This window comes from Propionivibrio pelophilus DSM 12018, assembly GCF_059569095.1.
Map to the genome: position 1 here is coordinate 1 of NZ_JCANUT010000035.1, position 40452 is coordinate 40452.

40 protein-coding genes are annotated in these 40452 nt (G+C 61.1%); 20 read left to right on the plus strand and 20 right to left on the minus strand.

What is annotated here, in order from left to right; all coding sequences use genetic code 11:
• Positions 1–387: 387 nt before the first annotated feature.
• The 6 genes from BO74_RS13830 to BO74_RS13855 form a co-directional block, all read right to left on the minus strand.
• Entirely contained in the window at positions 388–1374 is a 987-nt protein-coding gene (locus BO74_RS13830; RefSeq protein WP_496442962.1) for an NAD(P)H-dependent glycerol-3-phosphate dehydrogenase, read from the minus strand.
• Between the two features lie 2 nt (positions 1375–1376).
• Complete coding sequence (locus BO74_RS13835) at positions 1377–1817, minus strand: SH3 domain-containing protein (RefSeq protein ID WP_496442963.1); 441 nt, start codon at positions 1815–1817, stop codon at positions 1377–1379.
• A gap of 56 nt (positions 1818–1873) precedes the next feature.
• Positions 1874–2323, minus strand: coding sequence for a protein-export chaperone SecB (secB, locus tag BO74_RS13840; protein WP_496442964.1), 450 nt, complete (start codon positions 2321–2323; stop codon positions 1874–1876).
• 48 nt (positions 2324–2371) lie between these two features.
• Positions 2372–2623 carry a glutaredoxin 3 gene (gene grxC, locus BO74_RS13845; protein ID WP_496443000.1) on the minus strand — a complete coding sequence of 84 codons (252 nt, stop codon included), beginning with the start codon at positions 2621–2623 and terminating at the stop codon, positions 2372–2374.
• Between the two features lie 20 nt (positions 2624–2643).
• Positions 2644–3063 carry a rhodanese-like domain-containing protein gene (locus tag BO74_RS13850; RefSeq protein WP_496442965.1) on the minus strand — a complete coding sequence of 140 codons (420 nt, stop codon included), beginning with the start codon at positions 3061–3063 and terminating at the stop codon, positions 2644–2646.
• Positions 3064–3136: 73 nt separating this feature from the next.
• Entirely contained in the window at positions 3137–3445 is a 309-nt protein-coding gene (locus BO74_RS13855) for an ArsR/SmtB family transcription factor (protein WP_496442966.1), read from the minus strand.
• Between the two features lie 83 nt (positions 3446–3528).
• Between BO74_RS13855 and BO74_RS13860 the strand changes: the two genes are divergently transcribed.
• Genes BO74_RS13860 through BO74_RS13875 form a run of 4 tightly spaced genes read left to right on the plus strand, consistent with a single transcriptional unit; the run spans position 3529 to position 7554 of the window.
• The gene (locus tag BO74_RS13860; RefSeq protein WP_496442967.1) at positions 3529–4878 is read left to right on the plus strand and encodes a murein hydrolase activator EnvC family protein; all 1350 of its coding nucleotides are present in this window, start codon (positions 3529–3531) and stop codon (positions 4876–4878) included.
• A gap of 28 nt (positions 4879–4906) precedes the next feature.
• Complete coding sequence (locus BO74_RS13865; RefSeq protein WP_496442968.1) at positions 4907–6316, plus strand: S41 family peptidase; 1410 nt, start codon at positions 4907–4909, stop codon at positions 6314–6316.
• 21 nt (positions 6317–6337) lie between these two features.
• A complete protein-coding gene (locus BO74_RS13870; protein ID WP_496442969.1) occupies positions 6338–6763 on the plus strand; it encodes a hypothetical protein in 426 nt (141 codons plus the stop codon).
• A gap of 41 nt (positions 6764–6804) precedes the next feature.
• Positions 6805–7554 carry a HesA/MoeB/ThiF family protein gene (locus BO74_RS13875; protein ID WP_496442970.1) on the plus strand — a complete coding sequence of 250 codons (750 nt, stop codon included), beginning with the start codon at positions 6805–6807 and terminating at the stop codon, positions 7552–7554.
• Here BO74_RS13875 and ribD read toward each other — a convergent pair.
• The 4 genes from ribD to BO74_RS13895 are packed head-to-tail and all read right to left on the minus strand — an operon-like array spanning position 7547 to position 11039.
• Entirely contained in the window at positions 7547–8605 is a 1059-nt protein-coding gene (ribD, locus tag BO74_RS13880) for a bifunctional diaminohydroxyphosphoribosylaminopyrimidine deaminase/5-amino-6-(5-phosphoribosylamino)uracil reductase RibD (RefSeq protein ID WP_496442971.1), read from the minus strand. The two genes, BO74_RS13875 and ribD, sit on opposite strands and share 8 nt — an antisense overlap.
• Before the next feature lie 41 nt (positions 8606–8646).
• Entirely contained in the window at positions 8647–9114 is a 468-nt protein-coding gene (gene nrdR / locus BO74_RS13885; protein WP_496442972.1) for a transcriptional regulator NrdR, read from the minus strand.
• 6 nt (positions 9115–9120) lie between these two features.
• Positions 9121–10371: a serine hydroxymethyltransferase gene (gene glyA, locus BO74_RS13890; RefSeq protein ID WP_496442973.1), complete on the minus strand. Its 1251-nt coding sequence runs from the start codon at positions 10369–10371 to the stop codon at positions 9121–9123.
• 47 nt (positions 10372–10418) lie between these two features.
• Entirely contained in the window at positions 10419–11039 is a 621-nt protein-coding gene (locus BO74_RS13895; protein WP_496442974.1) for a histidine phosphatase family protein, read from the minus strand.
• Between the two features lie 249 nt (positions 11040–11288).
• On the opposite strand from BO74_RS13895, the gene BO74_RS13900 reads away from it, so the two are divergent.
• Positions 11289–11876: a TRAP transporter small permease subunit gene (locus BO74_RS13900; protein WP_496442975.1), complete on the plus strand. Its 588-nt coding sequence runs from the start codon at positions 11289–11291 to the stop codon at positions 11874–11876.
• Positions 11876–13288, plus strand: a complete 1413-nt coding sequence (locus BO74_RS13905; protein WP_496443001.1) for a TRAP transporter large permease — start codon at positions 11876–11878, stop codon at positions 13286–13288. The genes BO74_RS13900 and BO74_RS13905 overlap by 1 nt, the downstream gene beginning before the upstream one ends.
• A gap of 70 nt (positions 13289–13358) precedes the next feature.
• On the opposite strand, the gene BO74_RS13910 is transcribed toward BO74_RS13905, so the two are convergent.
• Positions 13359–14441, minus strand: a complete 1083-nt coding sequence (locus BO74_RS13910; protein WP_496442976.1) for a TRAP transporter substrate-binding protein — start codon at positions 14439–14441, stop codon at positions 13359–13361.
• A gap of 205 nt (positions 14442–14646) precedes the next feature.
• Between BO74_RS13910 and BO74_RS13915 the strand changes: the two genes are divergently transcribed.
• Genes BO74_RS13915 through BO74_RS13925 form a run of 3 tightly spaced genes read left to right on the plus strand, consistent with a single transcriptional unit; the run spans position 14647 to position 18317 of the window.
• Positions 14647–15630, plus strand: a complete 984-nt coding sequence (locus tag BO74_RS13915; RefSeq protein ID WP_496442977.1) for a TRAP transporter substrate-binding protein — start codon at positions 14647–14649, stop codon at positions 15628–15630.
• A 43-nt stretch (positions 15631–15673) separates the two neighbouring features.
• Positions 15674–17287, plus strand: a complete 1614-nt coding sequence (locus BO74_RS13920) for a methyl-accepting chemotaxis protein (RefSeq protein ID WP_496442978.1) — start codon at positions 15674–15676, stop codon at positions 17285–17287.
• A gap of 40 nt (positions 17288–17327) precedes the next feature.
• Positions 17328–18317, plus strand: coding sequence for a TRAP transporter substrate-binding protein (locus BO74_RS13925; RefSeq protein ID WP_496442979.1), 990 nt, complete (start codon positions 17328–17330; stop codon positions 18315–18317).
• 24 nt (positions 18318–18341) lie between these two features.
• Here BO74_RS13925 and BO74_RS13930 read toward each other — a convergent pair whose 3' ends face one another.
• The 4 genes from BO74_RS13930 to BO74_RS13945 are packed head-to-tail and all read right to left on the minus strand — an operon-like array spanning position 18342 to position 22187.
• Positions 18342–19427 carry a sulfate/molybdate ABC transporter ATP-binding protein gene (locus BO74_RS13930; protein ID WP_496442980.1) on the minus strand — a complete coding sequence of 362 codons (1086 nt, stop codon included), beginning with the start codon at positions 19425–19427 and terminating at the stop codon, positions 18342–18344.
• A 13-nt stretch (positions 19428–19440) separates the two neighbouring features.
• Complete coding sequence (gene cysW / locus BO74_RS13935; protein WP_496442981.1) at positions 19441–20316, minus strand: sulfate ABC transporter permease subunit CysW; 876 nt, start codon at positions 20314–20316, stop codon at positions 19441–19443.
• On the minus strand, positions 20313–21146 hold the full coding sequence (cysT, locus tag BO74_RS13940; protein WP_496442982.1) for a sulfate ABC transporter permease subunit CysT: 834 nt from the start codon (positions 21144–21146) through the stop codon (positions 20313–20315). Before cysT ends, cysW begins: the two co-directional genes overlap by 4 nt.
• A 24-nt stretch (positions 21147–21170) precedes the next feature.
• Positions 21171–22187 (minus strand): sulfate ABC transporter substrate-binding protein, encoded by a 1017-nt coding sequence (locus tag BO74_RS13945; protein WP_496442983.1) that lies wholly within the window; start codon positions 22185–22187, stop codon positions 21171–21173.
• A 196-nt stretch (positions 22188–22383) separates the two neighbouring features.
• Here BO74_RS13945 and BO74_RS13950 point away from each other — a divergent pair, with 196 nt between their 5' ends.
• The 4 genes from BO74_RS13950 to BO74_RS13965 all read left to right on the plus strand — a co-directional run bounded on the left by BO74_RS13950 (position 22384) and on the right by BO74_RS13965 (position 27561).
• Complete coding sequence (locus BO74_RS13950; protein WP_496442984.1) at positions 22384–23592, plus strand: class I SAM-dependent methyltransferase; 1209 nt, start codon at positions 22384–22386, stop codon at positions 23590–23592.
• A 75-nt stretch (positions 23593–23667) separates the two neighbouring features.
• Positions 23668–24624, plus strand: coding sequence for a tRNA modification radical SAM protein MnmL/YtqA (gene mnmL / locus BO74_RS13955; RefSeq protein WP_496442985.1), 957 nt, complete (start codon positions 23668–23670; stop codon positions 24622–24624).
• Positions 24625–24705: 81 nt separating this feature from the next.
• A complete protein-coding gene (locus BO74_RS13960) occupies positions 24706–25587 on the plus strand; it encodes an FHA domain-containing protein (RefSeq protein WP_496442986.1) in 882 nt (293 codons plus the stop codon).
• Positions 25588–25650: 63 nt separating this feature from the next.
• Positions 25651–27561 carry a sigma 54-interacting transcriptional regulator gene (locus BO74_RS13965; RefSeq protein ID WP_496442987.1) on the plus strand — a complete coding sequence of 637 codons (1911 nt, stop codon included), beginning with the start codon at positions 25651–25653 and terminating at the stop codon, positions 27559–27561.
• A gap of 79 nt (positions 27562–27640) precedes the next feature.
• Here the strand turns inward: BO74_RS13965 and BO74_RS13970 are convergent, their stop codons facing one another.
• Positions 27641–28066, minus strand: coding sequence for a hypothetical protein (locus BO74_RS13970; RefSeq protein WP_496442988.1), 426 nt, complete (start codon positions 28064–28066; stop codon positions 27641–27643).
• Between the two features lie 662 nt (positions 28067–28728).
• Here BO74_RS13970 and garR point away from each other — a divergent pair.
• The 7 genes from garR (at position 28729) to BO74_RS14005 (ending at position 35683) form a co-directional block, all read left to right on the plus strand.
• A complete protein-coding gene (gene garR, locus BO74_RS13975; protein ID WP_496442989.1) occupies positions 28729–29625 on the plus strand; it encodes a 2-hydroxy-3-oxopropionate reductase in 897 nt (298 codons plus the stop codon).
• Positions 29626–29721: 96 nt separating this feature from the next.
• Positions 29722–30741 carry a TRAP transporter substrate-binding protein gene (locus BO74_RS13980; RefSeq protein WP_496442990.1) on the plus strand — a complete coding sequence of 340 codons (1020 nt, stop codon included), beginning with the start codon at positions 29722–29724 and terminating at the stop codon, positions 30739–30741.
• A gap of 217 nt (positions 30742–30958) precedes the next feature.
• Complete coding sequence (locus BO74_RS13985; RefSeq protein WP_496442991.1) at positions 30959–31495, plus strand: TRAP transporter small permease; 537 nt, start codon at positions 30959–30961, stop codon at positions 31493–31495.
• The gene (locus BO74_RS13990) at positions 31492–32760 is read left to right on the plus strand and encodes a TRAP transporter large permease (RefSeq protein ID WP_496442992.1); all 1269 of its coding nucleotides are present in this window, start codon (positions 31492–31494) and stop codon (positions 32758–32760) included. Before BO74_RS13985 ends, BO74_RS13990 begins: the two co-directional genes overlap by 4 nt.
• A 24-nt stretch (positions 32761–32784) precedes the next feature.
• Entirely contained in the window at positions 32785–33807 is a 1023-nt protein-coding gene (locus BO74_RS13995; protein WP_496442993.1) for a zinc-dependent alcohol dehydrogenase, read from the plus strand.
• 98 nt (positions 33808–33905) lie between these two features.
• Positions 33906–34739, plus strand: coding sequence for a transketolase (locus tag BO74_RS14000; protein WP_496442994.1), 834 nt, complete (start codon positions 33906–33908; stop codon positions 34737–34739).
• Positions 34736–35683 carry a transketolase family protein gene (locus BO74_RS14005; RefSeq protein ID WP_496442995.1) on the plus strand — a complete coding sequence of 316 codons (948 nt, stop codon included), beginning with the start codon at positions 34736–34738 and terminating at the stop codon, positions 35681–35683. The genes BO74_RS14000 and BO74_RS14005 overlap by 4 nt, the downstream gene beginning before the upstream one ends.
• A 94-nt stretch (positions 35684–35777) precedes the next feature.
• On the opposite strand, the gene BO74_RS14010 is transcribed toward BO74_RS14005, so the two are convergent.
• From BO74_RS14010 to BO74_RS14025, 4 genes are all read right to left on the minus strand, one after another.
• Positions 35778–37292: a UxaA family hydrolase gene (locus tag BO74_RS14010; protein ID WP_496442996.1), complete on the minus strand. Its 1515-nt coding sequence runs from the start codon at positions 37290–37292 to the stop codon at positions 35778–35780.
• 116 nt (positions 37293–37408) lie between these two features.
• Positions 37409–38917 (minus strand): tagaturonate reductase, encoded by a 1509-nt coding sequence (locus BO74_RS14015; protein WP_496442997.1) that lies wholly within the window; start codon positions 38915–38917, stop codon positions 37409–37411.
• Between the two features lie 268 nt (positions 38918–39185).
• Entirely contained in the window at positions 39186–40199 is a 1014-nt protein-coding gene (locus BO74_RS14020; RefSeq protein WP_496442998.1) for a zinc-binding alcohol dehydrogenase family protein, read from the minus strand.
• Between the two features lie 34 nt (positions 40200–40233).
• Positions 40234–40452: TRAP transporter large permease subunit (locus BO74_RS14025; protein ID WP_496442999.1), on the minus strand; the 219-nt coding region annotated here is incomplete at its 5' end.

A 40452-nucleotide genomic window follows, 5' to 3' on the forward strand; every position in this document is an offset into this window, starting at 1 on the left:
CCACAGACTTCTTTACATCGTGCGAGCCTTCAATCTTTTCGCTATCTACTCAACGCAGATCGCAACCCGATCAAAAACCCACACCTATCAATCGTCCAGTTTTTAAAGATCAATTAAGCAAGAAACTTGCTGCCTTTCTTGCCTCGCCCTCATCAGCGAGGGGCGAATTATACAGCGTTTTAAAACCGTGTCAACCTTTTTTTGAGATGCCTAAAAAACAAAACACACCACAAAAAACGCCCAACACATTGATTCTTAACCACTTTCCGTCGCTCAGAAGCAACGAAAGATGCGCATTATACAGACCAAATTCGAGACGTCAACACTTAAAGCAAAAAAAGTTTAAAAAGGCCGCGAAAAATCCCGCCCACCCCGGGAATAGTACCGTCAACCCCGCTCAGTCTTCGGATCGCGGCTCAGCAACCGCTCGACAACATCGACGGCCGACTCTCCTGAATGAAGAATCGAGTCCACCGCTGTGGTAATCGGCATATCAACCCCTTTCGAGGCGGCGAGCCGAACGACTTCCTTCGCCGTACTGACACCTTCGGCCACGTGACCAAGGCCTGCAAGGATATTCTGCAATGATCGCCCTCTTGCCAACTCCAGCCCAACGCGCCGATTACGCGACAGGTCTCCGGTACAAGTCAGGATCAAGTCGCCCATCCCCGCGAGCCCCATAAAGGTAGCCGGTTGGGCGCCCAGGGCAACGCCCAGGCGCGCCATCTCCGCTAGCCCTCGCGTCATCAGCGCGGCACGAGCGTTATAACCAAAGCCGAGTCCGTCGCTGATTCCAGCAGCGATGGCCATCACATTCTTCACCGCGCCACCAATTTCCGCCCCGACGAGATCATCATTGGCGTATAGACGAAGCCGCGGCCCATGCAGCTCAGCGGCAACGCTTTGCGCGAAGGCGCCATCCCGTGAAGCCAAGGCTGCTGCCGTCGGCAATCCTTTCGCAACTTCTTCCGCAAAACTGGGTCCGGTCAGGACCCCACAGGGGATGACACCAAACTCCTCCTCCACAACCTGATGCGGCAATTTCCCACTACCGGGCTCGAACCCCTTGCACACCCAGATCAGACGCGGAGAAACCGTGACTTCGCGGATCTTCCCCAAGGTGTCACGCAAACCCACTAACGGAGCTGCCACAATCAGCAGTTCGGAATCAGCTGCCGCCCTCCCGAGATCACCTTCTATCCGCAACGACTCGGGCAGGACAATACCCGACAAGAAACGGCTATTCTCGCGCCGCTCAATCAACTCCTGTACGACATTCGGTTCGCGCGCCCAGAGCGTCACGGCATGTCGGCCATTCAGCGCGATAGCAAGCGCAGTCCCCCAGGCACCCGCACCAACGACGGTTACTCTCACCCTCAGAACCCCCAGACCTGCCCTGCGCGCACGAATCCTTCCTGGCCTGCGCGATGGCGCACTTTGATCCAACCGCCGGGAAGTGTGTCGAGGTACTCCAATCCAACGCCCTGCTCCGCCGAGAAGAGGCGATCCGAACCATCCTCGGCCTTCTTCAGGACCTCTGCCTGTCCGATTTTCACGACTACCGAACGATTCGGGGAAAGGTAACGCTTTTCGATCCATGCGAGCCCCCCTTCGGAGTCTCGCACCTTTGCCCACCCTTCGAGGCTCACCACGATTTCCACTGGCGTCCCGCGACGAATTACGAAAAGCTTAACGCCTCGCTGCGACGGCGCATCGTACAGGACCGCAGCAGTCTCAACGCTGCGAAACTCGACAGAAAGGGCCGACAGAGGAACCCAAGCCGCACATGACAACATCGCCAACAACAATCGCCCCATGCTCACTCCCACGCTCCTCCCTTCCGACACCCCAAACAAATCCCTTACACCATGTTTCAAGCAGTCGCAGCCGGCTCCGCCTCCTGCTGCTGGCGTGCCGCGTACATGGCTTCAAAATTAACGGGCTGAAGCACTACAGGAGCAAAGCCGGCACGGGTTACCGAATCCGAGACCACTTCGCGGACATACGGGAACAGGATATTCGGACAGGCAATAGCCAACAGTGGCTCCAGATTCTCTTCCGGAATGTTTCGAATGCGGAACAAGCCCGCCTGCCCTACCTCGACCAGATAAACGGTCTTTTCTCCAATTTTTGCAGTGACGGTGGCAGTAAGTGTCACCTCAAAAATATCGTCACCAACCTTTAACCCGCCAGTCTGTAGCTGCAATCCGATTTCCGGAGCCTCACGCTCAAGATAAACGGCAGGTGCATTCGGAACTTCCAAAGACAAGTCTTTGACATAGAGTTTTTCGATAGCAAACGACGGGGCTTCTTGTTCAGTCATGGTAGTTTTCTGGATGGAAGTGGAATGGACAGCGAACCGGATACAACTCTATTCCGGACCACCGGAGAGCATCGGAACGAGTTTTCCCGCCTGGTCGAGCGCGATCAGATCGTCACACCCCCCCACGTGAAAATCGCCGATAAAAATTTGCGGCACGGTGCGGCGCGATGTCCTCTCCAGCATTTCGGCACGCCGCTCCGGGTCAAGATCGACCCTTATCTTTTCTATTGCTACAACACCGCGCGCGCGCAAAAGATTTTCCGCGCGAACACAATAGGGGCAAACCGCCGTCGAGTACATGAGTACAAGAGGCTTGGCGCTCACTTCTTCGCTCCCTTTTTCAGCGGCAGCCCAGCCGACCGCCAGCCGGCAATGCCGCCTTCGAGGTTGTTGACCCGTGTAAAGCCCAGCTTCTCAAGCTGCTTGCACGCTCCGGAAGAACGCGCCCCCGTCTGGCAAACCAGTATCAGCGGCACTTCCTTCTTGCTGTCGAGTTCACCAACGCGCTCCTCGAGTTGTTCCAGAGGAATATTGCGCGAATCCGGCAAATGGCCCGCAACGTACTCATCGGTAGCGCGAACGTCCACCACCACGGCATTTTCACGATTGATTAGCAAGGTTGCCTGCGTCGGATTCACTCCATTACGCCCCCCCGGGCGACGCAGAGAGGTAAACACCAGTGCCGCACCACTGCCGACGGCCAGCAGCACGAGAAGCAGATTTTGCTGAATAAATTCCAAACGAAGCTCCAAATGTTAATTAGCGGCGAAATGAAGAACAACAAACGTAGAGGGCGCTGCCTCTTGAAAACAACTACGTCCCGCAGAAGACGTCTTGCATCATGCCAATCAACTGCAGGATGCGCGCATCACCGACACGATAGTACACACGGTTGGCATCCTTTCGTGTCACCAGCACCCCCTTGTCACGGAGGATTGCCAGATGCTGGGAGATATTGCTTTGCGACGTTCCTACGGCATCAACAATCTCTTGCACACAAGCCTCCTCGTCACCCAGAACGCACAGAATCTTCAGGCGCAAAGGATGCGAAATCGACTTGAGGGCACGTGCCGCAAGCTCTATATGCTCCTGCTTGTCGATCAGGTTAACTTGTTTAGCCACGTTGACTGACACTCGATAAATAGAAAAATCATTATAGAATAATTCGAGATCACGAGGGCGGAACACGCCGCCCGGAAGAACGCATGAACGACCCCTTTCACTCCGACGCCCTCTCCCACTTCGACTCACGTACGGCTTCACGCCAGATAACGCCACGGCGATTAATCACGTTCGTCGCAACTGCGCTATTCACGTTTGGCCTACCTTCCTTCGCCCAAGGCGGCAACGAGAATGCACTCAGATCGCCCTCCAAGGCCGATGTTACGGAAAAGAGGAGTGATCTTCGAGAGTTGCGTTCCCAGATCGAATCTTTGCGCAAGGAAATGTCGAAAGAGGAAGGCCGACGGGCCAGTGCGACAGACCAACTCCGTGGAATCGAGCGTGACATATCCTCCACACAACGCGAACTCGTTACCCTCTCCCTTCAGCGCAACAGAGTTCAAGAGACGTTGAAAGAACTCGCGAAAGAATCGCTTGAACTGGAAAACCAACTCAAGTCGACCAAATCCCAACTGGAACAGCTAGCCTATCGCCGCTACGTACAGGGACACCCCGATACCCTCCACCTTCTCCTCAGCGGCGAAAACCCAAGCCAGGTGGCGCGCGACCTCTATTATCTAGGGCTCGTCGGAAAGGAAAACGGACAACTGCTTCAGCAAACGGAGAAGCTCCTCGAAAGGAAAAAAAGCATTACTGAGCGTACGCGCGACCGTTCGGCCGAACTTGCCACAGTCGCTAACGATCAGAAGGAGCATCACGAAAAGCTGGTTGCTCAACGCCTGCACCGCAAGAGCGTGCTCGAAAAAATCTCCGCAAAAATTAGCGAACAACGCAAGGAAATCGGAAACCTGAGAAGGGACGAGAAACAGCTATCCCAGTTGGTCGCGAAACTTTCGAAGATTATTGCTGCGCGAAAAGCTTCGTCAGCCCCCCCCCGTAGTGAAGTCGCCCGACAGGGAAAGGATGCTCTGCCGAGCAAGCAGCGCACCACTAACGAAATCGCCAACGACAGAACCCCCGAAGCGATGCCGCAAGGAAACTTCTCGAAGCTGCGAGGCAGTCTTCGCCTGCCGGTAAAAGGAGTCGTCGCCAACCGTTTCGGCGGCCCAAGACAGGAAGGCGGAACATGGAAAGGATTGTTCATCCGGGCTGAAGCCGGCGGTTACATCAAGGCCATCGCCGGCGGGCAGGTCGTGTTCGCCGAGTGGATGCGGGGTTTCGGAAACCTGCTGATCGTCGATCACGGAAGCCAGTATCTATCAATTTACGGTTACAGTGATTCACTACTGAAACAGGTTGGAGACAGCGTGCATGGCGGCGACGCCATTGCCACTGTCGGGAACAGCGGTGGCAACCCGGAATCGGGTTTATACTTCGAGTTGCGTCATCAGGGGAATCCGATCGACCCTTTGCAATGGGCCAACCTGAGATGACGACGGCGTTTTTACGGAGCATTTGCACATGGGCAAGTTGAAACAAGCAAGTCTGGTCTTTGCCGGTCTGGCGGGAGGCATCCTGATCAGTCTTCAGTTTTCAGCGATGGCCGACAAGGACGTCCGCACCAACCTCCCCATCGAGGAACTGCGCACATTCGCCGAGGTTTTCAACGCCATCAAGCAGGGGTACGTTGAACCGATCGAAGACAAGAAGCTGATCACCCACGCGATCAGCGGCATGCTTTCCAACCTCGACCCGCATTCGTCCTATCTCGACGCCGATGCTTTCAAGGACTTGCAGGTCGGCACGCAAGGGGAGTTTGGTGGCTTGGGTATCGAGGTCGGCATGGAGGATGGCCTGGTAAAGGTCATTTCGCCGATCGAGGACACCCCCGCCTACCGGGCCGGGATCAAGGCGGGCGACCTGATCTTCAAGCTCGACGACAAAATGGTCAAGGGAATGACGCTATCGGATGCCGTCAAGCGCATGCGCGGCAAGCCCAAGACCCAGATCAAGCTGTCGATCCTGCGCAAGGGCGAACCCAAGCCGATCGAGATCACCCTGACCCGCGAGGTCATCAAGGTTCAAAGCGTCAAGTCCAAGCTGGTGGAGGAAGGCTACGGCTACCTGCGCATTACCCAGTTCCAGGAGACTACGGCGCCATCGGTGGTCAAGCACCTGCGCGACTTGTATCAGTCCGGCACGCTGAAGGGACTGGTTCTCGACTTGCGCAATGACCCGGGCGGACTGCTTAACGCGGCGATTGGCGTATCCGCGGCATTCCTGCCGCCCAAAGCCTTGGTCACATCGACCGACGGGCGCGTCCCGGACGCCAAACATCAATACGTCGTACAACCGGAAGACTACCTGCGCGGTTCACGCGAAGACTTCATCAAGAACCTGCCGCTCGAAGCGCTCAAGGTGCCGATGGTAGTCCTGATCAACGGAGGATCAGCCTCGGCTTCCGAGATCGTCGCCGGAGCCCTGCAGGACCACAAGCGCGCTGTCATCATGGGGACAACGAGTTTTGGCAAGGGATCGGTTCAAACCGTCATTCCTCTACCGGGCAGCACGGCCATCAAGCTGACGACTGCTCGTTATTTCACTCCGTCCGGCAGATCGATCCAGGCGAAGGGAATCGTTCCCGACATCGTCGTCGAGGAAACGCCCAACGGGACCTCAGCCGCACGGTTGCGTGAGGCCGACCTGGAAAACCACCTCGAAAACTTCCGGGAGGAAGAAAAAGCGAAGGAGGCCACGCCGCAGCAAAAGCCGCAAGGCAAGACGCTGCAGTCGCCGAAGCCCAGCCCGGACAAGGAAGGCGATGAGGACACCTTCGAGCCCTTGGGACGTGAGTTAGCGTCGAAAAAGGACTACCAGCTCAACCAGGCGGTCAACCTGCTGAAGGGGCTGCAAATCATGCAGGGAAAATAGCCTTTTCCGCGGGGGAATGACATGAAACGTCCACCCGAAGCACCCCAAAAGCCGGCGCCGATCCGCAAGGAACGCACCATACGCTTCGCGGAATTCCCGCCCGGCCAGACGCCGGAAGCGATGAGTTTCCTCGGCGGACTCGCCCATCTGGAAATCAAGCCGGGACTCGACGGCACCTCGGTCGACGCCATTTATGACCTGCATGACCACTCGCTCGAAGAGCTGGAATCAGCCCTGACGGACAAGGGCTTCCACCTGGAGTGCTCCTTGTTCAACAAGCTGGTTCGCGCACTGATCTACTATATCGAAGAGACAGAAATCCATAATCTCGATGCGCCGACGCGCCTTCTCAAGCGCTCGCAAAACGAAGCGTACACTCAAGCGTGGGAGCGGCATCCGCACGGCGACCACGACGACACTCCGCCGGAATGGCGCGAGTACAAATAGAAAACATTTCGTATAGTCACCCTCTTCCGTGCATCAACACGATGAACGACCAACAGCTGCTCCGCTACAGCCGGCACATTTTGCTGGATCAACTAGGCGTCGAAGGCCAGGCCCGCATCCTTGACGCAAAAGCACTGATCATCGGAGCAGGAGGCCTGGGGTCACCCGCGGCCATGTATCTGGCTTCCGCGGGCGTGGGGAAGATCACCCTGGCCGATGGCGACACTGTAGATCTGACCAATCTGCAGCGGCAGCTACTTCACTCGGATGAAAGCATCGGGCACGCCAAGTCGCTTTCCGGGCGCGCAACGCTCGCCCGAATCAATCCGGGCATCATCGTCACGCCGATCGCCGAACGGCTATCCGGCAAAAAGCTGGAAGAACTCGTTGCCGATGCGGACGTAGTGCTCGACTGCTGCGACAATTTCGAGACACGCCACGCCATCAATCGCGCCTGCGTCGAGGCAGGCACACCATTGGTATCGGGAGCGGCAGTACGTTTCAGCGGCCAGATTTCCGTCTTCGATCCGCGCGATGCCGCATCGCCCTGCTACCACTGCCTGTTTCCCGAAGGGGAGAATGTCGAAGAATTACGTTGCGCAGTAACAGGAGTCTTCGCCCCGCTCACTGGAATCATTGGCGCAATGCAGGCCGCCGAAGCTTTGAAGGTAATTTGTGGCGCCGGCGAAACCCTGCACGGGCGACTGTTGCTGCTCAATGCATTGACGATGGAATGGCGCAGCGTGCGCTTCCACAAGGATCCGCACTGCGCAGTCTGTGCCGTCAGATAAGACGGGCCACGACACGCAGATCGGTGCCAACCATTCGCATGTCGCGAACGGCGAGCCGCTGCTTGCTGCCGAGAGAAGCCAATTCCGGCATATCGAACATGCCCCGCGCCTTGTCGCCAATCAAACACGGCGCAAGATAGAGTAGCAATTCGTCGACCAGCCCTTCCCCTAGCAGCGCGCCGTTCAACCGGCCACCGCCTTCGACGTGCACCTCGTTCACCCCGCGCCGCGCGAGTTCTGCCATCAAAGCAGCCAGATTCACCTTGCCGTTGCCATCCGGGAAGGGCGTCACTTCGGCGCCCCGGGCACGCAAAAGGGTCGCTTTTTCCTCATTTTCAGCAGCCGTCGCCACCAGCAGATCACCGCCAACCAGCACACGGGCTTCGGGGAATAACTCCAACCGGGAATCAACAACCACCTTGCGCGGCTGGCGCTCCGTCGCCACCCCGCGCACGTTGAGTTGCGGATCGTCGTCGCGCACGGTGCCGATACCGCTCAGGATAGCGCAGGCTCGAGCCCGCCAGCGGTGGCCGTCCTGCCGCGCCGCCGGTCCGGTAATCCACTGGCTGACCCCGTTGAGCAGCGCCGACTTTCCGTCGAGACTGGCCGCCAGTTTCAGCCGCACCCACGGACGCCCCCGGGACATGCGCGACACGAAGCCCACGTTGAGTTCACCCGCTTCCGCCGCGAGAAGCCCGCACGGTGCGATGATCCCTGCGTCAACGAGCATGGCCATGCCGCGTCCCGCGACCTGCGGATTGGGGTCCTCCATCGCGGCCACAACGCGCGCGACGCCGGCCTCGATCAAGGCTGCGGCACAGGGCGGCGTGCGCCCGTGGTGACTGCACGGCTCAAGCGTCACATAAACAGTAGCGCCGCGCGCCGCCGAACCGGCGACACGCAACGCCTCGACTTCGGCATGCGCCTCGCCAGCCTTGCGGTGCCAACCTTCACCGACAACAGTTCCGTCATTGACGATCACACAGCCCACGCGCGGATTCGGCGTGGTCGAATAAAGCCCCTTTTCCGCAAGGCGCAACGCCCTTGCCATGAAAGCGTGATCAGCCGGGCTGAACATGGAGGAAAAATCAGTCAGACGCGCCGCTGGCCCGGACGCGACACTTCCTTGACGAGATCGGAAAATTCGTCAACGTCTTCAAAACTGCGGTAGACCGACGCAAAACGCACATAGGCCACCTTGTCGATCTTCTTGAGTTCATGCATGACCATTTCGCCGATTTTTTCTGAGGGGACTTCGCGCTCCCCCAAGGTCAGCAATTGCTCCTCGATGCGCATGATGACCGCGTCGACGGCCTCGACCTTCACCGGCCGCTTGCGTAACGCCAGCCACAGGCTGGCAGCCAGCTTCTCGCGGTCGAAATCGACACGCGATCCGTTCTTTTTGACCACCTGCGGCAGGCGGATCTCGGCCCGCTCGTAGGTGGAAAAGCGCTTGTCACACGAAAGACAGCGCCGACGGCGACGCACAATGTCGCCGTCTTCGTTGATGCGCGTATCTGCGACCGTCGTATCGGACGCCCCGCAGAATGGGCAGCGCATGTGCTATCAGGCTCCGTAGACCGGATACTTCTTGCACAACACCGCCACATCCGCACGCACCCGCGCCAGCACCGCTTCATCATTCGGTGCCTCAAGCACATCGGCGATCAGATGCGCGACCGTTTCCGCTTCGATCTCGGTAAAACCGCGTGTCGTCATCGCCGGCGTGCCGATGCGGATGCCCGACGTGACCATCGGTTTCTGCGGATCGTTGGGAATCGAGTTCTTGTTCACGGTGATGTGCGCCTTGCCCAAGGCCGCTTCAGCCTCTTTGCCGGTGATGTTTTTCGAACGCAGGTCGACCAGGAACACATGCGACTCCGTGCGTCCGGAAACGATGCGCAGTCCGCGCTCTTCCGACAACACGCGGGACAGTACGCGGGCGTTGGCGACCACCTGCTCCTGATACTCGCGGAACTCGGGAGTCAGCGCCTCCTTGAAAGCGACGGCCTTGGCGGCGATCACATGCATCAGCGGACCGCCTTGCAGGCCCGGGAAGATCGCCGAGTTGATGGCTTTTTCGTGCTCGGCCTTCATCAGGATCACGCCGCCGCGAGGGCCGCGCAGGGTCTTGTGGGTCGTCGAGGTCACCACATCGGCGAAAGGCACCGGATTCGGGTAGCAGTCGGCAGCAATCAGGCCGGCATAGTGCGCCATATCGACCCAGAAGATCGCACCGACTTCCTTGGCGACCGTGGCGAAGCGCTCGAAATCGATGCGCAGCGAATAGGCGGAAGCCCCGGCGATGATGATTTTCGGCTTGTGCTCGCGGGCCAGCGCTTCCATCTTGTCGTAATCGATCTCTTCCTTTTCGTTGAGACCGTAAGCGACAACGTTGAACCACTTGCCGGACATGTTCAGCGGCATCCCGTGGGTCAGATGGCCGCCCTCGGCCAGGCTCATGCCCATGATCGTGTCGCCCGGCTTGGCGAAGGCCATCAGCACGGCCTGGTTGGCTTGTGAACCGGAATTCGGCTGGACGTTGGCGGCATCGGCGCCAAACAGCTCCTTGAGGCGATCGATGGCGATCTGCTCGGCGATATCGACGTATTCGCAACCGCCGTAGTAGCGCTTGCCGGGATAGCCTTCGGCATACTTGTTGGTCAACTGCGATCCCTGCGCTTCCATCACCGCCTTGCTGACGTAATTCTCGGAGGCAATCAGCTCGATGTGCTCCTCCTGGCGGCGATTTTCGCTTTCGATCGCCTTCCAGAGATCAGGATCAACTTTTGCCAGGGTATCTTTTGCCGAAAACATCGTTCTTCCTCACAAGCCATTGAAAGGAAGCGGATTGTATCACGCGGTCAATCCCGCGATTGACAATCCAGATGCGCCGTATCGGCCCAGCTTTCGATCGCCCATTCCCCGTTCTCGATGGCGATTCGGCTGATTCCTGTATTGGGAATCGGATAGTCGCGCGGCGCGCTCAGCGGCAAGTGACGGGCACGCCGATAAATCACATCCAGCACGCCACCGTGAGTCACCACGACGATCGTCTGACCGGGATGACTCTGCGCCAGCAGATCGACACAAACGAGCACACGCTCCTGATGCTGCCGCCGGCTTTCCCCACCCAGCGGGACATGCTCGGGGTCACCAGACTCCAGCGCTTCAGCTTCTGTCGCGAAGGCTTGCGCGATTTCACCGATCGTCATTCCTTCACATCGGCCGAAATTGCGCTCGCGCAGCGCCGGCTCGTGCCGCACGCTCAGGCCAAGGGCGCAAGCCAAAGGAGCTGCGGTTTGCCTGGCGCGCCAGAGATCGCTCGAATAGATCGCCGCCGTCCCTTCCGGGCGAAAACGCAGGCCAAGCGCCTCCGCTTGGGCCAGACCGTTGGCGTTGAGCGGCCGATCGATATGCCCCTGCATGCGCAACTCGACATTCCACTCCGTCTCGCCGTGACGGATGAAGTAGATCCTTGCCATTCTTCCTGTTCTCTTCAGATAAAAAAACCTTCCACAACAAGGCGGTATGCCTTTGTCACACGACCTGCCGAATAGCTTCACCGGCCGAGCTATGCGATAATTTCGCCCCTGTTTGCCGACCGGGCAGGGTCAGGAATCCCACAAGGACGCTGCATCGCCCGGTCGAGTCTCCGGGTGCGATCCATCCGCTGTCCTGCCGATGCAAACAATCGCCACCCGGAATTCTGACACCAAACAAGGACTTTTCCCGTGAACGCCCTCCTCAAACTGTCGCGCCGGATCGATGCGCTGACGGAACGTATCGGCAAGCTGGCCATCTGGCTGGTGCTGATCGTGGTGCTGATCAGCGCCGGCAATGCCCTCATGCGTTATTCGATCAATTTCAGTTCAAATGCGCTGCTGGAAATCCAGTGGTACCTGTTCGGCCTGATCTTCCTCCTCTGCGGCGGGTACACTCTGTTGCGCAACGAGCATGTCCGCATTGACCTGATTTCCGGGCGCTTCTCGAAAAAGGCACAAACCTGGATCGACATCTTCGGCATCCTCTTCTTCCTGATGCCGATGGCCATCGTCATCATGACGCTTTCATGGCCGGTATTTGTATCCGCGCTCGAGTCCGGCGAGATGTCCAACAGCGCCGGCGGACTGATCATCTGGCCTGCACGCCTGATGGTGCCAGTGGGGTTCTTCCTGCTCATCCTGCAAGCATTGTCCGAGCTGATCAAACGCTTCGGTTTTCTTCAGGGACTGTGTCCCGACCCGACCGACAAGAAGAAGGCACCCAGTCACGAAGAGGAACTGATGAACGCCATCAAGGCAAGGAAGGGTGAAGCGTGATGGCCGAGTTCCTGATCGCCAACATGGCACCGATCATTTTTGTGTCGATGGTCGCATTCCTCCTCCTCGGATTTCCCGTCGCCTTTGCGCTTGCGGCCAACGGCATCGTATTCGGGCTGCTCGGCATCGAACTGGGATTGCTGGGACCGCAGCTGTTCCAGGCGCTGCCCGACCGCATTTTCAGCGTCATGGCCAACGAGACGCTGCTCGCGGTACCGTTCTTCACCTTCATGGGGCTGATTCTCGAGCGCTCCGGCATGGCCGAGGACCTGCTCGACACGATCGGTCAACTGTTCGGACCGATACGCGGCGGTCTAGGCTACGCGGTCATTTTCGTCGGCGCCCTGCTGGCGGCCACGACCGGAGTTGTCGCCGCGTCGGTGATCTCGATGGGCCTCATCTCGCTACCGATCATGCTGCGCTACGGCTACGACAAGCGGATCGCCACCGGCGTCATCGCCGCTTCGGGAACGTTGGCCCAGATCATCCCGCCCTCGCTAGTGCTGATCGTCATGGCCGACCAGCTCGGAAAATCGGTCGGCGACATGTACGCCGGCGCCTTTGTCCCGGCCATCGTCCTCTCGCTGCTGTATGTTGGCTACGTCGTCGGCGTCGCGATCGTGAAGCCCGCTTGGGTTCCTGCTCTGCCGCCCGAGGCGCGCACGCTGCGCGGCACGAAGCTCCTGCTGCGCGTCATCACCACCCTCCTGCCGCCGCTGCTGCTGATCTTTCTGGTACTCGGCACCATCTTCCTCGGCATTGCGACGCCGACCGAAGGCGGCGCGATGGGCGCGTCGGGTGCGTTGCTCATGGCCATCGTGCGCAAGCGGATGAACCTGACCCTGCTCAAACAGGCGATGGAAAGTACCGCCAAGCTGACAACCTTCGTCGTATTCATCCTCGTCGGAGCGCGGGTTTTCTCGCTGACGTTCTACGGTGTCGACGGCCACCTCTGGGTAGAACACCTGTTGGGCAACCTTCCCGGCGGGCAGATCGGTTTCCTGATCGTCGTCAACATCCTGGTGTTCGTGCTGGCCTTCTTCCTCGACTACTTCGAACTGGCGTTCATCATCGTGCCGCTGCTCGGCCCGGTTGCCGAAAAGATGGGAATCGACCTGATCTGGTTCGGGGTGCTGCTCGGGGTCAACATGCAAACATCCTTCCTGCACCCTCCGTTCGGGTTCGCCCTGTTCTTCCTGCGCTCGGTAGCCCCGGCGTCGGTGAAGACCAGCGACATCTACTGGGGCGCGATTCCGTTCGTTTTCGTTCAACTGCTGATGGTCGCCCTGATCATCGCGTTCCCGCAAATGGTCACCTTCAGTATCGACAAGGGACCGGTGGTCGACGTGAACACGATCAAGATCGAAGTACCTGTCATGGACTACCAGTACGACGCCGTGCCGAGTCAATAACAGAGCGGCGAGGTCACCTGCACAACAAAACGGGAGCCGAGGCTCCCGTTTTTTGTTACGCCTATCCGCCTCAGGTTTTCCGGCTGAACATGAAGTTGGCGTACGAGCCTTCGCAGACCCGGTACCAGGAATTCTGCTCATCCAGGAACTTCTTGTAGTCGTCGTAGATTTTCTTGAACAGCGGGTTGCTGGCAGACGTTTCCGCGTAGTACTCCATGGCGGCCTTGTAGCTGGCTTCCATCACATCCTTCGGGAACGGGCGCAACTGCGTGCCCGAACCGATCAGCTGCTTCAACGCCACGGGGTTCTTGGTGTCGTAGCGAGCGCACATCTCGGTATCGGTTTCGGCGCAGGCGGCCTCGATGATCGCCTGGTATTCCTTCGGCAATTCGGCCCACTTCTGCGCGTTGATGTAGGTCGAGATCTGCGGACCACCTTCCCACCAGGCCGGATAGTAATAGTACTTGGCCACCTTGTTGAAACCGAGTTTCTGGTCATCGTACGGGCCGACCCACTCGACGGCATCGATCGTTCCTTTTTCCAGCGCGGGGTAGATATCCGGACCGGCGATCTGCTGCGGCACGACGCCGACCTTGGCCAGCACGGCGCCGGCGAGACCGGCAACGCGCATCTTCAGACCATTGAGGTCTTTGACCGACTTGATTTCCTTGCGATACCAGCCGCCCATCTGCACCCCGGTATTACCCGACGGGAAGGAGACGATGTTCGACTTGGCGAACAACTCGGCCATCAGTTTGGCGCCATTGCCTTGCCGATACCAGGCCTTGATCTGGCGGGCGTTCATTCCGAACGGGATGGCCGTATCGATGCAGTACGTGGGATCCTTGCCGAAGTAGTAATACGAGCAGGTGAAGCCCATCTCGACCGTATTGTCCTTGACCGCATCATGCACCCCGGCCGGCGGCACGATTTCGCCGGCAGCGAACAACTGGATCTGGAACTTGCCACCAGACATTTCGTTGACCCGCTTGACGAGGAATTCGGCCGATCCGTGCAGCGTATCCAGGCTCTTCGGGAAGCTCGAAGCAATCCGCCACTTGATCGTCGGTGCGTTCTGCGCGATCGCCGGGGCGGCAACAGCCCCCGCGGCGAGACCGACCCCCGCTTTTTTCAAAAAGGAACGTCTTTCCATGAGTTGTTCTCTCCGTGAGTTATGAACCGATCTTCAGACAACCGATGGATTATAGCCAAAGCTGCTTTGGCCAATCGGGCTTTTTCTCGCTTCCGGGAGGCCGCGCTGCGCAGCATTTCCTTGCTACGCACTTGAACTTCAGCTCATGGATATCGGATACTCGCGGTCGGATAAAACAACGACATCAGCACAGAGGGACCATGAAATGAACCATCGCATCATGCGCATCGCCGCCACCTATGCCATCTGCCTAGCCAGCCTGCTGAATATTTCGCAGGCACAAACCAAGCTGGCCCTTGCACACGGAGCGGCGCCGGGCAACCCGCGATCGGAAGCTGCACTGAAGTTCGCAGAGCTCGTCAAGGCAAAGAGCGGGGGAAAACTTTCCGTGGAAATCGGTGGTCCGACTCAGCACGGTGACGAAGTGGCCATGCTCTCGTCGCTATCCACCGGCAAGCTCGACATGAGCATCAACTCGCAGGGGCCTGCCGGATTGCTTGTTCCCGAACTCGCTGCACTGGGACTTCCCTACGCGTTTTCGAGCTCGGCCAAGGCGCTTGAGGCTCTCGACGGAGCGATCGGCGAGGAATTGGCAAAAAAATTCGAAGCCAAGGGCATGGTGCTGGTCGCCTGGATGGACAACGGCATTCGCCAGATGAGCAACAACAAACGTCCGATCAGGAAACCGGAGGACGTTCGCGGCCTGCGACTGCGAACCACGGCCGACAAGTCGACCATGGACCTGGTGCGCGCGCTCGAGGGGACGCCGGTACCGATCAATTTCGGGGACCTGTACGTGGCACTGCAACAAGGCTTCGTCGACGGGCAGGAGAATCCGCTGGCCAACATTTACTCGGCCAAGCTGCACGAGGTGCAAAAATACATTTCAATCACCAACCACAAGTTCGAGGCCACCCCGTTCTTCGTCAGTCTGGCGACCTGGAAACGGCTGTCGTCTGATGAGCGCTCGCTGATCAAGGACGCTGCACAAGAAGCCGCCAAGCTGCAACGCAAGCTGATGGCCGAATCCGACAGCCGTCTACTTGCCGAGTACAAGAAGATGGGCTCGGTTCAGATCAATGAGGCCGACGTCCCGGCCTTCAAGGCCGCGACGCAAAAAGTCTGGGACAACTGGGAGCTGAAGCCTTTCGGCGCCTTCGTCAAGAAACTGCGCGCCGCTTCGAATTGATTCGCGGCAACGTGCCGGAACACCTCACCAGGAGAGTCGCCCCATGACCATCGCCCAACGCCTGATCGCCCTGATCGCCACTGCGCTCGCCAGCCTGCTCATCCTGGCAGGCGTCAGCTACCTGCAGACCGAGAAGGTCTTCAAGGCGGCCAACTACGCCAACGAAAACACCGTACCGAGCCTGGAAGCCATCAACAAGACGATCAGTGCCTTCCTGCAGATCCGCATCCAGGTCCTTTACCACCTCGTCGCACTGGATCCTGCACAGAAGACCGCCACGGAAAAGGCGCTCGAAGGGGAGGTCGCGGAAGTAGACAAGAGCATCAAGAACTATGAAGCCCTGATCACCGACGATGAAGACCGACGCTTTGTCGAAGCGCAGAAGACGGCCTTCGGCGAGTACAGGGACGCAATCGCCGCAATCATTTCCGAATCGCGCAACTACGAGACGGAAAGGGCGCTCAAGGAAATGGAGAAGGCCAAGGTCATCGGCGACAAGCTAACCAAACTTTTCGCCGACCATATCCACTACAACGACGAACTTGGCGAAAAGGCGGCGGCCAAAGCGCTGGCCGCCAAGCACACCTCGAACATCATTGCCGGCGCAGTCCTCCTCGCGGCATTGGTAATCCTTGCAACAGCCGGATTCATCACGCTACGCAGCCTGACGTCGCGCATCGCGGTCGCCAACAACCTCGCCGCGCGCATTGCCGCCGGCGACCTGACGGCGTCGACCCAGCTGACCAAATCATCCCGCGACGAAATCGGTCGCCTCCTGCAGTCGCTGGAAACGATGCGCGCCGAACTGGCCAGGATCATCGGCGAGGTCACCAGCAACGCCGACAGCGTGTCGTCCTCCGCCAACATGCTGTCGACCTCGGCCGGTCAGGTGGCAACCAGCACCGAGGCGCAAACCGCCTCGACCGCCTCGGCCGCTGCCGCCGTCGAAGAGATGACGGTGAGCATCGACCACATTGGCAGCAGCGCGACTGAAGCCAGCCAGCGCGCCACGGAAGCGGGTGAGAGTGCCATCGAAAGCGGGCAGAGCGTCGACACGGCGGCATCCAGGATTTCCGAGGTCGCGGAGAGGGTGGAACACACCGCAACGCAGATGCAGGAACTATCCGCGCAGGTGCAGCAGATCGGCAGCATCGCTGTAGTCATTCGCGAGGTCGCCGACCAAACCAACCTGCTCGCGCTCAATGCGGCCATCGAGGCCGCCCGTGCCGGCGAACAAGGCCGCGGCTTCGCGGTCGTCGCCGACGAGGTGCGCAAGCTCGCCGAGCGGACGACCGTCTCCGTGCACGAGATCAGCGACGTCATTGCCAACATCCAGAGAGGCGCGACGGCCGCAGTCGACAGCATGCAGTCGAGCCGCGAGGTTGTCGGCGAAGTCGTCAACGTGGCGAAAAGCGCCAGCCTGTCGATGGAGACGATTCGCACCTCGGCGGAAACCGTGCGCCATGCGATCGAAAGCATTTCCGACGCGTTGCGCGAGCAGAAAACCAGTTCCGTCGACCTCGCCCGCAACGTCGAGTCGATCGCCCAGATGTCCGAGGAAAACTCGGCCGCGGTGGACTCGGTGTCGACTACGGCGCAGCATCTGGTCGAACTCTCCGGCACGCTCAAGTCCAGCGTTGCGCGCTTCCGGCTCTGACCGCAGCAAGAAATATCTTACGTTTCATAGAAGGAATGTGATGAAGCAGTCGTACCCCAAGGCCACAGCTCCGCTGCTGATTGCGCTCGGCGCGCTCTGCTGCGCCGTATCGGCGCAGGCCACAACCAATCTGGTCCTCGGCCACGGCAATTCACCGAACAACCCCAAATCGCAAGCGGCCGCAAAGTTCGCCGAAATCGTGAAGGAGAAAAGCGCCGGACAGATCACGATCACGATCAACGGAGCGGCCCAGCTGGGCGACGACCTGGCGATGGTGACGGCGATGGCACGTGGAACGCTCGACCTGGGCGTGAACTCGCAGGGCACCGTGGCCACCATGGTTCCTGCGCTCTCGGCGCTCGGACTGCCCTACGCTTTTTCTACCTCGGCCAAGGCATGGGAAGTACTCGACGGCCCCGTGGGGGAAGACCTGGCGGAGAAACTGCACGCCAAGGATCTGATCCTGCTCGGCTGGATGGACAACGGGATCCGGCAGATCACCAACAACAAGCGGCCGATCACCAAGCCCGACGATCTCAAGGGACTGAAAATCCGCACGACGCCCGACAAGTCGATCATGGACATCATGACGGCCCTGGGCGCGATGCCGGCGCCGATGAACTTCAGCAACGTTTACGAGGCGCTGAAGAGTGGTTTCGTCGACGGCCAGGACAACCCGCTGGCCAACATCCATTCGGCCAAGCTGCATGAAGTGCAGAAATACATCTCGATCACCAACCACAACTACAGCGTGGCGCCGTTCCTGATGAGCCGCAAGAGCTGGGAACAACTCTCCTCCGACCAGCGCAAGCTGCTCAAGGAGGCCGCCGGCGAGGCGACTGCCTTTCAGCGCAAGCTGATGGCCGATTCGGACGCCAGACTGCTGGCCGAGTACGAAAAGATGCCATCGGTGCAGGTGGTCAAGGCCGACCAGGCCGCCTTCAAGGCGGCGACCCGGAAGGTCTGGGATAGCTGGGAACTGAAGCCTTTCGGCGATTTCGTCAAGAAACTGCGCGCCGCGGCGAACTGAGCACGGCGTTTTTCCCGGGCTCCGTCAGATGCCGGAGCCCCCTTCTTCCAGCGGCACGGCCGGCACGTTGAACACCTTCACCTGCCTCGGCTTCAGCCAAACCTGCTGCCCGCGCGCCAGGTTCAGCGCATTCGCCCGCTCGCGCGTCAGCTCCGCCTCGACGAGTTCCGAGGCATGCGCCAGTTCGACCCGCACCATCGGCCCGATCGCGTGCACTTCCTGTACCGTCGCCTCGATGCCGCCGCTCATCGGCGCATGTTCGATGTCGATATCGTGCGGACGCACAAAGGCCAGCGCCTGGCCGCGCTCGCCCGACGACGACTCCGCCAACTCCACTGACTCGCGGCCGACTTCCGCCCACGCGCCGTGCAAGCGGCTGTGGAAGACGTTCACGTTGCCGAGAAACTGGTAGACGAACGGCGAGGCGGGGTTTGAATACACGTCGTCGGGCGTGCCGATCTGCTCGATCTTGCCGTGGTTCATCACCACCACCCGGTCGGCCACTTCCAGTGCTTCCTCCTGGTCGTGCGTGACGAAGACGCTGGAAATGTGCATTTCGTCGTGCAGCCGGCGCAGCCAGCGGCGCAACTCCTTGCGCACCTTGGTGTCGAGCGCGCCGAACGGCTCGTCGAGCAAAAGGACTTTCGGCTCGACGGCCAGGGCACGGGCCAGCGCAATGCGCTGCCGCTGCCCGCCGGAGAGCTGCGACGGATAGCGGTCGGCCAGCCAGTCGAGTTGGACGAGCTTGAGCAGATCAAGCACGCGGCGGCGGATTTCTGCCTCCGGCGGCCGCTCGTGCTTCGGCTTGACGCGCAGGCCGAAGGCCACATTCTCGAACACCGACATGTGCCGGAACAGCGCGTAGTGCTGGAAGACGAAGCCGACCCCGCGGTCGCGGGCGTGCAGGTGCGTCGCCTCCTCGCCGCCGAAGCTCACGTGGCCGGCATCCGCCGTTTCCATGCCGGCGATGATTCGCAGCAACGTCGTCTTGCCGCAGCCCGAGGGGCCCAGCAGGGCGACCAGTTCACCGGTCGGGATGGTCAGATTGATGTCGTCGAGCGCGACGAAATTGCCGAAGCGCTTGCCAACGCCGTTGATTTCTATGCTCATGTCCTTGCTCCATTTACTCCGTTTTTTCCGGCGGCAGCGCCGTGTCCAGCATTTCTGTTTCCTGGCGCATCTTCCATTCGACCAGTGTCTTGGCCACCAGCGTCACCAGCGCCAGCAGGGCGAGGACCGACGCAGCGGCAAAGGCGCCGATCGCGTTGTACTCGTTGTAAACAATCTCCACGTAAAGCGGCAGCGTGTTCGTCTCGCCACGGATGTGCCCGGAAACCACCGACACCGCACCGAACTCGCCCATCGCCCGGGCGTTCGCCAGGATCACCCCGTAGAGCAAGCCCCACTTGATGTTCGGCAGGGTGACGCGAAAGAACATCTGCCAACCCGACGCGCCCAGCGACACGGCGGCCTCCTCCTCGTCCTTGCCCTGCGCCTGCATCAGCGGGATCAATTCACGGGCGACGAACGGGAAGGTGATGAACAGCGTCACGATGATCATCCCCGGCAAGGCGAAGACGATCTTGATATCGTGCGCGGACAGCCACGGGCCGAACACGCCCTGCGCGCCGAAGATCAGCAGGAAGACCAGGCCGACGACCACCGGCGACACTGCGAACGGCAGGTCGATCAGCGTGATCAGCAGACTCTTGCCGCGAAAGTCGAACTTGGCGATCGCCCACGCCGCGGCAACCCCCACCGCTATGTTGAACGGCAGAACGATGACCGCGATGAAGAGGGTCAGCCCGATCGCTGACAAGGCCTCGGGATGACTCAGCGCTTCGCGGTAGGCACCCCAGCCGCCCGACAACGCCTCGGCGAATACCGACACCAGCGGCAAGGCCAAAAAGAAGAACAGGAAACCCAGACCGAGAACCGTCAGCGTCACGCGCAACCAGCGCGGCTCGGCGTTGGCCCGGCGCACGATCGTCCCGCTCACAGGCTCACCCTTTCCTTTCCGTGGTGGCGGTTAGCCGCCCACCACTGCAATCCATTGACCGCCAGCAGAAGGACAAAGGAAATTATCAGCATCACCGAGGCCAGCGCGGTCGCCCCGACCACGTCGTACTGCTCCAGCTTCGAGATGATCAAGAGCGGCGTGATTTCCGAGATCAGCGGCATGTTGCCGGCAATGAAGATGACCGAGCCGTACTCACCGACGGCACGGGAAAAGGCCAGGGTGAAGCCGGTCAGCAGAGCCGGAAAGATGCCCGGCAGCAACACCCGCCAGAAGGTCTGCAGGCGCGAGGCGCCGAGCGTCGCGGCGGCCTCTTCGATCTCCGGTTCGATGTCCTCGATCACCGGCTGCAAGGTACGCACGACGAACGGCAGGCCGATGAAGGTCAGCGCGACGACGATACCGAGCGGAGTGAAAGCGATCTGCAACCCGAGCGGCTCGAGGAAGCGCCCGATCCAGCCGTTGCCCGCGTACAGCGTCGCCAGCGTGATGCCGGCCACCGCCGTGGGCAGGGCGAACGGCAGGTCGACCAGCGAATCGACCAGTCGCTTGCCCGGGAACGGGTAGCGAACCAGCACCCAGGCCACGATCAGACCGAAGAACGCGTTGATCAGTGCGGCCACCAGCGACGCGCCGAAGGTCACCCGGTAGGCAGCCAGCGCCCGTTCGCCGGTCGCCACGTTCCAGAACTGCTCGAAGCTCAGCGAGCTGGCCTTGAAGGCCAGTCCGGACAACGGCAGCAGGATCAGCAGCGACAGATAGACCAGCGTAAAGCCTAGCGAGAGGCCGAAGCCGGGAAGCACGCGTTTCATGGTCGGTCTCTCCGAACTGTCCGCTTACTTGGACTGGTAGATCTGGTCAAACGAACCGCCATCCTTGAAGTGGGCCGGGAAGGCCTTGCTCCAGCCACCGAACACCTCGTCCACCGTGAAGGTGTTGATCGCCGGAAATTGCGCTGCGTATTTCTTCAGCACCTCGGGGTCGCGCGGGCGGAGGTAGTTCTGCGCTGCATTCTCCTGCCCTTCCTTCGACCACAGGTAGTCGAGGTACGCCTGCGCCTGCTTGCGCGTGCCTTTCTTGTCGACCGTCCGCTCGACGATGGCCACCGGAAACTCGGTGAGGATCGACAGCGACGGATGGACCACGTCGAATCCGCCCTTGCCAAACTCCTTGGCGATCAGCTCGGCTTCGGATTCGAAGGACACGAGCACGTCGCCGATCTTGCGCTGCATGAAGGTCGTCGTCGCGTCACGCCCGCCGGAAGCGAACAGCGGCGCGTTTTTCAGCAGCTTGCCGACGAATTCCTGCGCGCTCTTGTCGTTGCCGCCGGGTTGCTTGAGCGCGTAACCCCACGCCGCGAGATAGGAGTAGCGGCCGTTGCCGGTGTTCTTCGGGTGCGGCAGGATCACCTGCACGCCAGACTGCACGAGATCCGACCAGTCCTTCAGCCCCTTCGGATTTCCTTTGCGCACGATGAAGACCATCGTCGAGGTGTAAGGCGAGGCATTAGTCGAAAACTTCTTCGCGTACTCCTTGACCACCAGCCCCTTCTCGGCCAGGAAATCGACGTCGGACGCCTGGTTCATGGTGACCACGTCTGCTTCCAGCCCGTCGGCGACGGCGCGCACCTGCTTGCTCGAGCCGGCATGCGACTGCTTCAGTTCGATGGTCTCGCCACTCTTTTCCTTCCAGTGCTTCTGGAACAGCGGGTTGTAGTCCTTGTAGAAGTCACGGGCGACGTCGTAGGACACGTTGAGCAGGCTGGTCTGCGCGACAGCCGGCGCTGAGCCGACGACGACGACCACGCCGGCCACGACCAAAGCGGAATACAGTTTGCGAAGCGTTACAAACATGGCTATCTCCTTCCAAAGTTCATAAATAACTGCGATGGGCCAGACTATAAGGAGATTATTTAGAACCACAAAGTCTAGTTATTTATTTATTTATTCATAATTGTTATATACGAGAAGCCCTTACGGGTAGAAACAGCACGATCGCTTGTCTATCGTTATCAATAGCGCGTTCGTTTTGTCCGGGGAGGCCTATCCGATGTTCTGGCAATTGCGTCTCGAAAATCTCGCCGCCCGCCTGAGTCTTCACGACATCCCCGTCCGCATCGCCTTGTGGAACGGACAACGGTTCGATCTGGGCCGATCGATCAAAGTGATGATTCACGCCAGAACACCCGCAGGACTGCGCCAACTCGTCCACCCCAGCCTGGACGCGCTCGGCAGCGCCTACGTCGAGGGGCATCTCGACGTCGAAGGCGAACTCGGGGACGTATTCGACGTCGCCGCCGGCCTCGCCCGTCACGCCGTCAAACCGGCCGGACGCTTCGGACGGATCGTGCATACGATCAACCACACGAAGAAACTCGACGCCGATGCCATCGCCTACCACTACGATGTCTCGAACGACTTTTACCGCGCCTGGCTCGACGAGAACATGGTCTATTCCTGCGCCTATTTCAAAGGTTTCGACGACAGCCTGGAACAGGCCCAACTACAAAAGCTCGACCATGTGCTGACCAAGATCCGCCTGCAACCGGGGCAGCACCTGCTCGATATCGGCTGTGGCTGGGGAGCGCTAATCATGCGTGCCGCGCAAAAATACGGTGTGCGCGCCACTGGCATCACGCTCTCCCGCCAGCAGTGCGAACTGGCACAGGAGCGCATCGCCGCCGCCGGTCTTGCCGACCGCTGCGAAGTACACCTCGCCGACTATCGCGACATGAGCGGCAAATTCGACCGCATCACCAGCATCGGCATGTTCGAACACGTCGGCCTGAAGAACCTGCCCGGCTATTTTGCCAAGATCCGCAGCCTGCTCACCGACGACGGCATCGTGCTCAACCACGGCATCACCTCCACCGACCCTGAGTCCGGCCAGGTCGCCTGGGGCGGAGGGGACTTCATCGACCGCTACGTTTTTCCGCACGGCGAATTACCACACATCAGCCTCGCGCTCCGCGAGATGAGCGCCGCCGGACTGGAAGCAACCGATGTGGAAGGGCTGCGCCGGCATTACGCGCTGACACTGAAGCACTGGGCGCAACGCTACGAGCAGGCCTCGGAGAAGATCCGCACGCTGGTTGACGAGCGGCGCTACCGCATCTGGCGCATGTACCTCGCCGGCTGCGCCTACGCCTTCGACCATGCCTGGACCTCGATCTACCAGATCCTCGCGGTCAGGGCCGATCGCCCCGACGTCGGCCGCCTGCCGCTCACACGCGATTACATGTACCGGGAAACCTCCTGAGCATCCGGCAGTCAGAGCGCAGCGAAGTGCGGGATAATCCGCCCCGTTTTACCCACATTGTTGCCTGCTTCCGACATGCCTCCAGCCGAACTCACCGAACTTTTTCACGGACGCCGCTACCACGCCTACAACGAGTGGGTAAAGCGCGAACACGGCGGCCGGCTGCAGAAAGTCTCGATCGACGCCGGGTTCACCTGCCCCAACCGCGACGGCAAGCTCGGGGTCGGCGGTTGCTCCTTCTGCAACAACGACGGCTTCACCCCCAGCTACCTGCGCGAGCAGCGGGACATCGGCAGACAGATCGACACCGGCATCGCCTTCATGCGCCGGCGCTATCCGCAGACGCAACGTTTTCTCGCCTATTTCCAGAGCTACTCAAACACCTACGGCGAACTCGCGCGTCTGCAGGGGCTCTATGAAACCGCGCTGGCGCACCCCGACATTTCCGGGCTGGTCATCGGCACCCGCCCTGACTGTCTGCCGGACGAAACGCTCGACTACCTCGCTGCGCTGTCCCGGCACACGCTGGTCGAACTTGAAATCGGCATCGAATCCTGCTCCGACGTCGTCCTGCGCGAATGCCTGCGCGGCCATGACTTCGCCTGCACGCAAGACGCCATCTGGCGCGCCGCCCAACGCGGCCTGTTCATCACCGGCCACCTGCTGCTCGGCCTGCCGCTCGAAACGCAGGAAAGCCTGATCGACGGCGCCCGCGCCTTGGCGCAATTGCCGGTCGATGCCCTGAAGTTCCACCAGCTGCAGATCATCCGCGGCACGCGTCTGGCCAATCAGTATCGTGCCGATCCGGCCAGCGTACCGCTGCTGAGCCCGGAAGCCTATATCGACACGGTCGTCGACGTCCTCGAACACCTGCCGGGAAACATCAAGATCCAGCGCCTGGGCAGCGAGGTTCCACCCGCGCAGCGCGTGTCCCCGGACTGGGGCATCCGCCTTTCCCGCTTCCCGGAAATGCTCGAAACCCGCCTGCGAGCGCGTGAAACCTGGCAGGGACGCCTTTGCACGAGCGCATAACATGTCGCGCGCACGCCCAGCGGGTGCTACCATTCAAGCAGACAGAAGTTCCCCCGGAATAACGCGACATAATCTGCCGCCATGCCCAAATCACGCAGCAAGTTCGTTCTCCACGCGACGGTCAGGCGTACAGGCGCCGATGACGAAGCATTCGACGACGCCAAGGCCGGACATCCGATCGAACGGCGGCTCAACCGCATAGAACGCGTCGCTGCCGCCTATCGTGGAAGAATCGACCTGCGTTTCGACGACGGGATGCGCGTCACTTTCGAGACCGCGGACAGTGCCCTGCTCGGCGCCTGCGAAATGCAGCACCGCTGCGCTGTACTGCCGCAGGCGTCGCGCCAGAAAATCACCCTGAGCATCGGCATCCACCAAGGCGTGCTCAAGCAACGCTCGAAGGATCCGGCCGACGACACCGGCGAACTCGCGGCCCAGCTCGCGCACGTCGACGACGGCATCCTGATCTCGCAGGCAATGTTCGACGGACTGAACCAGGAACTGAACAAGCTGGCGCGGCTTCTCGGAGAAACGGTGGCCGGACTGGCCGCCCATACGATCGACTGGCGCCGCGAGCTCCCGTCCGGCGCCTACGGCGGCGAATCGTTCTGGCCGACGTCGATGCATTCGCTGCCGACGCCTCCGTACCTGACGTTGCAATTCGGCCTGAAAACACTCGAGATCTCGGAACACCACCCGGTGGCCACCATCGGCCGTGACCCGCAAAGCGACCTCGTTCTCAAGGAAATCCACGTCTCGCGCCATCACTGCCGGATCGAGAGAACCCTGAAGGGAATCGTACTGAACGACCTCAGCACCAACGGCACCATCGTCATTCCGGACAACGGCACGGAGCAGGTACTGAACAGAGGCAGCATGATGCTCACCGGACGCGGCCTGTTATTCCTGGGCCGGCCGTTCAAGGGAGAGCGACGCGGCGGCATACGCTTCGAAGTATCCTGACCGACACGCCCCCCCTCTGAGCCCCCGCCACGGCGCGAACGGCGCCTCCCCGGAGAAGAATGGATGAAGGAAATCGTTGTTGTCGTGCCATTCAGTTCGATGGCGGACATTACCCGCCACGTCATCGCCGAATTCGGCTTCGCCAACGTCGACATCCTCGAAGCCGACCCGGAAAACGTCCTCGAAACGATGCGCGCAGCCATCGACCTGGGCGCCAAGGTGGCCATCTCCCGCGGCGGTTTTTACGAAATGATCAAGGCGGCGTTCGACATCCCGGTCGTCGAGGTCAAGGTCACGGCCTTCGACCTGATCGAGATCTTCAAGGAGGTCAAGCAATCCGGAGAACGCGGCCCGATCAGCGTCATTGGCCACCGCAACGTCATCTATGGCGCGGAGATCATTGCCGAAGTGATGGATCTGCGGGCCGAGTGCGTCCAGACCGTCGACAAGGAAGGCATCGCGCACGAGGTCGAACGGCAGATCCGGCAAGGGGTGCGCACCTTCGTCGGTGACAATAACGTCAAGGCCGCCATCGACAAGCCGAACTGCAAGGTCTTCCTCGTCCATTCCGGCAGCCAGGCCATGCTGACGGCCATCCAGCAGGCCGAAGAAATACTGCTTGCATCCCGTGAGCAGAAAGAAAAGGCGCAACAGTTCGCCACGATCATCGACTTCGTCCACGACGGGATCGTCGCCATCGACACGCTAGGGCGCATTACAGTATTCAACAGCGCGTCCGAAAAGCTGACCGGTTTCAGCAAGCATGACGCGCTGGGCAAGCGGATCAACGAGATCATCCCGGAGACCCGCCTGCTCGGCATTCTCGACACGGAGAAGCAGGTCATCGGCGACATCCAGTGGCTGGACAACCAGACTGTCGTCGCCACCAACCGCGTGCCGGTCATCGTCGACGGCGAGATTCGCGGCGCGGTGGCCACCTACCAGGACATCACCGAAGTCCAGAAGCTGGAGCAGAAGATCCGTATCCGGCTCTCGGAAAAAGGATTCATCGCCCAATACACCTTCGCCGACATCGTGCACCGTAGCCATACGGTTGCCGAGTGCATCCGCAACGCCGCCAAGTTCGCCGACTACGACACCTCGGTGCTGATCTGCGGACCATCAGGCGTCGGCAAGGAGCTGTTCGCCCAAGGCATCCACAACAGCAGCCAGCGCAAGAACTCGCCGTTCGTGGCGATCAACTGCGCCGCGCTGCCGGAAACGCTGATCGAGAGCGAACTGTTCGGCTACGTCGAGGGCTCCTTCACCGGCGCCACGCGCAAGGGCAAACCCGGCCTGTTCGAGATGGCGCACGGCGGCACGATTTTCCTGGACGAGATCAGCGAACTGCCGATCCTGCTGCAGGGGCGGCTGTTGCGCGTCCTGCAGGAAAGGCAGGTGATGCGCCTCGGCGACAACAAGCTGATCCCGGTCGACGTGCGGATCGTCTGCGCGACCAACCGGGATCTGCGCAGCCTGGTCAACCAGAACCAGTTCCGCGGCGACCTTTATTTCCGCATCGCCATCCTCAACCTCTACATCCCGCCACTGAACGAGCGTGCCGACGACATCGAGCTGCTGAGCACGCACTTCGTCGAGGAATTCGGCCAACGCTACCGCAAGGGGCGCATGAGCCTCAGCCCAGAGGCCCTCGATTTCCTTCGCCGTTACGAATTCCGCGGCAACGTGCGTGAATTGCGCGGGATGATCGAGCGCGCGGTGGTTATCTGCGAAGGCCGGAGCATCGGGATCGACGACCTGAATGCCCTGCCACACCCCGCAACGTCGGCAGACAACGATGGCTCGGCCACGCCCTTCCCCGACGGCCTGACGCTGAAGGACATGGAAAGCGAATACATCAGCCACGTGTTCCGCAAGACGCGGGGGTCGATCAAGGAAGCAAGCGCCATCCTCGGCATCGGCCGAACCACGTTGTGGCGGAAAATCCGCGAGATCCGGGCGAACGGAAGCTGATCGACGGCGGCATCCCGCCAACCCGGATCATCCAAGCCCTGCGCTCCGAGGAGCCGGGGCAACGCCCCTTTCCGGGCATTCATTTCGCTGGAGAAGTGGCCTCCTTGGCCTTCTTCGCGGCCTCTTCGGCAATCACCTTCGCTTCTGCGGCCGCCTTTCCGGCCGCTTCCTTGGCTTCTTCAGCCGTTTCCTTGGCCTTGTCAACCACCGCACCGGCAACTTCACCCGCCTTCGCCGCCGCCTCTTTCGTCTTGTCAACCGCCGAACTCGCCACCTCACCAGCCTTCGCCGCCGCCTCTTTACCAACTTCGACAACAGCCTCGCCGCTCTTCACTGCGGCGTCCTTGCTCGCCTCACCGGCAGCCTTGATTGCTTCGCCCGCTTCTTTCGCCGCCGATTCTGCGGCTGAGGGCGGAGACACCTCAGGCGCCTCCTTGCCACAGGAAACGAATAACGGCAGGCAGATCGCGGCAACAACCGCGAAGCGTGGAATGATGTTTTTCATGAGAAACCTCACGTATGAAATGCCTCAGAGAAAGTCGCTGGAGACACGCCCCCTCGACAATGAGGGAACCACAAAAGAAGGCGAATTGCCTTGTTTGATAATAGACATTTGACGATCTGAAATCATTACGATTCCGTAGTTCAGTTCGTACGCGTGGAGAAACCCGTTTCCACATCCGGACTGGAACGATTGTTTCATAACGAAACTCTGTGATTCATAACGAAACTGACCAACCCAAACACCGCGTAACAACGGGACGGCGGCGATACGCCAAGAGCCCCCCGCAGAAATAGACGGACGTCATTCCAGCGGGCGCCGAAACATAAAAAAAACAACATACTGAACACCTTGTTTAGCCGGCACACAGCACAGACAGATCCGCCGCGAATCAACAAGCGGGGAAAATTTCCAGGACTGGCCTGGATATTGCGTTAGTCTCCGCGTTTCAGAAAAACATCAAACAAAAGACGTTGGGGAACATGGGGACAACACCAGACATCTGCTTCGCAGATCGACGCTATCGGGCCACCTCGCGCGACATTCCGGCCGGCACCGAGCCGGCGATGCACGCACCCCACACCACCCCCCGTCCGACATCGCCGGTTGCCTGGCAACCCGCCCGCTTTTTTGCGCACACAAGATAGACAAGAAAGGAGCATTCAATGAGCAAGAAAATCGGATTCATCGGACTCGGCATCATGGGCAAGCCGATGAGCAAGAACCTCATCAAGGCCGGCTACAACCTGACCGTCTGCGACATCAACGCCGCTGCGGTCGCCGAAGTCGTTGCGCTCGGCGCCACGTCCGCGGCCACGCCGAAGGATGTCGCCGCCGTGACCGACATCGTCATCACCATGCTGCCCAACTCGCCGCAGGTGAAGACCGTCGTCCTCGGCCCGAACGGCGTCATCGAAGGCGCCCGCCCTGGTACGTTGGTCGTCGACATGAGCTCGATCGCCCCGCTCGCTGCGCAGGAAGTGGCCAAGGCGCTGGCCGACAAGGGCATCCGCATGCTCGACGCCCCGGTCAGCGGCGGCGAACCGAAAGCCATCGATGCCACCCTGTCGATCATGGTCGGCGGCGACGCGGCGGCTTTCGAGGAAGCCCTGCCGATCCTGAAATGCGTCGGCGCCTCGGCCGTACGCGTCGGCGACATCGGCGCCGGTAACGTCACCAAGCTGGCCAACCAGGTCATCGTCGCGCTGAACATCGCCGCGCTGTCCGAAGCGATGACGCTGGCCACCAAGGCCGGCGTCGATCCGGAGCTGGTGTTCAACGCGATCAAGGGAGGACTGGCCGGCAGCACGGTGATGAACGCCAAGGCGCCGCTGATCATCGACCGCAAGTTCGATCCGGGCTTCCGCATCAATCTGCACATCAAGGATCTGAACAACGCCATCGAAACCGCGCACGACGTCGGCGTACCGTTGCCGCTGACCGCCGGCGTGATGGAGATCATGCAGGCGCTGAAGATCGACGGCTGCGGCGAGAACGACCACGGCGCCCTGGTCAAGTATTACGAGAAGCTGGCCAAGGTCGAGGTCCGGCGGAAGAGTTGAAGCAACACGGCCCGGCGTCAGTTCATCGCGCCGGGCAAGCATCACGATTGTTTGTCGCACCTGAAGTAAAAAATCCCTATAACACGGAGGTTCTACATGCGTCGTTCCATCACCAAGAAGTTGCTCGTCTCCACCCTGGCCGCGTCCGTCTTCGCCACGCTGGCCGGCGTCTCGACACTCGCCAGCGCGGCGACCACGCTGCGCTTCGGCCACGTGCACGTCAATGGCGAACTGGCCGCCGAACTCGAGCAGGAATTCGCCGACCGCGTCAATCAGCGCGCCAAGGGGGAACTGGTCGTCAAGGTGTTCCCGGCCGAACAACTCGGCAAGGAAGTCGACCTGATCCAGCAGGTCAAGTCCGGCGCACTGGACATCACCACGCCGTCGATGGCCGCGCTCTCCAACCTTGTGCCGGCGCTCGAGATCGCCAGCGGCCCCTTCCTCTGGAAAGACTGGGAACAGGCGGAATCGGTTATCCGCGGACCGGCTTTCCAGCCGATCTTCGACGAACTGAAGGACAAACACAACATCCAGATGCTGACCAAGATCTGGTACTGGGGCTGGCGCAACCTGACCACCGGCAAGCAGGCCGTAACCAAACCGGACGACATGGCCGGGATGAAGATCCGCGTGCCGGAATCGCCCGTGTGGGTCGAAATGATCAAGGCCATGGGCGCGGCGCCGACACCGATCCCCTTCGGCGAGGTTTACACCGCGTTGCAGCAGAAGCTCGTCGACGGCCAGGAAAACCCGATCCCGACGATCTACGCGCGCAAGTTCTACGAAGTGCAGGGCCATCTGTCGATGACCAAGCACATGCTGCAGAACAACACGATGATCATCAACAAGCGTTCGCTCGACAAGCTCTCGCCCGAGCTGCAGAAGATCCTGCTTGAAGAAGCTGCCGCGGTGTCCGCAAAGAACACCAAGCTGCAGCAGGAGCAGGAAACCAAGATGCTGGAAGACATCCGCAAGTCCGGCAAGACGGCCATCGTCGACACGCCTGACCGCGCCGCTTTTGCCGCGAAGATGGGACCGGCCTACTCCAACCTCGAAGCACGCTGGGGCAAGGCCAACCTGGAACGCGTGCGCGCCGCCGTCGCAGCCGCGAAGTAAGCAGCCACTGGCCTGACCCCGGACACACGCCGGGGCGAGCCAGCAATCGTATCCAACTGTTGCTTCGGCACGATGAAGCATAAAGAGCTCGTCATACCGGCGAAGGCCGGTATCCAGTATCGGCGAGAAATCGCCAACTGGACCCCGGCCTTCGCCGGGGTGACGACTTCAAACGATACCTCGCCGAATCAATAGAACTCAAAAAACGGGGATGTCCATGCACACTTTTCGCACGATCTTCGGCCGGCTGGACGACGCCGTCAGCGCCGCCGAGGACCTGTTCATCATCGCCCTGCACGGCGGGATCGCCGTGATGGTGATCGCCGCGGTCGTATTGCGCTATGTCTTCAACAATCCGCTGACCTGGGGCGAAGAACTGATCGTCGCCCTGCTTACCTGGATGGTCTTCATCGGAGCCGCCGCGGCGACCCGCTCCCAGATGCACATCCGCATCGACGCGCTGGCTCCGGTTTTCCGCATGCGCCAGTTCAGCTGGCTGAATGTCGTCACCGTGCTGATCGGCCTGGCCATTCTCGTCGTGATGCTCTTCGGCTGCTACGAGCAGGTCCTGCAGGAACTCGTGGTCGACTCGCCGATGATGGGCGTCTCGAAAGCCTGGTTCGTGTCCGCCATGCCGGTCGGCCTGCTGCTGATGCTGGTCCATATCCTGCGCACCTGGATGGACAAGGGCGCAGCCCCCGTCTTCCGTGGCGAAACCGAGACGCTGGTGGAGAAGGAAGGGGGTGTCCAATGACCCTGCTGATCATCTCCTTCGCCCTGTTGCTGGCCATCGGCCTGCCGATCGCTCTCGCGATGATGGGCGCCTCGTTGCTGGTCATCGGCTGGGAAGGCATCCCGCTGTCGGTGGTCGCCCAGCGCGTTGTCACTGGCGTGCAGTCCTTCCCGCTGCTGGCCATCCCGCTGTTCACCCTGGCCGGTTCGCTGATGAACGACTCGGGCATCAGCGAGCGGCTGTTCGGGTTCACCCGTGCCTTCGTCGGCCACATCCGCGGTGGCATGGCCCATACCGCCATCGTCGGCAACATCTTCATGGCGGGCATTTCCGGCTCGTCGGTGGCCGACTGCGCCGCGACCTCACGGGTCTTCGTGCCGCAACTCGCCAAGGCCGGTTACGGCGCCGGGTTCGCCGCCGCTGTCTGTGCCGCCTGTGCAACGCTCGGGCCGATCATCCCGCCGTCGATCCTGATGGTCGTGTATGCCTGGCAGGCCAACATCTCGTTGGGCGACCTGTTCTGGGCTGGCGTCATCCCCGGACTGGCCATGGGCATCTCGCTGCTGCTGGTTACCGCCTACGTCGGCTACAAGCGCCAGTTCCCCAAGGACCACGCCTTTGCCTGGGCGCGCCTCGGCAAAGAATTCCGCAATGCCGCCTGGGCGCTGTTCATGCCGGTACTGATCCTCGGCGGATTCCGCATGGGCGTATTCACCGCGACGGAAATCGCGGGTGTCGCCGCGGCCTATTCGCTGCTGGTCGGCCTGTTCGTCTTCCGCACGCTGAAGCTGTCGCACATCCCGAAAATCCTGCTGCAAACTGCCAAGGAGACCTCGGTCATCCTGATGATCGTCGCCGCCGCTGCGCCGTTCAGCTGGATCCTCGGCATCGAGCAGGCACCGCAGATGCTCACCGACGCGCTGATGCAAGCCACCGACCAGGGCTGGGTCATCCTGCTGCTGCTGAACGTCGCCCTGCTGGTGCTCGGCTGCTTCATGGAAACCATCGCGATCATGATCATCCTGGTGCCGATCCTGATTCCGGTGCTCAATGCCTTCCAGATCGACCTGGTGCACTTCGGCATCGTCCTGCTGGTCAACCTGGTCATCGGGCAACTCACCCCGCCGGTCGGCGTCCTGCTGTTCGTCGCCAGCTCGGTCGGCAAGGTGCGTCTCGGCCTGCTGACGCGCGAGGTCATGCCCTACCTGCTCGTCCTCCTGGGCACGCTCGGCGCCCTGACCTACATCCCCGCGCTGTCCCTCTGGCTGCCGCACGCCCTGAAATAGTCCCGCTTGTTTTTGGAGAGCAAAATGCTGCAAGTAAAAATGACGGAAGCGTTCAAGATGAGCTTCCTGGACGCGCCGGTTCCCGAGATCGGCGACGACGAGGTGCTGATCCAGATGAAGCGGGTCGGCGTCTGCGGCTCGGACATCCAGATCTACCACGGCAAGCACAAATACATGACCTTCCCGGTCGTACAGGGCCACGAAGGCGCCGGCGTGGTCACCAAAGTCGGCAGCAAGGTCAGCGGATTTGATGAAGGCGACAAGGTCACCATCCAGCCGCAGGTCTACTGCGGCGAGTGTGCCCCCTGCCGCAGCGGCCATTACAACGTCTGCAAGAACCTCAAGGTTTACGGCGTGCATACCGGCGGCATGTTTGCGGAGTACTTTGCCGTCCCGGCCTCCAAGGTGTTGCGCCTGCCGGAAAGCATGAGCTTCGATGAAGGCTCGCTGGTCGAACCGACCGCAGTGGCCACCGGCGCGATCCGCCGCTGCGGGGATCTCACCGGCACCAACGTCGTCGTGCTGGGCGCCGGGACGATCGGCAACCTCGTCGCCCAGGTCGCCGTCGCGTCCGGAGCAAAAAAGGTCGTGATCACCGACATCAACCAGAAGCGCCTTGACATCGCCAAGGCCTGCGGCATCCATGCCTGTGTCAACACGAGGGACCGCAAGCTCAAGGACGTCATCCTCGAACAGTTCGGTGACGACGAAGCGGACATCATCATCGACTGCGCCGGCGTCAAGGCGATCTTCAACGAGGCCGTCGCCGCCGCGCGCTGCTCATCGAAGTTGGTGATCGTCGCCAACTACAAGGAGCCGGTCGAAGTCGAGCTGCCGCTGTTCCAGCGCCGTGAAGTCGACATGCTCGGGATCATGATGTACCTGCGCGAAGACTTCCAGCGGGCGATCGACCTGATGACCAGCAAGGCGATCAACACCGCCCCGCTGATCAGCGACCACTTCGGCATCCGCCAGCTGGAAGAGGTTTACCCGTACATCGACAACCACCCCGAGAGCGTCATGAAGGTCGTTATCGACATTAGCTGACACCACTCTCGGCACCACCCGCATTTCGAATCATCGCCCTGGCGACAGGCGCGAGCGGGTGTTCTCGCACCCGCGTTTTGACTGACAAGGAGAAGCAAATGAGTTTGAGCAAGGCAAGAAAGGACTACCTGGAAGGGCTGTGCCAACGGCTCCGGCAGGATCTGATCAAGCTCCTGTACAGCATCCAGACCGGCCACCCGGGCGGCTCGCTGTCCTCGACCGAGATCATGACCACCCTCTACTTCGAGAAGCTGCGCGTCGATCCGAAGAACCCGACGGATCCGAACCGTGACCGCTTCATCCTCGGCAAGGGCCACGCCGCGCCGATGCTCTACCAGATCCTCTCCGAACGCGGCTTCTTCCCGCAGGACGACCTCGCTACCCTGCGCCAGCTCGACAGCCACCTGCAGGGCCACCCCTGCGCCAAGAAAACCAGCGGCGTCGAGCTGTCGACCGGTCCGCTCGGTCTCGGCCTGCCCGCCGGCCTCGGCATGGCCATGGCCGCCCGGCTGGATAACAAGGACTTCCGCACCTATGTGCTGATGGGGGACGGCGAACTGCAGGAAGGCATCGTCTGGGAAGCGGCGATGTCCGCCGCCAAGTTCGCCGCCGACAACCTGCTGGTGATCATCGACAACAACGGCGTGCAGCTCGACGGCACCGTCGCGGAGATCATGCCGATGGGCGACATCGCCGCCAAATGGCAGGCCTTCGGCTGGAACGTGATCGCGATCGACGGCCACTGCGTCGAAGCGGTTTCCGACGCCATCGACCTCGCCGCCACGGTCAAGGGCCAGCCGACGGTGATCGTCGCCAAGACGGTCAAGGGCAAGGGCGTCTCCTTCATGGAAGGCAAGAGCGCCTGGCACGGCAAGCCGATCAGCAAGGATGAATATGTGAATGCAATGAAGGAACTGGGGGTGAATGTATGAGCGCGGTAAAGAAAGCCATCCGTGACGTCTATGGCGACACGCTCGCGCAGTTGGGCCGCGAGAATCCGGACATCGTCGCGCTGGACGCCGACGTCGGCAGTTCGAGCAAGAGCATCGTCTTCGGCAAGGAATTCCCCAAGCGCTACTTCAACGTCGGCGTCGCCGAGGCGAACATGGTCGCCATGGCCGCCGGTCTCGCCACGGCCGGGAAGATTCCCTTCGCCAACACCTTCGCCGCGTTCATGGTATTGCGCGCCGCCGACCCGGTGCGCAGCCTGATCGCCTACACCGGCCTCAACGTCAAGCTGGCCGGCACCTACGCCGGACTGTCCGATTCCTATGATGGCGCCAGCCACCACGCGATCGCCGACATCGCTTTCATGCGCGCGCTGCCGAACATGACCGTCGTTTCTGTTTCCGACCCTGTGGAAGCCGAACTGGCGACGCGAGCCGTGGCGGAGTTCAAGGGGCCGGTCTACCTGCGCCTGAGCCGCGCGGAAGTGCCGGTAGTGCTCGACAAGGCCACCTACAAGTTCGAGATCGGCAAGGGCGTGACGTTGCGCGAAGGCAGCGACCTGACCCTCGTCGCCACTGGCTACATGCTGGTCAAGGCACTGGAAGCCGCCGAGATACTCGCCGACAAGGGCATCAGGGCGCGCGTGGTAAACATCCACACCATCAAGCCGATCGACCGCGACCTGCTGATCGCCTGCGCCAAGGAGACCGGCGCGATCGTTACCGCCGAAGAGCACAACGTCTATGGCGGTCTCGGCAGCGCCGTAGCCGAAGTCCTGAGCCAGAGCTGCCCAGTGCCGATGGAAGTCGTCGGCGTCAACGACACCTTCACCGAGTCCGGCGACTACGAGAAGCTGCTGGCCAAGTACGGCCTGTCGGCGGCCAACATCGTGGCCCACGCCGAGAAGGTGTTGAAGCGCAAAGGCTGATAAAAAAATCGCCCCGGCACAAGGGCCGGAGCGACCGAGGAGTTACCCCGTTGGCAACACGCCGGATTCTCGAATCCGGTTGTGTTGCCTTTTTTCACATCACCGCGCTGATCCGCCAGGGCAGGAACTCGTCGTTGCCGTAACCGAGAATTTCACTGCGTACCTTCTCGCCCGAGGCGTGACGAATGATCGCGTCAAAGATGCGCTGACTGATCTCGGCCATCGGCGTGCCGGTGATCAGGTCGCCGCAATTCACGTCCATGTCGTCGCGCATCCGCTCGTAGAGCATGGTGTTGGTCGCCAGCTTGATCGTCGGCACGCCGGCGCAGCCGAACGCCGAACCGCGCCCAGTGGTGAAGCAGATGATCTGCGCGCCGCCCGCGGCCTGCCCCGTCGCCGATACCGGGTCGTAACCCGGGGTGTCCATGAAGACAAAGCCCTTGGCGTCGATCGGCTCGGCAAAACGGTAGACGCCGTTCAGCGAACTGGTGCCGCCCTTGGCCACCGCACCGAGCGATTTCTCGAGGATCGTCGTCAGCCCGCCGGCCTTGTTGCCGACCGACGGGTTGTTGTCGAGTTCGCCGCCGGTACGCGCGCAATAGTCCTTCCACCAGGCGATGCGGTCGATCAGTTTCTGGGCGATCTCCGGCTTCGCCGCACGCCGGGTCAGCAGATGCTCGGCACCGTAGATTTCCGGTGTTTCGGAGAGCACCGTGGTCGCCCCGTGCGCCACCAGCAGATCGGACGCGCCGCCGAGCGCCGGGTTGGCCGTGATGCCGGAATAGCCGTCGGAGCCGCCGCAGTTGAGGCCGATGATCAGGTTGCCTACGGACGCTTCCTCGCGCCTGTACTGGTTGGCCTTCGGCAGCATACCCTCGACCAGCGCAACGCCCTTCTTGATCGCCGCCGTGGTGCCGCCCTCGACCTGCATGATCACGTGCTCCAGCATCCCCGGTTCGTGCTGGCCAATCATCTCGATCAGCGGCGCGATCTGGTTCTGCTCGCAGCCGAGGCCGACGAACAGCACGCCGGCGAAGTTCGGATGCTTGGCGAAGCCGACCATCGTCCGGCGCAGCATTTCCATGCCTTCGCCGTTCGTATTGATGCCGCAGCCCTCCGGATGCGGCAGGGCGATGACGCCGTCGACGTTGGGAAAGGCTGCCAGCTTTTCGCGGGTGAAGTGGCCGGCGATCGCACGCGTGACGGTGGCAGAACAGTTAACCGACGAAATCACCGCGATGTAGTTGCGCGTACCGACCTTGCCGTTCGGACGCTTGTAGCCCATGAAAGTGGCTGGATTGGCGACCTTCGGCAGCTCGTGCACGTCCTGTCCGATGCCATAGTCGCGCTCGAATTCGCCCATGCCGAGGTTGTGCGCGTGCACGTGCTGCCCGGCGGCGACATCGGCCTTGGCGAAACCGATGATCTGGTTGTAGCGGCGGACCGGGTCGCCCGCCTTCAGGTCGTGCGCGGCGATCTTGTGGCCGGGCGGGATCATGTCCCGCACCGTCACGTTTTCGGCGGCGATCGCCGTGCCCGGCACCAGTTGCTGGGCGGCGATCAGCACGTCGTCGTTGGCGTGCAGGCGGATATACAGGGGTTGGCTCATCGTGGTCTCCTTGCTCGGATATTCGTCACCCCGGCGAAGGCCGGGGTCCAGTTCGTCGATTTTTCTGGATTCCTGCCTGCGCCGGAATGACAAATTTTCAATGGATCAGCACTTTCTTAGAGTTCGCTCATGGCAGTTTTGACACCGACCGCCTTGATCCGTGCCAGCGCGACCGCCGTCTGTTCGGCCAGGCCCGGCACCTTGGTCAGGTCCTCGCCCCACAGGCGCGTGTCGGCGAGCAGCGTCGCGGCGACCTTGGCCATGTCGGTCGCTCCGACCCACGCAGCGTTCATGATCGCCAGAATGTCGGCGTTGTCCTTGATCGGATAGGCGCCCTTCTCGCGCTTGCCCTCGAAATCGCCATTGGCAGCGAACGAACCGTGGTAGAAGTTGAGCACCGCGGCCAGCGAGAACGACAGCCCGGCCGGCGCCGCGCCGTGCTTGGCGGCGAAGTCCTTGACCGTCGGCAGCACGCGCACCGTCCACTTCGACACCGAGTTCAGGGCGATCGAGATCAGCTCGTGGCGGATGTGCGGGTTGGCGAAGCGCTCCATGATCGTCTCGGCGTAGGCCTTGCGCTCGGCGTCAGGCAGCGGCACGAAGGGCACGATTTCCTCGAACATCACCTTGTTCAGGTACCTGGACACCACCGCGTCCTCGGTCATCTCGCGCACCGTGTCCAGGCCGGCGCTGAACGAAGCCAGCGAGCTGGCGGTATGCGCGCCGTTGAGGATGCGCACCTTGCGCGTGCGGTACGGCTGCAGGTCGTCGGTCCACACCACGTCGAGACCGGCCTTGTGCAACGGCAGTTCCTCGGCGAGAGTTTGCGTAACCCCGGCCGGCCCTTCGATGACCCACAGCAGGAACGGTTCTGCGGCGACCATCAGCGGATCCTTGTAGCCAAACTCGGCGTACAGCGCCTCGGCCTCCGCCGCTGGGAAGCCCGGGACGATGCGGTCGACCAGCGTGTTGCAGAAGACGTTGTGGTTCTTCACCCAGGCGACAAACTCGGCCGGCAGCTTCCAGGCTTCGGCAAACTGCAGCACGTATTGCTTCAGCTTCGAGCCGTTGGCCTCGATCAGTTCGCACGGCAGGAAGACCAGGCCCGACTCCGGCGAGCCGCCGAAGGCCTTGAAGCGCGCCAGCAGCAGCGCCGTGACCTTGGCCGGGAAATTGGCCGGGCACTTGCTGTCGACCAGCGGCTCCTCGACGTAGGCGATGCCCGCTTCGGTCGTGTTGGACACCACGAAACGCAGCGCCGGATCCTGAACCGTTTCCAGCATCACATCCCACTGCGCATACGGATTGAGCGTGTCCTTGACGCAGCTGACCAGCCGCTTCGACTGGACTTGCTGGCCGTTCTGCACGCCGCGCAAGAGGACGGTGAAAAGCTGGTCCTGCGCCGTCATCAACTCGGCAACACCGCGCTCGAGCGGCTGCGCCATGATCACTTCGCCGTTCATCAGGCCGGCGCCGTTGGCCACGTCGACCATCCAGTCGACGAAGGCGCGCAGGAAATTGCCGTCGCCGATCTGCAGGATGCGCGTCGGCTTCAGCGACGAGGGGGCGGACGACTCTACGGCAAGTTTGCCTTGGGCCAGATTGGCTCTGTTCAGACTGTTCATTGAAACCTCTCCAGGTGTTTTTCTGTTGCAGGACGGGATGACTGCGGACCGATGGGTCACGGCATCAGCAGGTCACTATCGGCCGTGTCGATTCGCGTGTCCAATACCTATTTAACATCCACATATGCGGCGACCGCATGGCGTCACGATGGCGCTGATTCATTAAAAATTCGTCATTCCGGCGAACGCCGGAATCCAGGAAATTCAACGAACTGGACCCCGGCTTTCGCCGGGGTGACGGTTAGCGTGGTGTTTCTTGAAACGTGCATCAAAGCACGCATGTAACCTTCAGGTACTTGTCCGGATGCTCGGCGATGTCGGCGACGGTTGCCGGCGTTTCGTCCATCGACACGGTCTTGGTCAGCAATGCCTCGACGTTGACCTTACCCTCGGCGATCAGGCGCAGGCTTTCCGGGAACTGGCCAACGCTGTTGCGCGAGCCGCGGATGGTCAGTTCCTTCTTGGTGAACAGCGCCGTCGGCATCGGGATGTCGCTCTTCGGCCAGCCGACCAGCGCGATGTGCCCGGCGTAGGAGACGTAATCCACCGCGCCGCGGATCGCCGGCGCCGCCCCGGAACACTCGATGACCGCCTCGGCCATCCGTCCCTGCGTGATCGACAGGATTTCGGCCACGGCGTCGCTGTTCGCCGGGTTGATCGTGTGTGTGACGCCCAGGCTGCGCGCCAGCGCCAGCCGTTCATCGACCGGATCGACGACGATCGGAATGGCGCCGACCACCAGCGCGTACTGCGCCGCCAACAGGCCGATCTGCCCGGCGCCGGTAATCACCACGTGCTGCCCGGCCTTGACCTCGGCCTGCTTGACCGCGTGCATCGAGATGACCAGCGGCTCGGCCATCGGCACCAGATGCCAGGGTATGCCGGCCGGCACCTTGTGCAGCAGGTGGCGCAGGTGCGAGACGTATTCCGCCATCCCGCCCTCGATATGCACGCCACGCACCGTCAGGTTCTCGCAGCAGTTGGTGTGGCCGATCGAGCACGGGTAGCACTTGCCGCAGTAGACGTACGGCTCGAGGATGACGCGGTCGCCGACCTTGAACTCGTTCTCGTCGGCGCCGACTTCAACGACCTCGCCGGCAATCTCGTGGCCGATGATGCGCGGGTACGAGACCAGCGGATTGACGCCTTTGTACGCGCCAATATCCGAACCGCAGATGCCGGCGCTACGCACCTTGATCAGCACCTGTCCATCGAGGCGCTTGGTCGTCTCGATTTCGCTGATGCCTATTTCTCCGGGTTTCTTGAGCAATACGGTTTTCATGATGGGTTTCTCTCGCAGAAGGAAGGTGCGGCGGTTACAGGTTCGGCAGCCAGGTGGTGACGGCCGGCACGAAGGTCACCAGCAGGAGTGCGACGATCAGCGCGGCATAGAGCGGCAGACTCTCGCGGACGAACTCGCCGACCTTGGTCCCCGTGATTGCGTTGGCGATGAACATCACCGTGCCCATCGGCGGGGTCAGGCAGCCGATCGCCAGGTTCAGGATCATGATGATGCCGAACTGGATCGGGTCAAT

Coding starts and splice junctions, on each gene's coding strand:
- BO74_RS13835 (WP_496442963.1), bottom strand. CDS start 1,817: ATGGGGCGATTGTTGTTGGCGATGTTGTCATGTGCGGCTTGGGTTCCT.
- secB (WP_496442964.1), bottom strand. CDS start 2,323: ATGACTGAACAAGAAGCCCCGTCGTTTGCTATCGAAAAACTCTATGTC.
- grxC (WP_496443000.1), bottom strand. CDS start 2,623: ATGTACTCGACGGCGGTTTGCCCCTATTGTGTTCGCGCGGAAAATCTT.
- BO74_RS13860 (WP_496442967.1), top strand. CDS start 3,529: ATGAACGACCCCTTTCACTCCGACGCCCTCTCCCACTTCGACTCACGT.
- BO74_RS13865 (WP_496442968.1), top strand. CDS start 4,907: ATGGGCAAGTTGAAACAAGCAAGTCTGGTCTTTGCCGGTCTGGCGGGA.
- BO74_RS13870 (WP_496442969.1), top strand. CDS start 6,338: ATGAAACGTCCACCCGAAGCACCCCAAAAGCCGGCGCCGATCCGCAAG.
- BO74_RS13875 (WP_496442970.1), top strand. CDS start 6,805: ATGAACGACCAACAGCTGCTCCGCTACAGCCGGCACATTTTGCTGGAT.
- ribD (WP_496442971.1), bottom strand. CDS start 8,605: ATGGCAAGGGCGTTGCGCCTTGCGGAAAAGGGGCTTTATTCGACCACG.
- nrdR (WP_496442972.1), bottom strand. CDS start 9,114: ATGCGCTGCCCATTCTGCGGGGCGTCCGATACGACGGTCGCAGATACG.
- glyA (WP_496442973.1), bottom strand. CDS start 10,371: ATGTTTTCGGCAAAAGATACCCTGGCAAAAGTTGATCCTGATCTCTGG.
- BO74_RS13895 (WP_496442974.1), bottom strand. CDS start 11,039: ATGGCAAGGATCTACTTCATCCGTCACGGCGAGACGGAGTGGAATGTC.
- BO74_RS13905 (WP_496443001.1), top strand. CDS start 11,876: ATGGCCGAGTTCCTGATCGCCAACATGGCACCGATCATTTTTGTGTCG.
- BO74_RS13910 (WP_496442976.1), bottom strand. CDS start 14,441: ATGGAAAGACGTTCCTTTTTGAAAAAAGCGGGGGTCGGTCTCGCCGCG.
- BO74_RS13915 (WP_496442977.1), top strand. CDS start 14,647: ATGAACCATCGCATCATGCGCATCGCCGCCACCTATGCCATCTGCCTA.
- BO74_RS13920 (WP_496442978.1), top strand. CDS start 15,674: ATGACCATCGCCCAACGCCTGATCGCCCTGATCGCCACTGCGCTCGCC.
- BO74_RS13925 (WP_496442979.1), top strand. CDS start 17,328: ATGAAGCAGTCGTACCCCAAGGCCACAGCTCCGCTGCTGATTGCGCTC.
- BO74_RS13930 (WP_496442980.1), bottom strand. CDS start 19,427: ATGAGCATAGAAATCAACGGCGTTGGCAAGCGCTTCGGCAATTTCGTC.
- cysT (WP_496442982.1), bottom strand. CDS start 21,146: ATGAAACGCGTGCTTCCCGGCTTCGGCCTCTCGCTAGGCTTTACGCTG.
- BO74_RS13945 (WP_496442983.1), bottom strand. CDS start 22,187: ATGTTTGTAACGCTTCGCAAACTGTATTCCGCTTTGGTCGTGGCCGGC.
- BO74_RS13950 (WP_496442984.1), top strand. CDS start 22,384: ATGTTCTGGCAATTGCGTCTCGAAAATCTCGCCGCCCGCCTGAGTCTT.
- mnmL (WP_496442985.1), top strand. CDS start 23,668: ATGCCTCCAGCCGAACTCACCGAACTTTTTCACGGACGCCGCTACCAC.
- BO74_RS13960 (WP_496442986.1), top strand. CDS start 24,706: ATGCCCAAATCACGCAGCAAGTTCGTTCTCCACGCGACGGTCAGGCGT.
- BO74_RS13965 (WP_496442987.1), top strand. CDS start 25,651: ATGAAGGAAATCGTTGTTGTCGTGCCATTCAGTTCGATGGCGGACATT.
- BO74_RS13970 (WP_496442988.1), bottom strand. CDS start 28,066: ATGAAAAACATCATTCCACGCTTCGCGGTTGTTGCCGCGATCTGCCTG.
- garR (WP_496442989.1), top strand. CDS start 28,729: ATGAGCAAGAAAATCGGATTCATCGGACTCGGCATCATGGGCAAGCCG.
- BO74_RS13980 (WP_496442990.1), top strand. CDS start 29,722: ATGCGTCGTTCCATCACCAAGAAGTTGCTCGTCTCCACCCTGGCCGCG.
- BO74_RS13985 (WP_496442991.1), top strand. CDS start 30,959: ATGCACACTTTTCGCACGATCTTCGGCCGGCTGGACGACGCCGTCAGC.
- BO74_RS13990 (WP_496442992.1), top strand. CDS start 31,492: ATGACCCTGCTGATCATCTCCTTCGCCCTGTTGCTGGCCATCGGCCTG.
- BO74_RS13995 (WP_496442993.1), top strand. CDS start 32,785: ATGCTGCAAGTAAAAATGACGGAAGCGTTCAAGATGAGCTTCCTGGAC.
- BO74_RS14000 (WP_496442994.1), top strand. CDS start 33,906: ATGAGTTTGAGCAAGGCAAGAAAGGACTACCTGGAAGGGCTGTGCCAA.
- BO74_RS14005 (WP_496442995.1), top strand. CDS start 34,736: ATGAGCGCGGTAAAGAAAGCCATCCGTGACGTCTATGGCGACACGCTC.
- BO74_RS14010 (WP_496442996.1), bottom strand. CDS start 37,292: ATGAGCCAACCCCTGTATATCCGCCTGCACGCCAACGACGACGTGCTG.
- BO74_RS14015 (WP_496442997.1), bottom strand. CDS start 38,917: ATGAACAGTCTGAACAGAGCCAATCTGGCCCAAGGCAAACTTGCCGTA.
- BO74_RS14020 (WP_496442998.1), bottom strand. CDS start 40,199: ATGAAAACCGTATTGCTCAAGAAACCCGGAGAAATAGGCATCAGCGAA.